General features: G+C 44.3%; 45 protein-coding genes, 2 tRNA genes and 1 rRNA gene (1 of these 48 running past the window's edge). 19 read left to right on the top strand and 29 right to left on the bottom strand.

What is annotated here, in order from left to right:
• Positions 1–389 carry the 5' end (the start) of an RNA polymerase factor sigma-54 gene (gene rpoN, locus H8S63_RS15775; RefSeq protein ID WP_007756776.1) on the bottom strand. 1,096 nt of this gene lie to the left of the window's left edge, so 389 of the gene's 1,485 nt are visible here — the first part of the coding sequence; the start codon lies at positions 387–389; the stop codon falls past the left edge of the window.
• 139 nt (positions 390–528) lie between these two features.
• On the opposite strand from rpoN, the gene H8S63_RS15770 reads away from it, so the two are divergent.
• Entirely contained in the window at positions 529–1,902 is a 1,374-nt protein-coding gene (locus tag H8S63_RS15770; RefSeq protein WP_186927337.1) for an aminopeptidase P family protein, read from the top strand.
• 108 nt (positions 1,903–2,010) lie between these two features.
• Here the strand turns inward: H8S63_RS15770 and H8S63_RS15765 are convergent, their stop codons facing one another.
• The gene (locus H8S63_RS15765) at positions 2,011–2,412 is read right to left on the bottom strand and encodes a hypothetical protein (RefSeq protein ID WP_007756774.1); all 402 of its coding nucleotides are present in this window, start codon (positions 2,410–2,412) and stop codon (positions 2,011–2,013) included.
• A 97-nt stretch (positions 2,413–2,509) separates the two neighbouring features.
• The gene (locus H8S63_RS15760; RefSeq protein ID WP_022275667.1) at positions 2,510–4,183 is read right to left on the bottom strand and encodes a nucleoside kinase; all 1,674 of its coding nucleotides are present in this window, start codon (positions 4,181–4,183) and stop codon (positions 2,510–2,512) included.
• An 83-nt stretch (positions 4,184–4,266) separates the two neighbouring features.
• On the opposite strand from H8S63_RS15760, the gene H8S63_RS15755 reads away from it, so the two are divergent.
• Positions 4,267–5,964 (top strand): Na/Pi cotransporter family protein, encoded by a 1,698-nt coding sequence (locus tag H8S63_RS15755; RefSeq protein ID WP_186927336.1) that lies wholly within the window; start codon positions 4,267–4,269, stop codon positions 5,962–5,964.
• A gap of 322 nt (positions 5,965–6,286) precedes the next feature.
• Here H8S63_RS15755 and H8S63_RS15750 read toward each other — a convergent pair whose 3' ends face one another.
• The 6 genes from H8S63_RS15750 to H8S63_RS15725 are packed head-to-tail and all read right to left on the bottom strand — an operon-like array spanning position 6,287 to position 15,723.
• Positions 6,287–7,333: a hypothetical protein gene (locus H8S63_RS15750; RefSeq protein ID WP_022275669.1), complete on the bottom strand. Its 1,047-nt coding sequence runs from the start codon at positions 7,331–7,333 to the stop codon at positions 6,287–6,289.
• Between the two features lie 20 nt (positions 7,334–7,353).
• Positions 7,354–8,739 carry a BT_3987 domain-containing protein gene (locus H8S63_RS15745; protein ID WP_007767568.1) on the bottom strand — a complete coding sequence of 462 codons (1,386 nt, stop codon included), beginning with the start codon at positions 8,737–8,739 and terminating at the stop codon, positions 7,354–7,356.
• Between the two features lie 26 nt (positions 8,740–8,765).
• Positions 8,766–9,920 carry a DUF1735 and LamG domain-containing protein gene (locus H8S63_RS15740; RefSeq protein WP_022275670.1) on the bottom strand — a complete coding sequence of 385 codons (1,155 nt, stop codon included), beginning with the start codon at positions 9,918–9,920 and terminating at the stop codon, positions 8,766–8,768.
• A 24-nt stretch (positions 9,921–9,944) separates the two neighbouring features.
• Positions 9,945–10,970 (bottom strand): glycoside hydrolase family 18, encoded by a 1,026-nt coding sequence (locus tag H8S63_RS15735; RefSeq protein ID WP_022275671.1) that lies wholly within the window; start codon positions 10,968–10,970, stop codon positions 9,945–9,947.
• A 29-nt stretch (positions 10,971–10,999) separates the two neighbouring features.
• Positions 11,000–12,646 carry a SusD/RagB family nutrient-binding outer membrane lipoprotein gene (locus H8S63_RS15730; protein ID WP_055279220.1) on the bottom strand — a complete coding sequence of 549 codons (1,647 nt, stop codon included), beginning with the start codon at positions 12,644–12,646 and terminating at the stop codon, positions 11,000–11,002.
• A 17-nt stretch (positions 12,647–12,663) separates the two neighbouring features.
• Complete coding sequence (locus tag H8S63_RS15725; protein ID WP_186927360.1) at positions 12,664–15,723, bottom strand: SusC/RagA family TonB-linked outer membrane protein; 3,060 nt, start codon at positions 15,721–15,723, stop codon at positions 12,664–12,666.
• 759 nt (positions 15,724–16,482) lie between these two features.
• Between H8S63_RS15725 and H8S63_RS15720 the strand changes: the two genes are divergently transcribed.
• Positions 16,483–16,776, top strand: coding sequence for a nucleotidyltransferase family protein (locus tag H8S63_RS15720; RefSeq protein ID WP_186927335.1), 294 nt, complete (start codon positions 16,483–16,485; stop codon positions 16,774–16,776).
• A gap of 211 nt (positions 16,777–16,987) precedes the next feature.
• Here the strand turns inward: H8S63_RS15720 and rd are convergent, their stop codons facing one another.
• On the bottom strand, positions 16,988–17,152 hold the full coding sequence (gene rd / locus H8S63_RS15715) for a rubredoxin (RefSeq protein ID WP_022275674.1): 165 nt from the start codon (positions 17,150–17,152) through the stop codon (positions 16,988–16,990).
• 136 nt (positions 17,153–17,288) lie between these two features.
• Between rd and H8S63_RS15710 the strand changes: the two genes are divergently transcribed.
• The 5 genes from H8S63_RS15710 to H8S63_RS15690 all read left to right on the top strand — a co-directional run bounded on the left by H8S63_RS15710 (position 17,289) and on the right by H8S63_RS15690 (position 23,193).
• Positions 17,289–17,876, top strand: a complete 588-nt coding sequence (locus H8S63_RS15710) for a hypothetical protein (RefSeq protein ID WP_186927334.1) — start codon at positions 17,289–17,291, stop codon at positions 17,874–17,876.
• A 90-nt stretch (positions 17,877–17,966) separates the two neighbouring features.
• Complete coding sequence (locus H8S63_RS15705) at positions 17,967–20,672, top strand: calcium-translocating P-type ATPase, PMCA-type (protein WP_186927333.1); 2,706 nt, start codon at positions 17,967–17,969, stop codon at positions 20,670–20,672.
• Entirely contained in the window at positions 20,662–21,285 is a 624-nt protein-coding gene (locus H8S63_RS15700) for an HAD family phosphatase (RefSeq protein WP_186927332.1), read from the top strand. Before H8S63_RS15705 ends, H8S63_RS15700 begins: the two co-directional genes overlap by 11 nt.
• A gap of 10 nt (positions 21,286–21,295) precedes the next feature.
• Positions 21,296–22,264 (top strand): bifunctional riboflavin kinase/FAD synthetase, encoded by a 969-nt coding sequence (locus H8S63_RS15695; RefSeq protein ID WP_186927331.1) that lies wholly within the window; start codon positions 21,296–21,298, stop codon positions 22,262–22,264.
• 155 nt (positions 22,265–22,419) lie between these two features.
• On the top strand, positions 22,420–23,193 hold the full coding sequence (locus H8S63_RS15690; protein WP_186927330.1) for a CPBP family intramembrane glutamic endopeptidase: 774 nt from the start codon (positions 22,420–22,422) through the stop codon (positions 23,191–23,193).
• Here H8S63_RS15690 and H8S63_RS15685 read toward each other — a convergent pair.
• From H8S63_RS15685 to H8S63_RS15650, 8 genes are all read right to left on the bottom strand, one after another.
• Positions 23,183–24,070 carry a ChaN family lipoprotein gene (locus H8S63_RS15685; RefSeq protein WP_007756741.1) on the bottom strand — a complete coding sequence of 296 codons (888 nt, stop codon included), beginning with the start codon at positions 24,068–24,070 and terminating at the stop codon, positions 23,183–23,185. The two genes, H8S63_RS15690 and H8S63_RS15685, sit on opposite strands and share 11 nt — an antisense overlap.
• Positions 24,063–26,909 (bottom strand): pitrilysin family protein, encoded by a 2,847-nt coding sequence (locus tag H8S63_RS15680; RefSeq protein ID WP_186927329.1) that lies wholly within the window; start codon positions 26,907–26,909, stop codon positions 24,063–24,065. Before H8S63_RS15680 ends, H8S63_RS15685 begins: the two co-directional genes overlap by 8 nt.
• A gap of 18 nt (positions 26,910–26,927) precedes the next feature.
• Positions 26,928–28,148: a DUF4929 family protein gene (locus H8S63_RS15675; RefSeq protein WP_186927328.1), complete on the bottom strand. Its 1,221-nt coding sequence runs from the start codon at positions 28,146–28,148 to the stop codon at positions 26,928–26,930.
• A 26-nt stretch (positions 28,149–28,174) separates the two neighbouring features.
• The gene (locus H8S63_RS15670; protein WP_186927327.1) at positions 28,175–29,566 is read right to left on the bottom strand and encodes a RagB/SusD family nutrient uptake outer membrane protein; all 1,392 of its coding nucleotides are present in this window, start codon (positions 29,564–29,566) and stop codon (positions 28,175–28,177) included.
• 12 nt (positions 29,567–29,578) lie between these two features.
• Positions 29,579–32,635, bottom strand: a complete 3,057-nt coding sequence (locus H8S63_RS15665; RefSeq protein WP_186927326.1) for a SusC/RagA family TonB-linked outer membrane protein — start codon at positions 32,633–32,635, stop codon at positions 29,579–29,581.
• 140 nt (positions 32,636–32,775) lie between these two features.
• The gene (locus H8S63_RS15660) at positions 32,776–33,201 is read right to left on the bottom strand and encodes a SufE family protein (RefSeq protein WP_007756730.1); all 426 of its coding nucleotides are present in this window, start codon (positions 33,199–33,201) and stop codon (positions 32,776–32,778) included.
• 10 nt (positions 33,202–33,211) lie between these two features.
• Positions 33,212–34,195: a M28 family peptidase gene (locus H8S63_RS15655; protein ID WP_186927325.1), complete on the bottom strand. Its 984-nt coding sequence runs from the start codon at positions 34,193–34,195 to the stop codon at positions 33,212–33,214.
• 70 nt (positions 34,196–34,265) lie between these two features.
• Positions 34,266–35,174 carry an LD-carboxypeptidase gene (locus H8S63_RS15650; protein ID WP_186927324.1) on the bottom strand — a complete coding sequence of 303 codons (909 nt, stop codon included), beginning with the start codon at positions 35,172–35,174 and terminating at the stop codon, positions 34,266–34,268.
• Positions 35,175–35,361: 187 nt separating this feature from the next.
• On the opposite strand from H8S63_RS15650, the gene H8S63_RS15645 reads away from it, so the two are divergent.
• Entirely contained in the window at positions 35,362–36,321 is a 960-nt protein-coding gene (locus H8S63_RS15645) for a phosphate acyltransferase (protein ID WP_007756724.1), read from the top strand.
• 23 nt (positions 36,322–36,344) lie between these two features.
• Entirely contained in the window at positions 36,345–37,406 is a 1,062-nt protein-coding gene (buk, locus tag H8S63_RS15640; RefSeq protein WP_055279229.1) for a butyrate kinase, read from the top strand.
• Positions 37,407–37,955: 549 nt separating this feature from the next.
• On the opposite strand, the gene pnp is transcribed toward buk, so the two are convergent.
• Positions 37,956–40,082, bottom strand: a complete 2,127-nt coding sequence (pnp, locus tag H8S63_RS15635; protein WP_007756721.1) for a polyribonucleotide nucleotidyltransferase — start codon at positions 40,080–40,082, stop codon at positions 37,956–37,958.
• Between the two features lie 195 nt (positions 40,083–40,277).
• Here pnp and H8S63_RS15630 point away from each other — a divergent pair, with 195 nt between their 5' ends.
• The 3 genes from H8S63_RS15630 (at position 40,278) to H8S63_RS15620 (ending at position 42,522) form a co-directional block, all read left to right on the top strand.
• The gene (locus H8S63_RS15630) at positions 40,278–41,429 is read left to right on the top strand and encodes a DUF4369 domain-containing protein (RefSeq protein WP_186927323.1); all 1,152 of its coding nucleotides are present in this window, start codon (positions 40,278–40,280) and stop codon (positions 41,427–41,429) included.
• 183 nt (positions 41,430–41,612) lie between these two features.
• Positions 41,613–42,077: a transcription elongation factor GreA gene (greA, locus tag H8S63_RS15625; RefSeq protein ID WP_007756719.1), complete on the top strand. Its 465-nt coding sequence runs from the start codon at positions 41,613–41,615 to the stop codon at positions 42,075–42,077.
• A 52-nt stretch (positions 42,078–42,129) separates the two neighbouring features.
• A complete protein-coding gene (locus H8S63_RS15620) occupies positions 42,130–42,522 on the top strand; it encodes an HIT family protein (protein ID WP_007756718.1) in 393 nt (130 codons plus the stop codon).
• 92 nt (positions 42,523–42,614) lie between these two features.
• Here the strand turns inward: H8S63_RS15620 and H8S63_RS15615 are convergent, their stop codons facing one another.
• Together H8S63_RS15615 and H8S63_RS15610 are read right to left on the bottom strand one after the other, a co-directional pair.
• Complete coding sequence (locus tag H8S63_RS15615; RefSeq protein WP_186927322.1) at positions 42,615–43,514, bottom strand: DMT family transporter; 900 nt, start codon at positions 43,512–43,514, stop codon at positions 42,615–42,617.
• 3 nt (positions 43,515–43,517) lie between these two features.
• Positions 43,518–44,741 carry an MFS transporter gene (locus H8S63_RS15610; RefSeq protein WP_186927321.1) on the bottom strand — a complete coding sequence of 408 codons (1,224 nt, stop codon included), beginning with the start codon at positions 44,739–44,741 and terminating at the stop codon, positions 43,518–43,520.
• Between the two features lie 191 nt (positions 44,742–44,932).
• On the opposite strand from H8S63_RS15610, the gene H8S63_RS15605 reads away from it, so the two are divergent.
• From H8S63_RS15605 to H8S63_RS15580, 6 genes are all read left to right on the top strand, one after another.
• Positions 44,933–46,375, top strand: a complete 1,443-nt coding sequence (locus tag H8S63_RS15605) for a glutamate decarboxylase (RefSeq protein ID WP_186927320.1) — start codon at positions 44,933–44,935, stop codon at positions 46,373–46,375.
• 7 nt (positions 46,376–46,382) lie between these two features.
• Positions 46,383–47,348: a glutaminase A gene (glsA, locus tag H8S63_RS15600; RefSeq protein ID WP_007767643.1), complete on the top strand. Its 966-nt coding sequence runs from the start codon at positions 46,383–46,385 to the stop codon at positions 47,346–47,348.
• Positions 47,349–47,526: 178 nt separating this feature from the next.
• On the top strand, positions 47,527–49,158 hold the full coding sequence (gadC, locus tag H8S63_RS15595; RefSeq protein WP_186927319.1) for a putative glutamine/gamma-aminobutyrate antiporter GadC: 1,632 nt from the start codon (positions 47,527–47,529) through the stop codon (positions 49,156–49,158).
• A gap of 184 nt (positions 49,159–49,342) precedes the next feature.
• Positions 49,343–49,415: transfer RNA gene (locus H8S63_RS15590), tRNA-Phe, on the top strand.
• A 13-nt stretch (positions 49,416–49,428) separates the two neighbouring features.
• Positions 49,429–49,501 (top strand) — tRNA-Pro (locus H8S63_RS15585).
• 72 nt (positions 49,502–49,573) lie between these two features.
• Positions 49,574–51,211 carry an alpha-galactosidase gene (locus H8S63_RS15580; RefSeq protein ID WP_186927318.1) on the top strand — a complete coding sequence of 546 codons (1,638 nt, stop codon included), beginning with the start codon at positions 49,574–49,576 and terminating at the stop codon, positions 51,209–51,211.
• Positions 51,212–51,304: 93 nt separating this feature from the next.
• On the opposite strand, the gene H8S63_RS15575 is transcribed toward H8S63_RS15580, so the two are convergent.
• From H8S63_RS15575 to rrf, 8 genes are all read right to left on the bottom strand, one after another.
• Positions 51,305–52,771 (bottom strand): lipopolysaccharide assembly protein LapB, encoded by a 1,467-nt coding sequence (locus H8S63_RS15575; protein WP_186927317.1) that lies wholly within the window; start codon positions 52,769–52,771, stop codon positions 51,305–51,307.
• A gap of 21 nt (positions 52,772–52,792) precedes the next feature.
• Positions 52,793–53,740 carry a PstS family phosphate ABC transporter substrate-binding protein gene (locus H8S63_RS15570; protein WP_186927316.1) on the bottom strand — a complete coding sequence of 316 codons (948 nt, stop codon included), beginning with the start codon at positions 53,738–53,740 and terminating at the stop codon, positions 52,793–52,795.
• Positions 53,741–53,744: 4 nt separating this feature from the next.
• Positions 53,745–54,560 (bottom strand): energy transducer TonB, encoded by an 816-nt coding sequence (locus tag H8S63_RS15565; RefSeq protein WP_186927315.1) that lies wholly within the window; start codon positions 54,558–54,560, stop codon positions 53,745–53,747.
• A gap of 26 nt (positions 54,561–54,586) precedes the next feature.
• Entirely contained in the window at positions 54,587–55,240 is a 654-nt protein-coding gene (locus H8S63_RS15560; protein ID WP_186927314.1) for a biopolymer transporter ExbD, read from the bottom strand.
• A 16-nt stretch (positions 55,241–55,256) separates the two neighbouring features.
• The gene (locus tag H8S63_RS15555; protein ID WP_007767754.1) at positions 55,257–55,862 is read right to left on the bottom strand and encodes a biopolymer transporter ExbD; all 606 of its coding nucleotides are present in this window, start codon (positions 55,860–55,862) and stop codon (positions 55,257–55,259) included.
• 29 nt (positions 55,863–55,891) lie between these two features.
• Positions 55,892–56,695 carry a MotA/TolQ/ExbB proton channel family protein gene (locus H8S63_RS15550; protein WP_007758104.1) on the bottom strand — a complete coding sequence of 268 codons (804 nt, stop codon included), beginning with the start codon at positions 56,693–56,695 and terminating at the stop codon, positions 55,892–55,894.
• Between the two features lie 166 nt (positions 56,696–56,861).
• Positions 56,862–57,302 carry a hypothetical protein gene (locus tag H8S63_RS15545; protein ID WP_186927313.1) on the bottom strand — a complete coding sequence of 147 codons (441 nt, stop codon included), beginning with the start codon at positions 57,300–57,302 and terminating at the stop codon, positions 56,862–56,864.
• A gap of 252 nt (positions 57,303–57,554) precedes the next feature.
• A 5S ribosomal RNA gene (rrf, locus tag H8S63_RS15540) occupies positions 57,555–57,665 on the bottom strand.
• Positions 57,666–57,671: the final 6 nt, after the last annotated feature.

Below are 57,671 nucleotides of genomic sequence, written 5' to 3'. Positions count from 1 at the left end.
CGTTCACGAAGCTGTTCTTTCAGTATTTCGTAAAAAGAGGTAGAGTCGGAGAACGGAATATCTTCCGCCTGCTCGTCTTTAGATCGGTTGTTCTCTTGCAGTTTGTAGTCGGGAATATCGTCTTCGGTGAGATAATCACTCAAAGAATCGTATTCGTTGGCATCATTCTCCATACCCTCCCCGGAAGTGTCACCATCGGAATATTCATCTGCGACATTCTCTTCTTTGCCCTCCTCAAGTGCCGGGTTTTCAAGCAGTTCAGCATGGATACGGTCTTCCAATTCTACTGCGGGAAGCTCCAACAGTTTCACGACTAGAATCTGCTGAGGCGAGAGCGTTTGGATTTGCTGTTGCGCCTGCGATTGTATTTGACGGGAACCTTGTGCCATATTCGTTTTTGCTTTCTACTCTGTTTCTCGCTACAAAAGTAACTTTTTAACCAGAGATTACACAGATTAGAGGAATAATTTTTAATCCTATAACACAAAAATCGTTATCTTTGTTGCACGAACTTAAAATTAGAACAATATGTTTGCCAAAGAAACGTATATGCAGCGAAGAGCCCTGCTGAAAAAGAAATTAGGCTCCGGAGTTTTGTTATTTCTAGGAAATGACGAGTGCGGACTAAATTACGAAGATAACACCTTCCGCTATCGTCAGGATTCTACTTTCCTTTATTATTTCGGACTGTCATGTGCAGGACTTTCGGCAATAATCGATATTGACGAAGACAAGGAAATTATTTTCGGTGATGAATTATCAATTGATGCCATCGTGTGGATGGGGTCACAACCTACACTACAAGAAAAATGCGAACGGGTGGGCGTGGCTAACTTACTGCCATCCGCAGAAATTGTCAGCTATCTCCATAAATGTGTCCAGAAAGGGAAGTCAGTACATTATCTGCCTCCTTACCGTCCCGAACATAAGCTAAAACTGATGGATTGGCTGGGTATTCCCCCTGCGCATCAGGAAGGTTCCGTTCCATTCATCCGCGCCGTAGTAGCCCAGCGGAACTATAAATCGGCAGAAGAAATCGTAGAGATAGAAAAGGCTTGCAATGTGACTGCCGATATGCATATCACCGCCATGAAAGTACTTCGTCCGGGTATGTATGAATATGAAGTGGTGGCGGAAATGAACCGGGTAGCGGAATCCAATAACTGCGAACTTTCTTTCGCTACAATCGCTACCATCAACGGACAAACTTTGCATAACCATTATCACGGCAATAAAGTAAAACCGGGTGATCTGTTTTTAATAGATGCCGGTGCGGAGGTTGAATCGGGATATGCAGGAGATATGTCATCTACCATTCCTGCCGACAAGAAATTCACGCCCCGCCAACGGGAAGTCTACGAGATACAGAATGCCATGCATCTGGAATCGGTTAAAGCACTCCGACCGGGCATTCCTTATATGGATGTATACGAATTGTCCGCCCGTGTCATGGTTGATGGAATGAAAGCTCTCGGACTGATGAAAGGTAATACGGAAGACGCTGTTCGCGAAGGTGCGCACGCCTTGTTCTATCCGCACGGATTAGGCCACATGATGGGGCTGGATGTACACGACATGGAAAATCTGGGAGAAATATGGGTAGGCTACAACGGCCAGCCGAAAAGTACGCAGTTCGGCCGTAAGTCACAACGCCTTGCCATACCTCTGGAACCTGGATTTGTACATACGGTAGAACCGGGTATATACTTTATTCCGGAATTGATCGATATGTGGAAAGCGGAAAAGAAATTTACCGATTTCATCAACTACGACGTAGTGGAAACTTATAAAAATTTCGGCGGTATCCGCAATGAAGAAGATTATCTGATTACCGAAACCGGCGCCCGTCGATTAGGCAAGAAGATTCCTTTAACGCCAGAAGAGGTGGAGGCTTTGCGATAATTGTTCACCACAGATTACACGGATTAACACAGATAATAAAATAGACATTGATAATCAATGTATTAATCTAATCTGTGTTAATCCGTGTAATCTGTGGTGAAAATGACTTCAATCATCCCAATCGGATAAAGGTAATACTTTCTTTCCATACCACCTCATCCAGGCATACGCCTTCCTTTTTCTAAGATAAAGTGTATCACCACAATTCTCCAGTGCCTCCCAATCAAAGACAGAGTGAGAGCGGAAGGACTTCTCCAACCAATAAAAGATGTGGTAAGTCGCAAAGGGAAGCAACATCCACCACCATGAGAAGAACAACGACAGGACCAAAGCGGGTAGCAACGTCAACAAGAAGCATTCCCAGAACTGCCTTGCATGGATTCTGACTTCCATATCTTCCCAAATCTCCAAATATTTATATCGGGTAAAAAAAAGACCACCCAACATAAAACAATGCTTCTTTCCTTTTCTTAAGAACCATTTTGCCAAAAGATTATTATAAAAAATCATACTCTTACTATTTTTGTATATAATCTACTTAACAGAATATGAAATCAAAGGTTTAGGCTTTTAGCGTTTAATATCATTATACACACCCTCTTCCCACTTAATATTTAAAGCTGCTTCCCCCAAGAAATTCGCGAAGCAAAGAAGTCGGCGGAATTTCCTTATCCTGTACGGGAACGAAATATTTGATAAACTTCAATAACCGATAAGCCTCACAATATTCGGGACAATTACGCGGTACTCCCATCAATATAGGCTCGGCATGGAGACGAAGCACCGCAAACTCGAAAAGCAGTGCCGAGTTAAACATTACATCTGCATTTTCCTGATAAGGGAAGATCCACTTGTCTTCACCCGCACGCACACTAGGCCAACGCGAGATTGTCTCACGGGCAGAATATCCCCGATAATTGAAATCACGGATAATACGGCGTAACAAACGATTGTCCGTTGTCGGAATCCAGTTGTGGTCGTCCAACGAAATGGTCGTCAACGCAGAAACATAAATCTTGAACTTCCGTTCTGCCGGAATATGAGGAGTAAGTTCGGGATTTAAGGCATGAATACCTTCCAGGATTAATATCGTATTATCTTTAATTTTCAGTTTATCACCCTTATACTCTTTCTTTCCGAGTGAGAAGTTAAAACGGGGAAGTTCCACCTCCTCTCCACGAAGCAATGCCTGCAACTGCCGATTAAACAGTTCCAAGTCGAGCGCGTAAAGCGATTCATAATCATAGTTTCCGTTCTCATCCAACGGCGTATCTTCACGGTCTACAAAATAATTATCGAGAGAAATAGGATATGGCTTTAACCCGTTCGTCATAAGCTGAATAGAAAGGCGTTTGCTGAAAGTAGTCTTTCCCGAAGAAGATGGTCCGGCTATCAGCACCAGTTTCACCCGGTTTCCGTTTTCTCCCCGATGGAAAATGGTATCGGCAATCTGAGCAATCTTCTTTTCCTGCAATGCTTCCGCAACGTTTATCAAATCCGTCGCGTGTCCTACTTCACATGCCAGATTGAAATCACCCGCATTGTTAAGCCCCATGATATAGCTCCAATTCAGATATTCCTTAAAGACATCCAGCATCTTCTCCTGCTTCACGACATCTTCCAAGACTTCCGGATTCTCACGGCTCGGAATGCGAAGAAGTAATCCATCGTAATATTTCACAATGTCGAACAGTTTCAGATACCCGGTGCTGGGCAACAGATTACCATAGTAATAATCGACCGTATCTCCCAACGTATAATAATAGGTATAGAGAGAACCGGAAGTTTCGAGCAATCTGACCTTATCATTCATTCCCCGTTCGCTGAAAATACGCACAGCCTCAGTTGTATGGCATTCAATGCGATGATAAGGAATATCCTCAGCAATAATTTCCTGCATACGCTGCTTGATACGCATCACGTCTTCCAGCTCCACAGGACGCCCGATCCGCAAATTGCAGAAATATCCTTTTGAGACAGGGTGCTCTACAAACAATTTTCCTTCCGGGAACAATTCCGTGACAGCCTTGAACAGTACAAAGCAAAGCGAACGGACATAAGTCCGCATACCGGACTGGTCACGCACATCCAGAAACTCTATGTCCTTATTATTATAGACTCTGAAATTAAGCCCTTCAGATCGGTTATTGACTTTGGCGCTAACCACCTGGTAAGGAAAATTAAGATTAAAACCGTAATAAATATCCAAAAGTGAGCTCCCGATAGGGAATTCTTTAGAAATATTATTATTTTTGCAACATATTTGTAACATCTGTTTCATCGAGTTCGTTAAAAGGTGAATATTATGGGACTAAATATACTTATAATCAGATTGAGAACAAATAACCATTAAAAATATTATAGATGGAATATTCTTTTTATGATTTTTTAAAGCTCATAGGCTCATTAGGACTCTTCCTTTACGGAATGAAGATCATGAGCGAGGGCTTACAAAAGGTCGCGGGTGACAGGCTACGAAGTATCTTGACTGCAATGACTACCAATCGGGTAACGGGTGTTTTAACAGGTGTGCTAATCACAGCCCTTATCCAGTCCTCTTCAGCAACGACTGTAATGGTCGTAAGTTTCGTTAATGCAGGACTGCTCACTCTTGCCGAATCCATCAGCGTCATTATGGGCGCCAATATCGGTACTACCGTAACCGCCTGGATTATTTCTATTTTCGGATTTAAGGTTGACATGGCCGCATTCGCCCTTCCACTTCTGGCCATTGCCCTTCCGCTTATCTTCTCAGGCAAAAGCAACCGCAAATCCATCGGTGAATTCATTTTCGGTTTCTCTTTCTTATTTATGGGACTTTCTTACTTGAAAGCCAATGCTCCCGACTTGAACGCCAATCCGGAAATGCTTGCCTTTGTACAGAACTATACGGATATGGGATTTTTCTCCATCCTCCTGTTCTTATTCATCGGTACTATACTGACCATGATCGTACAGGCCTCCGCCGCTACGATGGCAATCACGCTAATCATGTGTGCCAACGGCTGGATCAGCCTGGAATTGGGAGCTGCCCTCGTATTGGGTGAAAATATCGGAACAACCATCACCGCCAATCTCGCCGCATTGACAGCCAACACACAGGCTAAGCGGGCAGCATTGGCACATTTTGTATTCAATGTATTCGGTGTTATCTGGGTGCTGATTATTTTCCATCCTTTCATGCAGATGGTTAACTGGGTAGTAGACACTTTCTTCCAAAGCAGCGATCCGGAAGTCGCCATCTCCTACAAATTGTCAGCTTTCCACTCTATCTTCAACATCTGTAACGTATGTATCCTGATATGGGGTGTAAAATTGATTGAACGTACCGTATGCGCTCTCATACACCCGAAAGAAGAGGACGAAGAACCACGATTGCGCTTCATCACCGGAGGTATGCTTTCCACTGCAGAGCTCTCTATACTTCAGGCACGTAAAGAAATCCATCTCTTTGCAGAGCGTACCCATCGTATGTTCGGTATGGTTCAGGATCTGTTACATACGGAAAAGGATGATGACTTCAACAAGCTGTTTAGCCGGATAGAAAAATATGAGAATATCAGTGACAACATGGAACTTGAAATTGCCAATTATCTGAATCAGGTTTCTGAAGGACGCCTAAGTTCAGAAAGTAAATTGCAGATACGTGCCATGTTGCGGGAGGTGACGGAAATCGAAAGTATTGGTGACAGTTGTTATAATCTGGCACGCACTATCAACCGTAAACGCCAGACCAATCAAGACTTTACCGAGAAACAATATGAGCATATCCATTTCATGATGAAGCTGACTGACGATGCGCTCGCGCAGATGATCGTAGTGGTGGAAAAACCGGAACATCAGAGCATCGACATCAACAAGTCGTTCAACATTGAGAATGAAATCAATAACTACCGCAACCAACTGAAGAACCAAAATATTCTGGACGTAAACAACAAAGAATATGATTATCAGATGGGAGTTTACTATATGGATATTATCGCCGAATGCGAGAAACTGGGTGACTATGTGGTAAATGTGGTAGAAGCCAGCAGTGATGTAAAAGAGAAGAAAGCTTCTTAAAAAGAGATTAATTGAACCATAAAAAGAGGAGAATCGGCAATACATATGAGCCATTGATTCTCCTTTTTTATTTTCAAAATTACCCTTCTAATACTTGATATAGAGTATTTATACAAGAATCAATCATTTTTAATAACTTGGCACTGTCCATAATTTTATGTAAATAAAATATTTAATAGTGCCAATAGCCTCAAATGGATATAAAATGAAAGCACAAGTATTAGAGGGGCAAAATTGGGTTAAAAAGCCGGGGGCGGACTCTCGGTTCGACCCCGGCAAGGAATTTTCTTATGCTATTGCTATTTGAAGAAATGGAGAACTGTTACTTTTTCATGACGATGTAACCGTAGTCAATGTTTTCGTTCTCTATGTCAACCTTAGCAAAGAGAACGGCGATAGCTTCGGCATCATCGCGTACTATTTGTGCTTGATAGCCGGGATATGATTGCGAATCTTCGAAAGCGTAAACATAGTGGAATGTACAACCATTTACCGTTTCACCCACAGTAGCAGTTTCGGGATATTCTATGACAGCTTGCCCATAACAATACCAGCTGCTACCGTATTCCCAACCAACCTTACAAGTGCTGTTCTCTGTCGCTTCACCGGTATAATGAGTTCCAGAGTTAATATAGTAATCCCAGTAGCTCGGACGAGGTCCTGTTAGACCGGCAACCTCTATATTGCAATAGTCGGTAGTGATTTCTTTTATTATGGCAATACGTTCGGGGGTGAATACATCAAACGATGCTTTCACAGTAACCGTTACCTCTGCAGTGCAATTCGACTGGTCTCTTACGGTCACGATGCCGGTGTACTCTTCTTTGGACGCGGTGGCGCGTACAATTACTTTGGCTGTTTCGTTTCCTTCATTGTCGACTGTAGAACTGATTTCAGCTCTAATGCGCTCATCGCCTGATTCTACAGAGTAACCGCCATTGCCAAGTACCACTTCAATCTGATTGTTCGACTCGGTTTTGCCTAATAGACAATTGAAGTCGAGCGTCTGCATATTGAGTACCAACTCGTCGGTTGTATAGACCTGTATAGGGAGTCGTTTGTAGTGACCGCCCGCATCGGATACAACGATATGGGTTGAACCGTTATGGAAGCCCTCAACAAATACTTCACCGTTTTCAATGGTGGCTTTCGCTACGTTTTCGTCCAAAGAAAACGCGTTATATTGACCTTCACCCGCTGCAACAGGAATCAAGGTTTTGTTTTCTTCACCGATTTTCACACGTAGTGCATCCACGCCGAAAGTCAGTTCCGAATTTACGATTTTGTCGTCGTCATCGTCGCTACATGAGGCAAGATAGCCGCATGAAGTAGCAAGTACCAAACTGATAATATAGTATTTTAGTTTCATGATATAAACTGTTTTTTAGATTAGAGCCAGTCCTTAGGATAAGTTTTGCCATCGTAGACAAGGTCGTCGTCATAGAAGGCTCTCGCGGAGTTTTGCATGGCGCTTTGGCGCATACGGTTGCCGAAGTGAACGTGCAGGCCATAGCCGTCATTGCGCAGTTGAGAGAGGTTACCATAAGTGCTACCCTGCGTGAACTCCCATGAGTAGTGACCGAGGTTGAATTTGGGTACACCGGGAAAGTCTGCGGGGTCAATCGGACCACCGCCGTAGTTGGTCCAGATGAAGTCCATATACTCGCCGGGCTGTACGCCATCTACTGAGGGCAGACTACTAAAGTCGTAAGTGTAAATGATGTTGTCACGATGCGGCTGTAGTTTCTTCACTTCGTAGAAGAGGCGTGCTGCTGCAGTATAGGACGGATTAACAAAGCCTTCGGGTGCCGGGGAGATGGGGCTGCCATACTCGGAATTGTAGAACACGCCATCGAGTTTGTATACATCGCAGTAATTCTTTATTTCCTGAGCGTAGTAGCGGGCGGTCTCATCGGCAAGGTTGTTAACGTTTGCGCGGTCGTGATTGCCAAGAATCGAAAGATAAACTTTGATGCCGCGATCTTGCAGGGGCTGCAGGTAGTGGTCGCGGTTAGCCAATATCGCGCTAACGTTTTCATTGCAGTTGACATACACGCGTCCGGTTTCTTCGTTGTAGTTGATGTTAGCCGCAAAGAGCATTACCGCATCATAATACATCTTTCCGCTATTCTTAAGTGTGTAGGATGTAACTTCCAGCGGGTTCATGTCGTTCACCTCCATACACATCATAGTGCGTACAGCCGGAACTTCCACGCCATCCTTGAGCACGGTTTTTGTAGCATCGGGCAGACCAGTGAGGTCGCGGACAAAAATCAAGCGAGACGAGCTGTTTTTGGTGAGTGCGGTTTCGCCGTTGTTGACTGAAGCGCGCAGCGGAATCGCATATCCTTTATCGTTATCGAGAGATCCGTCAGACGTGACGGTTACGGTCATCGGCTGAGAAATGGTGTTTCCGGCTTCCAGACGAGTGATGCCGTCGTTGGTCAAGCTGACCATCGATTTCGGTACGGCTTCGTAACTTGTGCCGTTGGCGGCGTTGTATTCGGCGAGAACTGTTTCATCGTATACGAAAGCTATGTTGCAGTCGCGTTTGAGTGCCTTAGGAGTATTGACATATAGAGGTATGTCTTTGGTGTCGCGTAAGTCGATGTGGGTGAATAGGCGCTTACCATCCGGGTCGGTCACATATACCACTTCGCCGGGCACTGATAGATTGGGATTGTTAGCTTTACCAATCATTACTTCATCCTCGCAGGCAGTGAGTGAAGCCGCTGCCAAGAGAATTCCATATATAAAAATTTTATTCAGTTTCATATTGCTTTGATTGATTTAAATTCAATTTATTTTTCAGGGAGAGATACCGGAACCCAAATAACGTTGGTATTGGCTTTAAGGTCATAACCGTTGGCGTAGTCTTGGAGGTTGTTGCCGGAACCTTCGTTCATCTTCCAATAAGCTACAAGACCTTCGCTGTCAGGGGCCACTTTATAGAAGTGGTTTCTAGCCTGAAGTTCTTCTTTGGCAAGGATACGATTCCAAACACGCACCTCGCAGATGTCACCGGAGAAGTCACGGTTGTTGTTCCAAGACCTGCCTACATAAAACTCAGAACTGTTCCAGTTCACGGAAGAACGATTGCTGCTGTTTTGTGTCTCACCTTTCTGCACACCGTCGATGAAGAAGGCACACTGACCATTGGTGGAATCGTACGTAAAGGTGATGAACTGCCATTTCTCCTTCTCAATTTTCCACTGAGAGTTGGTTACGTTCTGGCTGTTAGCAAACTGCAACTGGTCGGATGCTACGCCAGCGTCACCGAAGCGAAGAAGAGATTTTCCTTCGATACCAAGTAACGTAGAAATGCCCGAATCGTTTCCGTCACTGAAGTTAGCTCCCGGACGGATAAGAGCCTCTACGGTAACTCTCTGCATGCTTCCAAGCTTGCCGGCTGCGCTTGGGCTAGCAAGGCTGAGGTAGTTTTCGTTGAGATTGGCAGTCCAGTTAATCAATGATGCACCGCGAATCACGAAATACTTAGTGCTCTTGTTAGCAAGTACTGGAATAGAGGCACTCGCTACAGTGATGGGCAAACAGTACACATTGTCGGGGTCGATAGCCGTGAGATTTTGCAAAACAATCGAAACCGGACTGGCACTTACTCCGCCCACTTCAAATTCGGCTACCGGATCAGCAATGGAGTAGTATTCTTCGGGGAGCATGATTGTGCTTGTCTTGTACACTTCATTGTATACTTTAACCAACGAGGGGTCTACAGCGTATGTCATAGTGAGTGCCTGAGCGGTGGGTTGTGGAATGTATGCCTGTAAAGTGTAGGATGCGGTTTCCGCTTCACCGTCGAGGAGCACTGAGGTCACTTCGGTTGTGCCGTCGACATAGATTTTGTTGTCAATCTTTTCCACGTCTTCGTTGCAGGAGCTCACAAGCACGCCGGTAGCGAGAACTGTGTAAATTGACAGATATTTAAATGTTTTCATTGTTTCTGTTTATTTGCTTAATGATTACAAATTGCTTGGGTTAAGTGTCTGAAGCGCTTTACGAACTACCTGATAGGGACTTGTGGCGTTGTAATAGTCGTATGCGATGTTTGTAAACGCGCAAGCTTTCACATTCTCACCACTAGCCCAGTTGGCAAGCGATGACACACAAAGAGAACCGTCGGCCATATATCCGATTTTATCATCGTTTGGGTCGGTATAGCTTGTAACCATACCTATGCGGTCGGCAGGAACTCCCTCTATCGAGGCATTGGCAAGAGCCATATTAAAACCATAGTTCGAATTGGCTGATTGTGATTCGGAAAGGAATAAAACGTTGCAGTCGTTAATGAGATCCTTATCGCCCACGTTTTGAGGTTTTCCGATAAAGTCAATATCCATTTCAGGATTTCGCGCGTGCCAATCGGACATAATACCGATGAAGTTCTTCTCGTTGGCTAGGTATTCCGTCTTTTCGGCTGGCGTCATGTGATTAGTGATTTTACCGTTGTAGCCAATCATGATGCCATTGAAGTTGTTTTTCTTGGCATATGAGAGGGCGGTTGCGGTAGAGTCGGTCAGGAAGTCGAGAAATTCAACGGCGAAAGGTTCTTCTTCGGTCGACATTGCCTGATGCTCAAGATAGGCAAGTTTGATGGCATCGAAGTCAATCACATAAGTAAACTTCATGTTTTTCTTTTCTCGTACGTTTTCCATGTCGCGAACGGTGATGTCACTAATCGAAGTCGGGTTTGTGAACACGACAACGTCTATTGAATCAGGCAGCTCGTCAACGCGCTGAGCACGAGTGTTGATGTTTTCGCCTTTTCCCAAATTGTTGAACCACACATAGACAAGTTTGTGGTCGGTTTCGCGATAGTCGCGAAGTGCTTCAAGGTATTCTTCGTATGCCACCGGATCAGTCTTGTCTGCGGTATCATAGTTAAGGTCTACGTTTTCCGGTTCGACCCAGTCGTCACACGATGAAAATGTGGCGGCTGATACGCAAGTGGCAAGAAGTGCCAGTCCGAATTTAGATATTTTGTTCATAATAGATCTTTTTATTAGTGTTGAGAAAATCAAAGTCCGGGTTTGCAAGCCCACCATACTTTAGTTGCCAGATTGTCGGGACCGTTGAGGTAGTTGGAAACGGCAGACTGTACGTTGGTGAGGTTGTCGGTATATTCAGCCGCAGGATAAGGCAAGCGCTGCGGACCGCGATTGATGTCTACCACATTTGAACCGTTGTAAGCAACCGGAATCAGGAACGGATATCCTGTGCGGCGATAGTCGGCCCAAGCTTCATTGCCGAGCTTCCAATTGGCAATCCATTTCTGGGTAATAATCTTCTGCTGTTTCTGTTCTGCTGTGAGTGTTTCATCCCACTTGATGGTTACCGCAGGAATTACACCTGTCCAGGGATTCTGACCTTCGGGATCGTAAAACTTGGCAGGTACAGATGTGGCATCGTTGATATACGTGTTGTAACCGTCGGCCACACCGTAGTCTTCCATAGAGAGGCGGATACCATCATTGTAGAACGATTCGGCCGATCCCCTCATGTCCCAATTGAAAACTGCTGCACCTTCGGCACGCAAAAAGCATACTTCTGAAGCATTCATCCAAAGAGCCGGCGTGGTGCCGGGAAGGTTGACATCGGAGAAGTTGACGCTCCATGAGGTGCTGAATGTCTCCCAACCTCGACGGATACCTACATACTGCAGCGATGTGCCGTCGGGGGCTGTCATCCATGTTCCATCGTCATTTTTGTATGGCTTGCCATTGAGTCCGGGCGATTCAGGAGAACCTGATTCGGTGAGGTATTTGGAGATACGCGGGTCCTTGTAACCGTTGAGGTAACAAGCAATTTCGGCCGACGGACGGGTGTCATGAGCGTTGTACATGATAGCCGTACGCATAGAGTTGGTCGATGTCTGGTAGTTTTTCCAAGTTGCGTTCTGATCGTTCGTCTCGATTACACCTCCATTTTTAGGGTCGATGGCATCTTCGGCTTTGGCCTGAGCCAATTCTTTATTGGCATAGCTGATGCGCAAGGCCAGACGCAACTGGAGTGAATTGGCAAAGCGTACCCAATTGCTGATGTCGCCGCCATAAACTTTGTCGACCAACGGACTCATCACTGCTGTGGGGTTGTCAAGCAGTATCTGACGGGCAGCGGCGAGCTCTTCGAAGAATTTGTTGTAGACATCTTCTTGAGAGTCGTAAGGAGTCTTGATTGCGCCTTCAAAGCCGATGGCCGAGTAGGGGATTGGACCGTAACAGTCGGTTACTCGGTGCATCGCGGCAATCTTGATGATGTTGGCTACAGCCATTGGCACTAGGTCGCCTGATGTTTCGCAGAAACCCTCAACCATCGAAAGGTTGGTGAAAAGAGTAGAAATAATCTTCTTGTCTTTCAAGAATACCTCAGTCCAGTTGTTGGGCGCATTGTTGCGCACATAAGAGGAAGTAAAGTTTGCTCCGTCGGAGAAGTAACCTCCGAGTGTGCCGCCGAGAAGACAGTCCACAAACTGGGTACAGTTTACATCAGAAGGAGCGACAGTGCTGCAGATATTTGTCATTGACGATACCAAAGCGAAACCGTCGGGAGTAAGATCGCCCGGTTGTGACTGATTGGAGTTGATGTCCAGGTAGTTACCTGTGCAGGCTACTGTGGTGAGCAGCACTGCGCCTCCAGCCAATATTTTGTTGAATATATGTTTCATTTTTTTTATCGCTTGAGTTAGAAATTGAAGTTAACGTTGAAGCCGAAGTTACGTAGTGAAGGCATCATGAAGTTGTCGATACCTTGGAAATAGTTACCGGCTGATGCTACGGATTCGGGATCATAAGGAGCCTTGTTGTAAATCATCCATAGGTTGCGCCCTACGAGTGATACCTTGATGTCGCAAACGCCTTTGAGCCATTTGCGCGGAATCTTGTAGCCGATAGTTGCTTCGCGTAGGCGCAGATTGGTTGCAGAGTAGGTATAGTATTGAGGAACGGTTTCACCGCCGGCAACGAGATTATACCATTGCTCGGGGTTGATGCCATCGCCGTTATTGATGCTTACGAAACCCCGGTCGCGAGCTTGGCCTGTAGCCTCAGACACACCATAGTAGTCAAGGACTGCCTGAGTGCGTGAGTAAACGACCCCCCCGAAACGCGCTGAGAGCATGAAGCTTGCAGTGAGGTTTTTCCATGTGAAGCTGTTGCTCCAAGCGAGGTTGCCTTTGGGAAGAACCGAACCGAGCTTGATGGGTTTGTCTGCTACAGAAACGGTAGATACATTGCCTTCGGGGTTGATGTAGATATTACCGTTGTGGTCGCGTTGTAAGTCTACCATAGAGTAGAGGTCACCCATTGTGCCGCCTTCGCGGAGGATGAAGCGTGTTGCGCCTACTTGGTTGTCGGTCATGACGAGCTGGTCGATGTCGAGTTTTTCACCGGTAACGGGGTTGTATGCGTTGCGTCCCAGTTCCTTAATCACGTTTTTGTTGAACGAATAGGTCATGTTGGAAGCCCAAGAGAAGTTATTCCATGTATGATCGAAGCCGAGGGCGAACTCCATACCCCAGTTGCGGATTTTACCTGTCTGAACATAAATCTTAGAATATTTGCCCACAGGAACATTGGGGTTGAATGTCTGGTTGTAGGTGTCGGCCTGATACCATGTAGCGTCGAAGTTGAAATCTTTCAAGAAGCGGAAGTTCATACCTACTTCCCAAGATTTGGTACGTTCGGGCAATAGGTTGTTTACGGGATACTGGGTCAAAACGGACCAAGTGCCGTTTACCCATTCATAGCGCGGGTTGGCGATGTAGCGCGGGAAAGCAGTACCTACCGATGCCCATGATGCACGGATTTTCCAGAATGACAGATATTCTGAGGGAATGTTGAGACCGGCATCTTCGAACAATTGGGTCATTAAAACAGATATACCTACAGACGGGTAGAAGAATGAAGACTTCTTCGAGTTGACACCGGCAAGAGCCGAAGGCCAGTCGTTACGACCGGTCAATGTCAGGTAGTAGGTACGTTTATATCCAAGGTCGGCAGAAGCGTAGATTGACTGGGTCTGTTCGCGCCACATATTCCAAGTCTTTGGAGCGTTGCGCGAGATGTTGTTGATAGAGAAAAAGTTTGTCAGCAATGCGTCTTGTCCGGGATAGTTTTCTGAACCATCGGGGATACCGCCACGGATGTCAGTTGATTCGTAACGCATATCGTTGATTGAGCCACCGAAGTTGGCTTGTAAATTCCAATCTTCACTGAAGTCTTTGTTGAACGATGCAAGGAAGTCGGCAAAGATTTGCTTCTCCTTGTAGTTCGTTTCACCATAGTAACCGCGTTCTGAGTTGTCAGAAAGGTTGCCGAGAGTACCTGCATAACGTTTGTCGGTCGCCTTGGTGTAAGAATCGTCGAAGCGTACACGTCCGCTCAATGTTAGACAGGGTAACACCTTGTACGAAAGTTGTGCGCCTACCATGTAACGGTTTTTGGAGTTCTCGCGCAGGTTACGGTAGTTCACCCAATAGGGGTTTTGCACGGTCAGACCATATTCGCCCCATTGCCAGTTTTGGGTGGAAATCTTACGAGCAGGGTCGTAAACCTCGTATGCGCGCACTTCGTCCCAGTTGTTACCGCGGGGGAAGAGATAGGCACCCACAATGGGGTTCATGTAAGAACCTTGATTAATCATGTTACGGTCCATCTGGTAGATGTAGCTTGCGTTCAAATCCAATGTCATCTTGTCGTTGAGAAACTTAGATGTGTTACGATAGTTGAAGTTGTAGCGGTTGTAGCGCTCGTTGGGTACAATACCTTTAGAATTGGTAGCTGCCACCGAAGCGTAGGTTTGGTTGCGTTCGGTACCCGAAGAGAAAGTAACCGAATTGGTGGCAACAAAACCAGTCTGCAAGTAGTCATCAGCCACATCGTAACCGTAGTCGTTGTACGGTGTGAGGCGGGCACCCCAGCTGTAAGATGAAGTGGAGGCATAAATACTGTTTTGACCTGCGCCGTAGCTGCTTTGGAATCGGGGCAGAATCCATGCACGATTCCATTCGAGGTTCGAACTAGCTGTAACCTTAGCCTTTCCTGTCTGACCTTTCTTGGTCGTGATAACGATAGCACCGTTGGCAGCTGCAGAACCGTAAAGGGCGGCAGCGGCGGCACCGGTCAGCACTGACATTGACTCGACATCGTCGGGGTTGAGGTCGGCAATCGGCTCGGTAGCACCCTTTGAACCGAATGCACCGGCGTCACCTTCTGAACTGGCACTACGCATGGGTACACCATCAACAACATAGAGAGCGTTGGACGACTGCATAATTGATTTGGTACCACGCATCACTACCTTTGATATACCACCGGTACCCGATGATGAGGCGTTGATGTTTACACCGGCCACTTTACCTGCCAGCGAGTTGACGAAGTTGGCATCCTTGTTGGTGGTCAGCATATCGCCTTTCACCTGCTGAACGTTGTACGAAAGTGATTTCTGCTCGCGCTTGATGCCGAGCGCAGTCACCACCACTTCATCAAGTTTTTTTGCGTCCTCAATCATCGTGATATTAATCGATAAAGAGGAACTCGTTACTGTAACCTCTTGAGGTTGATAGCCTACATAACTAAATTTCAGCACATCACCTTCGGCCACATCAATGGAAAATTCTCCATCAAGGTTTGTCAGAGTCCCTGTCGATGTGCCTTTTACCAAGATTGACACACCAATTAGAGGCTCACCGCTGTTGTCTATCACTCTACCTGTCACTTTTATGTTGGCAGCGAAAGCCAACATGGGCAAAAACATGAGAGCGAAGAACAGACTTGTTACTTTTGCCTTCATAACTTTTTTAGTTTGATTAATAATAATGAATTGTTCTAGATTTAGAAACGGGGGTTCTATAGTAAAATGCATAATGCGAAGTCGTTTACGGGCCTGGATACACCTAGGTTGTACTAAAACAGATTTAGTCTTTTGGAGACATTGACCTAAATGAGTAGAGAAATGTCCGGTTGTGGTTAAATTCATAGTTTTATAAAGGCTAAATTATTTATATTCAAATGTTAACGACTGATCAGTTGAAACTTTCCCGTAACTTAAAGATGTAAGGTTAACAAAAGCTATGAGTGATTTTCCAATTAGCCTAGTCGAAGAACGTTACAAACATAAATAATATATTTGTAATAAGCAAGGAAGTAGACGAAAATAATCTCAAAAAATTATAAGCGGCATATTCCGGGAGTTTACTATATAGATATTATCGCCGAATGCGAGAAACTGGGTGACTATGTGGTAAATGTGGTAGAAGCCAGCAGTGATGTAAAAGAGAAGAAAGCTTCCTGATAAAACAAAATCAACAGAAGCACCGGGTCCTGCTGCTCATAATTCAGTTGATGTGTCTTGAAAATGACTATTGAGTATAGTAGATGCACAAGGAATCGATGAAAATTCGATGCTTGTGCATCTTTTTAATTAGTAGTAGGACAAAATGTGATTGAGAATTTGCTAATTCCAATATTAATTTTAATATTTGCATAACAACTTTAGTATCAATTGAAAACAAAAGATGAAATAATCGCTATTCTCCGGAATTTTAAAGAAGAGTTTGGGGAGAGATATGGAATTGAAAAGTTGGGACTTTTCGGTTCTGTGGCCCGTGGTGAACAGAAGGAAGATAGTGATATTGATATTTGTATTAAACTCCAAGAGCCTGATTATTTTACTCGAATGGAAATAAAAGAGTTTTTAGAAAAGCTTTTTAATGCAAAAGTGGATGTCGTGTCTTTAACCGCAATTATGCGTAGTTTATTTCGAAATCATATGGAGAAAGATGCAATTTATATCTAATGCCGACATAATACTTATCTATTGATCCCGAAGAGATTTTTAAAATAGTAAAAGTACATTTACCAAAACTGCTTCTTGCGATTCAGCTGATTAGAAATGATATTGCCGCTAATATATAAATCCAATGTCTTGTATTGCCGCAAAAAAAAGACCGGGCATATATCTATACACCCAGCCATTTTTCTCTCAATAAATTCTCTCTCTTTTAATTTTAATCTTCGTACGGTTCGAAATCTTCCTTTCCAACTCCGCACAGAGGACACGTCCAATCTTCCGGAATGTCTTCAAACGCAGTTCCCGGTTCAATTCCGCTTTCCGGATCTCCTTGTTCAGGGTCGTAAATATATTCACAGACCGTGCAAATGTACTTCTTCATAATGTTCGTCTTTTTATTGGTTTTCTGTATAATAAAACACATAAAGCAATATATTTGTTCAACACTTTATTCAAATATTGAAAGAAAAAACTATCTTTGTAGCTAGATCCATCAAACTAAAACAAAGATACCAGCCATGCTCATCGCATTATCATCCACTTTTATAGTCTTATCCATTATACTATTAGTCAGCTTCTTATGGGAGCGAAAGAAATGTCTTCGGATACAAAAACGATTATTCCGAGAATCCAGGCAATTAGACCGTACCAATCATATCACCAGCGCTATTCTAAAGAATGTACACGCCTACATCCTACTGATAGACAATGATTTCAAAGTGCTCAAAACCAATTACTATCAAAAGACAGGGACAAGAAAAGGGCTGGAAGAAAAAAGAGTGGGTGACTTGTTACAATGCCGTAATGCCTTATCCTCTCAAGGAGGTTGCGGCACGCACGATCTTTGCGGCTCTTGTCCGATACGCTTTGCCATCCGTCAGGCTTTTGAACACAAAAAAAGTTTCACCGATCTCGAAGCGGCACTAACAGTTGTAACAGCCGACGATCAGGCCGTTGAATGCGACGCTATCATATCCGGCTCCTACTTTCTTCTGAATCATGAAGAAAACATGATACTCACCGTGCATGACATCACCCGCTTGAAAAATACGGAAAAAGAGTTGGAACTTGCCAAAGAGAAAGCCGATAACGGAGAACCACAGTAATAAATCCAACTTCATAAAAAGTTTTAATTAAACAGTCAATCACAATTTTATATTGTACTTTTGCAACTCAAACTAAACGCATGTATCCGCATGAGTACAAATAAAAATGACATTTATCACATAGGACTTACCGATAATGAGGTCCTGCAAAGCAGGGAAAAGAATGGCGCCAACCTGCTGACACCCCCCAAGCGTCCCTCTCTGTGGAGGCTATATTTAGAGAAATTTGAAGACCCCGTTGTACGCGTACTGTTGGTAGCAGCCGTATTTTCGTTAATAATTTCTATCATCGAGAATGAATATGCCGAAACGATCGGAATTATAGCCGCTATCTTGCTCGCCACCGGAATTGGTTTCTTCTTCGAATATGATGCGAACAAGAAATTCGACTTACTGAATGCGGTCAATGAAGAGACTTTAGTTAAAGTCATCCGAAACGGTCGTGTACAGGAAATTCCGCGCAAAGATATCGTAGTCGGCGATATCGTTATTCTGGAAACCGGCGAAGAGATTCCTGCCGATGGAGAGCTGCTCGAAGCCATTTCTCTGCAAGTAAATGAATCGAATCTGACGGGAGAACCTGTTATCAACAAAACAACCGTAAAAGAGGACTTCGATGAAGAAGCGACATACGCCTCCAACCTGGTAATGCGAGGAACTACCGTAGTTGACGGTCACGGCACGATGCGCGTTCTCCAAGTAGGTGATGCGACTGAGATTGGAAAGGTAGCCCGTCAAAGTACCGAAGAGAGCCTCGAACCGACTCCGTTAAACATACAGCTGACCAGACTCGCCAACCTGATCGGAAAGATTGGTTTTACCGTTGCCGGTCTCGCTTTCCTTATTTTCTTTGTCAAAGACGTATTGTTCTACTTCGACTTCGGAGCATTGAACGGCTGGCATGAATGGTTACCGGTTTTTGAACGGACTCTCAAATATTTCATGATGGCTGTCACCTTAATAGTAGTAGCCGTTCCCGAAGGGCTACCAATGAGTGTCACACTCAGTCTGGCACTGAATATGCGCCGTATGCTTGCCACCAACAACCTCGTACGAAAGATGCACGCTTGCGAAACAATGGGAGCTATCACTGTGATATGTACGGACAAGACGGGTACACTGACGCAAAACCTGATGCAAGTGCACGAGCCCAACTTCTATGGTTTAAAGAACGGCAACGAATTATCCGACGACGATATCAGCAAACTTATCACCGAAGGTATCAGCGCCAATTCTACTGCTTTTCTTGAAGAGACCGACACCGGTGAAAAGCCGAAAGGTGTGGGAAATCCCACCGAAGTAGCACTATTGCTATGGCTCAATAGTCAAGGAAGGAATTATCTGAAACTCCGCGAAAACGCACAGATCCTCGATCAGCTGACTTTCTCCACAGAACGGAAGTTTATGGCAACGCTTGTAGAGTCGGCCTTGCTGGGAAAGAAAATTCTCTATATAAAAGGTGCTCCTGAGATAGTGCTCGGAAAGTGCAAAAAAGTCATGTTGGACGGACAGCAGGTAGACGCTACCGAATATCGTCCGACAGTTGAAGCACAACTGCTGAACTACCAGAACATGGCCATGCGCACATTGGGATTCGCCTTCAAGATTGTAGGAGAGAATGAACCGGACGATTGCACGGCATTGGTATCGGCCAACGACCTAAACTTCTTAGGTATCGTAGCCATCTCCGACCCGATTCGTCCGGATGTGCCGGTCGCAGTTGCCAAATGTCAGTCAGCAGGTATAGGAATCAAGATTGTGACCGGTGATACTCCGGGAACCGCTACGGAAATCGCACGTCAGATCGGTCTTTGGAATCCGGAAACGGATACGGAGCGGAATCGCATCACCGGAGTTGCTTTCTCCGAGTTGAGTGATGAGGAAGCATTGGACCGTGTGATGGATCTTAAAATCATGTCCCGTGCCCGTCCTACGGATAAACAACGTCTGGTGCAATTGCTCCAACAGAAAGGGGCGGTAGTAGCCGTGACCGGCGACGGAACCAATGACGCTCCGGCTTTGAATCATGCCCAAGTAGGCCTGTCAATGGGAACAGGCACTTCCGTTGCCAAAGAGGCCAGCGACATTACCCTTCTCGATGATTCATTCAACAGTATCGGAACTGCCGTGATGTGGGGACGTTCACTGTATAAGAACATCCAGCGTTTCATCGTATTCCAGTTGACTATCAATTTTGTCGCGCTATTGATTGTCCTGCTCGGTTCGGTGATAGGCACGGAACTGCCGTTGACCGTAACACAGATGTTATGGGTAAATCTGATCATGGACACTTTTGCCGCTCTAGCTTTGGCTTCTATTCCGCCAAGTGAAACCGTTATGCTTGAAAAGCCCCGCCGTAGCACTGACTTTATTATCAGTAAAGCGATGCGGTCTAATATAATAGGTGTAGGTTCTGTCTTCCTTATCATACTGCTCGGAATGATCTACTATTTCGACCACAGCACACAAGGTATGGATATACACAATCTCACCGTTTTCTTTACCTTCTTTGTCATGCTGCAATTCTGGAACCTGTTCAATGCCCGTGTATTCGGTACTACCGATTCGGCATTCAAAGGCCTTTCCAAATCGTATGGGATGGAGTTAATTGTATTGGCCATCCTAGTCGGACAGTTCCTGATCGTACAGTTCGGTGGAGCTGTATTCCGCACAGAACCGCTTGACTGGCAGACGTGGCTTCTTATTATAGGCGTTTCGTCCATGGTGTTATGGGTTGGAGAACTTATTCGCCTTGTTCAACGTATGATTCACAAAAAAGAAAGAAATGAAAAATAAAGGGATCAAAAACCTTCTTATTGATTTGGGCGGTGTACTTATCAATCTCGACCGCCAACGATGTATGGAGAACTTTAAGAAATTAGGGTTCACGGATGTAGAAGAACGTTTGAATATCCAACAGTTGAACGGTATCTTCATGCAACAGGAAAAAGGCTTGATTACTTCCGCAGAGTTTAGGAACGGGATGCGGGAAATGATCGGTAAAGCAGTCAGCGACAAACAAATCGATGAGGCTTGGAACAGTTTCCTGATAGACATCCCCACATACAAGCTTGACTTACTTTTGAAATTGCGTGAAAAATATGTAGTCTACCTGCTTAGCAATACGAATGAGATTCATTGGAAATGGGCTTGCGAGAATGCGTTCCCATACCGTACGTTCAAAGCAGAGGACTATTTTGAAAAAACATACCTCTCATACGAGATGCACCTGGTAAAGCCGGAGCCCGAAATTTTTAAAGCAGTCATCGAAGATGCAGGTATCGAACCGCAGGAAACGTTTTTCATTGACGATTCTGAGATAAATTGCAAAGCAGCCCGAGAACTCGGAATCTCGACTTATACCCCAAAAGCCGGAGAAGACTGGAGCCACCTTTTTAAGAACAAGTAAATTCGTAGAGATGCAGATTATACGTGACATATCGACTCTTCGCCCGGAACCCTCCATAGCTACCATCGGCTTCTTCGATGGAGTGCATACGGGACATCGCTATCTGATCCGACAAGTGAAAGAGATAGCGGCCGCCAAAGGTTTACGTTCTGCATTAGTGACTTTTCCGGTACATCCCCGCAAGGTGATGAACGCCGATTATCGTCCTGAGTTACTGACTACTCCGGAAGAGAAAATAAGACTGCTGGATGACATCGGAGTAGATTATTGTCTCATGCTTAACTTTACTCCTGAGATTTCCCGGCTGACAGCCCGCGAGTTTATGACTCAAGTGCTGAAAGAACGCTATCAGGTAAAATGCTTAGTCATCGGTTACGATCACCGTTTCGGTCACAACCGCAGTGAAGGTTTCGAGGATTACGTACGTTACGGTAAGGAAATAGGCATAGAAGTGATTCGTGCTCACGCCTATACCAATAATATAAAGACAGGAGAACATCAGAATACCCCGATCAGCTCCTCCCTGATCCGCAAACTTCTGCATGAAGGAGAGGTGGAACAGGCCGCTCTTTGTCTGGGATACGAATACTTTCTGGACGGAACAGTAGTAGGCGGTTATCAAGTAGGCCGGAAAATAGGTTTTCCTACCGCTAATTTAAGTGTAGACGATCCGGATAAACTGATTCCCGCAGACGGAGTTTATGCCGTATGGGTCACATTCGACGGACAAACCTATATGGGAATGCTGAACATCGGTGTCCGCCCGACTATTGACAACGGTCCTAACCGTACAATCGAGGTGAATATCCTTCACTTCCATTCTAACATATATGACAAGTTTATCCGGCTTACGTTTGTCAAACGGACACGCCCCGAACTGAAATTCGCCGACATTGACGAGCTGATAGTGCAATTGCATAAAGACGCCGAAGAGACGGAAACAATCCTTCTTGGCAAACAAGCAGAGCAATCAAAATAACGACCGAACTAAATAACATATAACTGAGTAATAACTTTAAAAGCAGATTCGTATGCAAAAGACATTCATGAGTATCTCCCTGGTGGTAATAGCAATATCAATGCTAGCCATGTTTATATGCAGTTTCTTCACAACCCGATAAGACATAAAGTGGTATGAAGACGGCTATCAAATTAATATTAATAGACCTTGTCATCGCGCAGATCGCTGCCCCTATTCTGGTAATGATTCCCTATACCATCTATTTATTGGTCACTACCGGGAATCTGGATAAAGGTATACTGACGCAAGCGATTATGATTCCGGCACAATTGGCGGGACAAGTGATGATGGGTATTTATTTATGGAAAGCCGGTTATATCAGTACGCAAAAAGCTACATGGTCTCCCGTATCAGCGGGCTATCTGTCATGCAGCGCATTGGCCATTCTCACGGCCGGATTTGCAGTATCCGCATTGACGGGGCTGCTGGATTGGATTCCTAATATCATGGAACAGTCTTTCGATATTCTCCAATCCGGATGGGGAGGTATTCTCGCCATATCCATCATAGGTCCTGTACTCGAAGAGTTATTGTTTCGCGGCGCAATCACCAAAGCATTGTTACAGCAATACAGTCCGGCAAAAGCAATTCTCATTGCAGCATTCCTATTCGGTGTCTTTCATATCAATCCAGCCCAGATACTTCCGGCATTCTTAATCGGCATCCTGCTGGCATGGACATTCTACAAAACCGGCAGCTTAATCCCCTGCATACTTATGCATATACTGAATAATTCGTTGTCGGTATATCTCAGTATCAAGTTTCCGGAAGCTGAGAATATGGACGACCTGATAAACGGCAATTTATATATTTACGTTCTTGCAGGAGTCTGTCTCATATTCATAGCAACCATCCTATATATGCAGCGCATGACCTCTAATAAGTAGAGGTCATATCTTCCGGAACACAAATATAGAAATCCGCTCTTCCTTTATTCTCTTCATCCAATTGTCCGATACTCTCCTGGCGCACCGAACAAACGGTCTTTATCGTCGTTCCCGGACGATATTGAAGCAGATACGGAATGATTCCGCCTTGAAAGTCCGAATGGTAGTTTCCATTGAAATGAAGGAACTTGCTTTTCATATTACGGGCAATAAACCATCCCATCGTAGCGTCTTTGATGGCCTGCGCCTGTGCCAGATATTCCGCATTCCCCTTGCTTTTCCCCATCATGTGCATCAATGCGAAGGCTCCCTGTTCCTCTTCTTTATATGTGAACGATACCGGAAGAGGCGGCAAATAGCGTTTAGCCTCATCGGACAATGAGTCCAAATACTGCAATCCCCTGTCTTTCACCACGTTTGCATAGCGACGGGGAACATTGGTCGCAATGAACGGGATACGGTTCTCCTTAGCAAAGAACACAAACGGAGCATAATCCGTACTATAATTGTCCCACAAACGCGCTTCCGCTTCAAAACGGTCATAAGAGATCTGCCGATTCATATATTCATCCAGAATCAGTTGATTGTCGGCCTCCAGCATTTCCGCCCCCATCATCAGTTTATCCTTATGAATGGCATACAAAGAACGGGCAAGCTCGTACTCCAGCCAATGAGTAATGCAGCAATTATGAATCTCACCGATAAACACGACGTCCGGCTGCGCCAACGCAGCAACCAGTTCGTCATATCCAATCTCCTTGCCGTTCGCATCAAACAAGGTATACGCTTTCTTATAGCCTTTTTGGGCAAAGGCTGTCACTCCTACCAAACATAGGAGTAACAACACACATACTTTTTTAGAAAATAGTTTATTCATTGTATTTCTGATGTTTTCCAATATATAATAATACAAACTTGTCAGGGTTCACCAATTCCTTGAATGCTTTCCGAATATCCGTGGTGGAAATAGAAGACAGGCATTTTTCGTACTGTTCAAAGTCGTCTATCGTCTCTCCGTTCTTCAGCAAATTCACCAGATTGGTACGCCATTCCGCAGACGCCTCGTTTGAAAGGACCTTTTGTTTTGTCAGCAAGAACGATTTTTTCATTGCATCCAGTTCCTCTTCCGACACTTTATGAGTACGGAGTTCATGAATGATTTCTTTTATCAATCCTTCCACTTTTTTCGTATTGCCCCAATCAACGGAAGCGGACAAATCAAAATAAAACACCTGCTGCGGCAGTCCATTATAAAACAAAGAAGCATACGGAGAATAAACGATATTTTCCCGTTCGCGCAATATACTCAACACACGGTTCTGCAAAATATCACGCATCAGCTTCAGTGTAAGACTATTCCTCAAAGAGGGCTGGTAATTGCCACAGAATACATAATCGAATATAGTCTGCGTATCATTTTCATTCGGGAATGCTTCGACATACGTTTTTCCGGGCAACTTGAATGGTTTGTCAGAAAAGGACAATCCCGTCTCTACTTTTTCCATACGGGCAAAAGTAGCGGTCAGCAACTTCTTAATGCTGTCCGTATCAAACTTACCGGTCACGACGAACACCGTTTGCGAGGGATTGGCATATAAAGAACGGTAATAGGCAGCAATCTTATCCAGATTAAGCGACTCTAAATCTTTCTTTGTCAACACCGGGCGAGAAACCATATTCCCCATCAGCGAATCCAGACGATTCGTCAACGCACGGTCTGAAGCACGTTTCATCATCTGCTCAAGTACCGTTTCCTTTCCCAAACGTTCTATCTCGTCCTGCCGGATTTCATCGAAGTCTTTATAACAAAGTTCCGGACGATAAATCTTCTCATACATCAGGTTAAACAATTCTTGCGCTTTGTCGGCAGGTGCCATTCCCATTATATCATGCCAGAAGTTACTGATGGCAAGGTTCATGGATATTTCTTCTTGTTGCATATAAGAAGACAGGGTATCATAAGGCACACATGCTATTCCTCCCATTTCCATATAGCCACCCGTTCCTTCGTAAAGCGGATAATCCTCATCCGACAAATCTCCAACACCTCCCCTACCGAAAGCGGTCACAAAGAGAGACTGATTCTCATCATCCGTAGGACGGAGCAGAAAGCGCAGCCCGTTCTTCAAAAAGACTTCCGTCAAATTCATCTCCGGATATTTCTTCTCACTGACAATATCAGAAGCATCAAACACGTGGCTTTTGGTCAGACATACAGGTGCCGTTATCGTCTCTTCCTTCACCTCTTTGGGTACGTAGACAAACTCTTTCAACGGACTCCGGATTCCTTTTTCCCATGCACGTAGTATGTCTTCTTTCTGAATAGAGTTCTGTTTACCCGTATTATTGCGATAGGCAACCAGCAAAGCCTGCTCTTTGTAGGAAAGCCATTCCTGCAATAGTTTCTGCAAAGTTGCACTGTCAGTCGACCGGATCTTTTCAAGCAATTGGCGCATCTCCTCCTCCGACTGTATATAGCGGTCGCCGGATATAACGTAATCTACAAAATCATCACACCACTTGCCGGACAACTGTGCAGAACAGTCCACCTTCAATGTTCTGGAAAGTTCTTTGATAGCATCATCCAGCTCTTCCGGTGTAAAGCCGTTCTTCAAGATACATTCCAGCTCGTTAGACAAATCGGATACTTGCTGCAAAAGACCGGATTTATCCGTTCCGGAGAAAGTAAACACAAAATGATTCTTATCGGAAAGGAACCAGGCATCGGATACATTACTACGAATCTGCCGAGCTTGCAAACGGTTAGTAATAGCCCGTACCAACAAAGAACCAAGCTCTTTACGGTAGATGGTTCCAACTGTATTTCCCACTACGCAAGGATGAGGGATCATCAACTCCAGTTCAGAACTGCGTTTGAGATCATCTCCTATCTCATGAAGAGCTATTCCTTTTTCATAAGTGAGAGGATAAACACGATACCCTTTCACCTTCTTACGGGGAATGGAAGCGAACATTTCTTTGATCTTCTTCTCTATGGAAACCGGATCTACATCCCCTACCACCACAACAGTGGCCATTTGTGGAGAGTACCATTGCTGATAAAACTCAATCAGTGTTTTACGGTCAATACTACGGATATCCTCCGAACTGCCCAACGGCATACGGTCGGTAAAACGGTTTTGACCGATCTTCAAGCTATAAAAGTCATCTCCTATGTCATAGCCGCGCAACTCTTCCAAAATCACTCCGCGTTCTTTCTTCGTCCGTTCTTCCTCAAAGGAGAGTCCGTCCAACCAATCTTTCAGTATCAACAGAACTTTATCACTTACGGCAGAATCAGTCTTATCCATCGGCACTGTCAGCATGAAAATAGTACGGTCATAGCCGGTCACAGCATTGATATCCCGCCCAAACTTCATTCCTAGACTTTCCAAATAGTCCACCATGCCGCGTCCGGGAAAGTGTTTGCTACCGGCAAAAGACATGTGTTCCAAAAAATGGGCAGCTCCCTTTTGCTTATCCGTCTCCTGTGCTGAGCCAAGACGCATCACCAGACGAAACTCCGTCGTATGAGCCGGTGTCCCGTTCGGGAGAATCAGATAATGCAAACCATTCGGTAATACACCTTCAACGGTGTTGGGAGGTAAACCGATCTTCTTCTCTGAAACGGATTGTTGCGCAAGCATATCTACAGATATTACTCCTAAAAGAAATGCTAAGACTAGAATAGCTTTTGTTTTAATTTGTTGTAGCATAAATTAATTATAAGTCTGTTATTTATTTAAGGTATAAGTTACATAGATCTGGGTGTAACCACCTGAATTATAATGATCCCATGAAAATTGGAAAGTAAATGTATCCTCGTTAAAAGAGCCTTTCGGTTCAATAAAATCGGAAGGTTCATTTTCCCATCCATCTTCATCAATAGAAGAATAAAGAAGATAAGCTATCGGATCCAAAGTTATAGCATACTCTGTTATTAGTTCAGCAACCGAATACTCTACCCAATTATCACCTTCCAACACAGATACAGTTTTTCCTTGCTCTCCCATAGTTTTCCATCTATCCCATGCTGTAAATGAATACTCAAAAGGAACATTTTTTAAATCATATCCATTAACATCCTGTACTGTCGTCACAAAAGAAATTGATTGCGCTTCCGGCTCCAGTTCAATATTATCAAGCAAAACTTTGAATTCTTCCTCATCTTCACTGAAATTAATAGCTTTCACCATTGCCTGATTATAAGGCTGCTCCATCCAAACCTCATCATCCTCTATCGTTTCTTTCTTTAATATCTCCCACAGGAATGAGGTCAGACCCAACGGATTATCAATCATCTTCAATATCGGTCGTTCAGCAGTAGCATTATCACTTAATGTAATCACACTCTTACCTTCAAAAGAACGGGTTTCTTCATCATAGAATGTTCCAATATCATCTGTTGGATATATGACTGTCACATGACATTTCACCTCTCCTATAAACCGATTTAAATTCACCCCATATCTTTCTCTATATCCCTCTATCAACTCTATCTGTTCTTCAGTCAATTCGGGTAAAGTCGGACTAGGTTTCGCTATTAATTTTAATTCATTCCACACACGCATACGTGAATCAGTAAAGTCTTTAACTTTAAGGGTCAGTACCTTTTGAGTATTCAACAAGCTCTTATGATTGGAAGCTATCTTAAAGCTCGCTTTTTTTTCGCCAGCCTTAATCAGCACACTCCCATCGTTCTCCATATTCAAAACTCCATCCTCATTGCCCGACAATTCAAAATGAATTGTAGCGTCCGTTTCTACAGCAGTAGCCAAAAGCACATCTACAGTAACAGGACGATCATCATTTTCCGCTATGGCAGGGTCATCCGCCGTACTGATCTGTATATAATTACTTCCTTTGTAAGTATAATCAATATCGTTACTACAACTTGTCACTAATCCCAACAAGAAAAGGACGTATAAACACAGATAATAATAGTTATATCTCATAATCTTCCTTTTTTATTGAATCAATTTTACCTATTCAAAGGCCATCCTTCATTCTGAGTTATATTCTCATTATATTTATATTCCGAACGAGGAATGGGAAAACACCAGCGATAATCATCCACCTTTATTTTGGTATCTTCTCTATCTCCCCACTGCGACAATCGGGACAAACCTCCCGAGTGCAAACGCTTCAAATCGAAGTAGAGCACGCCCTCACCGGCAAATTCCTTTTGTTTTTCTTTATGAATAGCCTCTATCAGATCCGTTCCTGTCAAATCATCCTCCATAGGAGTAGCTTGGCAAGCCTCCAGATATTCATTCATCTTTTCAATCGCCTTGCCTTCTTGCCCGGTCTGCCGACTATAAGCCTCAGCAGCAATAAAGTAAGCACCGGCATAGCGCATCACGTTGATATACTGTATACTTTTGGATTCCTTATTCCATTTATTATATTTCCCCATCAGATTTCGGGTATCTCCATCCATCTCGAAAGGATATACATTATAAGCTTGACGTATATCATCGTCTCCATAAGTGATAGCGGGATTCAATGCAAAGTAATCACCGTTCGTCGCATCAAACTGAATACCTGCATAAAAACTCTTCGATGTATAAAAAGCGAATATACGCTCTTTGCAGGAAGCCGTTTCCCAAAGTCTTCCGTAACCATTCTCCGTGAACATATCATCCGTCGCTTTTTCCAGCACCTTCTCCGCATAAGTTACGGCTTGCCCATACTGTCCGGCATACAGTTCCAACTCAGCCAACAGATAATAAACCGCAGTCTGAGACAGCCAGCCGTTCTTATCCGGATTATTCTCGACCGCAGCAGCTTCCGTCAGTAATGTACGGATAGTAGTCGTACAGGTTTCGATGGAAGAACGTTTCGGAAAAGCAAGTCCCAGTTCATCCTTCAATACAATCCCGTCCGCTTGCGGATTCTTGTCATAGGCAGGAGCAAACAGTCTCAACAGATTGAAATAGCAAAGCGCCTTTAATGCTTTCGCCTCACTAATGATAGCCGCTTTATCCTTCTCCTCCGAAGCATTCTCCAGCGTTATGTTATCCACGCGTTCCAATAAAGCGTTGCAGGAGGCGATCGTGTTATAATACTCTCCCCACAAACTTTCGGCAAGAGTCGTTATAGAATTATCCTGCCAAGCATAAAGGTTCTTCAGGCTCATATCTTTTCCCACAATGGAAGTCGGGCAAAAATCATCGCCCAAAATAGAAAGTTCATATTCGTAATGTGGATACAAACTATAAACAGAAGACAAAAGAGAGCGTGCCGTTGAAATATCCACAATAGCATCCGGATCCGAATACTGATCGGAAGGGGGAATATCCAATGAACAAGAAGACAATCCCGACAGACTCCCCACCATGACGGCACATATATAAATGAGTTTCTTTATCATAATCGTTATCCTTTAAAAAGTCAGATTCATATTGAATGTATAAATAGGCTGCATACTTCCTGCAAGTGTGCCGCTTTCCGGGTCGGACTCTTTGTATGAAGTCCAGGTAAACAGATTGGAACCTTGAAAAGCAAAAGTAGCATACTTCACGAACGGTATCGTTTTCCGCAAGAAACGTTGGTCTACACGATATCGCAGAGAAACCATAGAGAGTTTCAGGTAATCACTCTTTCCCACAGTCAAGGAGTTGGGATACAAAGTAAGGTTCTCTTCCGCAGTAGCTGAAGTATAAAAAGGAGTAGGATATACTTTCCCTTCATCACCGGCTTTGAACCACATTCTTTCCGTCTGTCCTGCCACAGCGTTCCGGTTCACATTATCCTTATCACGCACATACGAATAATTGAATTGATGAATGCCGCCGTGTACATAATAGAAATCCACATCCAAGTCGAAGGCTTTGTAAGAAAGAGAGAGGCCGAAGCTTCCGGTATACGGTGGTGTAGAATGCCCCAAAGCTACCACATCATCCACTGTCAATGTTTCACTCGCCTGCTTCTCCTTATTATCTTTCACCAGAAATACCGGATAACCGGTCAAAGGATTAATGCCTAAAGACTGAGGACCATAGATCATATCGTATGACTTGCCCACTTCATAATCCGGAACCAATACATCCTCAGATGCATATATCTTGTCTGCATAATACAAGTCAATTACCTTGTTACGATTGTACGCCATATTCCATCTTAAATTCAAAATCCAATCTCTTGTATCCAGGACTTTCGCTTTCAGTCCGAATTCGATTCCCTGGTTTTCCAATATACCGATATTGCGCTTCAATGTGGTATAACCGGTGGAAGAAGGAATAGGCACATCAAGCAACGCTTGTTCCGTGCGGCGATTGTACCAGCTTGTCTCCAAAGTCACCCGATTGAACAACTCAATACTGACTCCCGCATCAATGGATTTCGTCTGTTCCGGTTTCAAGTCCTTATTATAAAGTCCCATCAACTCCAGAACACGCTGATCCTCATACGCATTATTGGAATAGGCGAAAGTAGCTACCGTAGAGGAAACGGAAACACCGTTCAGATTGGCTGTATATCCGTAAGACGCTTTCAGATTCAAGCGGGTCAGGACAGTATTGTCTGCCAGGAAAGAGTAATAGCTGGGAGTCCAACCGATACCGACTGCCCAAGCGCTATTCCAACGCTTGTCCGAAGGCAGGATAGAAGACGCGTCCGCTTTATAAGTCGCATAGAAATCGTAAATATTATCAAAGGTATAACCTAATACAGCTCCCAATCCCAACTGCGCATTTTTATCTTTCAGAGCGCCGACTTCCGCCTGACGGGTTCCCTGAATGGAGTGATTGATGGCAGCAGCCGAATTAATCGTTCCCACGCCATAACCGGTTATGGACACATTATCCAACTGAGTGAGGTAGTAGTCCATATTAGCTCCCAACGTAAGGTCATGCCTACCGGCAAATACATGATTATAAGTCGCACGAATGTTAGTAGAAATGTTCGTGGTCGTATTCTTTGATTTTGCGAAAATACCCCGTTTAAGTTCCGGAATACCACTTGTCATTTCCGAATAAGAAGTAGAGGGGGTAAACTGTTCCGTTTCATCCAACAGAAAGTCCAATCCCGCCACTGCGGCAATATCCAGTCCGGGCAAGGGATTCAAGGTCAGGCTACCACTGATTCCGGCAGTTTTCGCCGCACTCTCCTGGCTGAACTGATTCATCAAGTCCTTATAAGTACGTCCCGGATAAGAAATCAGTTCGCCACCGTCTTTCGTTTCATAAGGATTCAACTCATAAACCAACTGGGTCGGATCGGAAGTAGATCCGTTCGGGGTATTCGTCTTCGCATATCCACCGTTCACACTCAGCAAAGCGTAACCGATATGTCCCAGTTTCTGATCCAGATTCATACGCAAACTCATACGCTGCTTGTCATTACCCGGCAAACGTCCTCCTTGCTTGGTATAATTGGCGGATATATAATAGGTAGTCTGTTCGCTTCCGCCCCGAATGCTTACATTATGTTTCTGATACAGATTGTTACGAATCAACTCTTTGAACCAATCTGTATTGATATTCCTCAATTCGTTCAACTTCTGCTCCCCCGACGCAATCAGTTGCGACAAGTTAGGATCGCCCGCATAGTATTTATTGTAGTAATCAGCACTGTAACGATATCCCGGAGTCTCCGGATTCTGCAGCAGCCGTTCCAGTTCCAGTTTCTCCGCTGAGTCCATCATAGACACGCCGCGACGACCGCGCGTCGTGACTCCCATGTCCAACGTATAAGTAACCATTGTCTGCCCGCTGACACCTCGCTGGGAAGTGATTTCCAATACCCCGTTGGCAGCCTTGATTCCATACAAGGCACAGGCAGCCGCATCCTTCAGCACCTTTATTTCCTTGATATCCATCGGGTTTAGATTGTAGAAAGTTTCCGGACTGATGACCTTACCGTCCATAATATACAACGGTTCATTCGTCGTATTCCCTTTACGTAAAGAAGAGTTTCCACGAATACGGATTTCAGGGGTCGAACCCAGTTCCCCGGTATTTTGGATAATCAATCCGGGAACAGAACCCTGCAATGCCAGCCCCATATCGATCATCGGCTTACTATTGATGCGTCGCATATCCACCTCTTGCACCACTCCGGAGCGGGCACGAATATCAATCTCATTAATATTAGCTTTGGCTGTGACAACAACCTCATCCATATTATTCACATCATCAAGCAAAGTCACATCCAGCCGTGTTTGTCCTTTATAGGTAACTACTTTCCGCTTCATACCGATAAAGGAAAACTCAATACTCACACCGGGCTCCCACTGTCCCTTCAACACATACTCTCCCTTTTCATTGGAAATAGCTCCATAAGGCGTATTTTTTACCTTAATATTAACTCCCGCTAACGGAAGATCCTGCGCATCGCGCACATGACCAGAAATTCGTTTTTCTTCTCTTTGCGCTTGCAAAATGACACAAAATGAGAGAAAAGCTAAAAACAGTATCCGTCTCTTTAAATAGTAGTTCATACATTTTGTCTTTTAACTATATGGCGTAAAAAAACAAAGAAAAGCTAATAAAGACAAATAATGCCTACGACAATTAAACTATTTTAATAATTATACCTATTAATAGGTAGAACGGAACTGCCCATCTGTTTTACTTTTAACTACTTCCCCTCTTTTGCTTTGAATGCCAACGCATACATCCGTATTTGTTTTACCATCGACAGCAAACCGTTGCTACGGGTAGGTGACAAATGTTCCTTCAACCCGATTTTATCTATAAAATAAAGATCGGCATTCAAGATTTCATCAGGAGTATGATCCGACAATACCTTAATCAGCAAAGCTATAATTCCTTTTACAATCAAAGCGTCACTTTCCGCCTTAAATACAATCTTGCCGTCTACATCGTCCGCCTGAAGCCATACCCGGCTCTGACAACCTTCAATCAGATTCTGTTCTGTTTTATATTTTTCATCCAGCGGTTCCTGCTCATTTCCCAAATCAATAAGTAGCTGGTAGCGGTCCATCCAATCATCGAAGTCACTGAACTCTGCAATTACTTCGTCTTGTAATTCATTAATTGACATACTATTTATTTTATTTCTCGTTATAGATTACCTCCAATACAGTCTGACCGACTGCTTTCAATGTATTCTTATCAATGTGATCCATATTATCCGTGAGGGTATGCCAGGTAGGAGTAAATCCACCTTCCGGATCAGAAGCAATGATATCAATTGTCTTGATACGCGCCAACCGGTTAATGAACAAATGATCGTCCGTCACCCCTCCTCCATCTTCATTGATAAACAGATTGCCGTATCCCAGCTTCCGGGCAGCCTTCCAGACCTTCTTATTAACGTCCGGCGCAAACTTCTCGGAATAGGATTCTTTCAGAAAGACCGTATTCTTGCCTCCTACCATATCAAGCAGAATTCCGAAACGGGCATTGTATCCTTGAACATGAGGATTGCGCGCCCAATACTGTGCTCCCAGACACCACGACTCTTCGTTATCCTGATCGTGCGCTCCATAATCTTCCGCATCAAGAAAAATGATGTCGATTCCAAGCTCCGGTTGCTGTTGATGAACCAGACGGGCAATCTCCAGCAAAGCTCCCACCCCGCTTGCTCCGTCATTAGCACCGAGAATAGGTGTTTTATGATTCTTTTTGTCAGGATCATTGTCGGCCCATGGGCGTGTGTCCCAATGTGCGAACAAAGCGATTCTTTTCTTACTTTCCGGCTTATAGGAGCCAATGATGTTTCTAGCCTTCAGCAAAGTACCGTCATAAGCTATCAAATCTGCATACTGATCGGTCACCTGTGCGCCAAACTCCTTCAATTGCTGCGCCAGATAGTTTCCACAAGCTACATGTCCCTTTGTGTTGGGGACACGAGGTCCGAAGTCCACTTGATTCTTTACGTACAAATAAGCGCTGTCCGCATCAAACCGAGGTACATTCACCACTATCTTTTCGCTTTGTTCATTAGTTGTATTCGCTTTGTTGCCTCCTCCGCACGAAAATGCAGACAGTAGCAGAAAAGCAGTCGTCAGTAACATCATAGATTTCTTTTTCATTATCCTCTTATCTATTAAGGTCTCAAAATTAGTTATTTTCATCAGAGTATCACCCGGATGGAATAGATTATTAACATATAAACTTTAATTCCACATTTTTCTTTCCAACGGTGAACTCCACTCTGGCTCCATTGATAAGCGGCAGATTGTGCGCGACATGTCCCACCGGAAAATTAAAACAAACGGGATAATCATACTCTTTCACCAAATCCGCCAAAGCCGCATACAGTTCCTTGCCCAGCGAACGGTCTTCTTCATATTCCGTAAACTGTCCGATGATGAGCCCAGACAATTTTTCGAGCACACCACCCAATTTCAAGTTATACATCATACGCTCAATGGCATGAGGACGTTCGCTCACATCTTCTATAAAGAGCACTGTTCCCGCTGCCGGAATATCGTATGGAGTACCGCGCAAGCCATAAGCCACCGCCATATTTCCGCCCCGCAAAATACCTTCCGCACTGCCCTTCCTGTTCAACTTATGCTTCTCACAAGTATAAACAGGAAGATTGCCCGACAATATATCCTTCAAATAAAGCGAACACAGATCATCCTCCGGTTCCACCGTAAGATGGCGCGCCATCAATGAATGCAACGAAGCATAACCGTTTTTCTGGAACAGGTTATGCAGAGCGGTAATATCACTGAAACCAAGCAGCCATTTCGGATGTTCGCGGAAAGCGGTAAAATCAAGTTTGTCAATCAGGTGAACCGCTCCATACCCGCCCCGGCTGCAAAGGATGGCTTTTACTTTCGGATCGTCCATTGCATCCTGCAAATCACCCAAGCGTTGTTTGACTGTTCCGGCAAACCGGCCGGAAGAGCCACCAGCATGTTTTCCCATAGCGACCTTCAAGCCCCATGACTCCAACCGTTTCTTCGCACCTTTCAAGAACAGCTTATCTATCTTACTGGAAGGTGATACGATGACCACTTTATCGCCTTTCTGCAAAAAGGGAGGAAATTGAATATCCATACTTAATAATCTATTTATGATTCGGTAGATTTACTCATGCAAAAATACACGAAAAAACGATTCTAAGCGCATCTACCCGACAAAACAAACAAAATATAGCAAAATGTTACATCACAAGCGCAACTTTTCGGTTTGGAATCGTTATTTTTTCAATGATTTTTCAGATATTTGCTAAAAATCTAACGTTATGGAACCTATTCGAAATTTCGCTCAACTGACAGCCCATCTTAAAGTACTGAACCGCAGAAAACGTATCGCCGTAGTCTGTGCCAACGACCCCAACACGGAGTACGCCATTTCCCGCGCTTTGGAAGAGGGCATTGCGGAGTTTCTCATGATCGGAGATTCAGCCATTCTGGAGAAATATCCCACACTCAAGCAATATCCCGAATATGTGAAAACCCTTCATATAGAGGACCCCGACGAAGCGGCGCGTGAAGCGGTGCGTATCGTCCGCGAAGGGGGAGCCGATATCCTGATGAAAGGGATTATCAATACGGACAATCTGTTGCACGCCATCCTCGACAAGGAGAAAGGCTTGCTCCCTAAAGGAAAAATCCTGACTCATCTTGCCGTCATGGAGATACCGACGTACGATAAGCTGCTTTTCTTCTCGGATGCAGCCGTCATTCCGCGTCCTACATTACAGCAACGCATTGAAATGATCTGGTATGCCATCTGCACCTGCCGTCATTTCGGGATCGAACAACCGCGCATCTCATTAATACACTGCACCGAAAAGGTCAGTGCCAAATTCCCTCATTCATTGGATTATGTGAATATCGTAGAGCTTGCCGAAGCCGGCGAGTTCGGCAATGTAATTATTGACGGACCATTGGACGTGCGTACTTCCTGCGAACAGGCAAGCGGGGATATCAAAGGAATCGTCTCCCCCATCAACGGGCAGGCAGATGTACTGATTTTCCCGAATATCGAATCAGGGAATGCTTTTTACAAGTCCGTTTCCCTCTTCGCCAAAGCAGAGATGGCGGGATTGTTGCAAGGACCTATCTGCCCGGTAGTTCTTCCTTCGCGCAGTGACTCCGGATTGTCCAAATATTACAGTATAGCTATGGCATGCCTGCAAGTGTCGGGAGACTGTGAATGCAGGAAGCAGGGCACTCAAGTTGCAAGTTCATCCATCTAAATCACACTTAAGCCTCACGATCCATGAAGATTCTAGTTATCAACCCCGGCTCCACGTCCACCAAAATAGCTGTTTATGAGAATGAAACGCCATTGCTAATCCGCAACATAAAACATACGACAGAAGAGTTAGCCGCATTTCCACGTATTATCGATCAGTTTGAATTCCGCAAGAACCTGGTACTGAAAGCGCTGGAGTCCGAAAAGATACCTTTCGACTTTGATGCGATCATCGGACGGGGAGGACTGTTGAAACCGATTCCCGGTGGAGTGTATGAGGTAAACGATGTCATGTTGGACGATATCATCCATGCCATGCGCAATCACGCTTGTAATTTGGGTTGTCTCATAGCTTCCGAACTCAGCCTCTTGCTTCCCGGTTGCCGGGCTTTCATCGCGGATCCGGGCGTTGTTGACGAGCTGGAAGACGTTGCCCGTATCACAGGCTCTCCACTCATGCCGAAAATCACTATCTGGCACGCATTGAACCAACGGGCCATCGCCCGACGCTTCGCTAAAGAGCAGCGCACAAAGTATGAAGATTTAGATCTGATTGTCTGCCATTTAGGTGGAGGGATTTCCGTAGCCGTCCATCGGCACGGAAGAGCGATAGATGCCAACAATGCATTGGACGGCTCCGGTCCTTTCTCCCCCGAACGTGCCGGCACACTGCCTGCCGGGCAGTTGATTGACTTGTGCCACAGCGGCCGGTTCACGAACGACGAACTTAAAAAACGTATTTCCGGACGTGCCGGACTGGCTGCCCATCTGGGAACAACCGACATCCCCACCGTCATACGTTCCATTGAAGCAGGTGACCATCACGCCAAACTGATATTGGATGCCATGATTTACAATATCGCCAAAGAGATAGGAGCTGCCGCTACCGTGCTCTACGGAAAGGCGGACGCCATTCTACTGACAGGCGGTATCGCGCATTCCGATTATGTAATCAGCCGATTGAAAGAACGCATATCATTCATTGCTCCCGTATATGTATATCCCGGAGAAGATGAATTGGAAGCATTAGCCCTCAATGCACTCGGCGCATTACGGGGAGAATTGCCGATACAAGTATATAAGTAAGGTTGCTCCACGCAGAGAATAAGGAATTGACGCGCACAAAACAGTCCCTTTTTATGCACGCGGGTAGTCGTCACCTTACAAGGTGACCAATGTCCCCTTATAAGAAGACAAATGGCACTTTATAGAATGACAAACATCACTTTGCAAAGTGACCACCCAAACAGGCAAAAACAAAATTTCTTAAGATACGAAATTAATATAAGAAAAACAAGAAAAGCGACATTAAAAACCAAGTAAAATCACTCCTTTATAACAGCCGATAAACATCTCAAGCAACAACAAACGGAAAAGCATATTATCCTCGCAGTCTAAACTTTTTTTGAATAAAAGTCCTTTCTAAGAAAAAAATCTCATATATTTGCAACGTGTTAAGTTAATAAATTGATTAAGGTCGATTTTTGACTGTTTCGAATCGGGAAGTATGGGGGTACTTTCCGATTCTCTTTTTTAGCCCGATTCTCTCCCCTTATTCCCTATTCATCGTATAAAAAAAATAGCCCGAAAACTAAGTTTTCGGACTATCCTTACTATTATAAAGCTATTCGCTCTTTACTTCTTTTCCGGTCTTGGCAACAAAACTTTTCTAGAAAGTTTGAATTTACCGGTTTTCGGATCGATATCGATCAACTTCACGTCAATCTCATCACCTTCCTTAATTCCGGCTTCTTCTACAGTCTCAAGACGTTTCCAATCAATTTCGGAGATGTGCAGCAAACCGTCCTTGCCCGGCAAGAATTCGACAAACGCACCATAAGGCATGATAGAACGAACTTTACCTTTATACACTTCGCCTACTTCGGGAACAGCAACGATCGCTTTGATCATACGCATTGCATCATCAATACATTTCTTATTTGTTCCTGAAACCTCGATGCGTCCCATACCATCAATTTCCTCGATAGTAATCACAGCACCTGTCTCTTCCTGCATACCTTGAATAATCTTACCGCCAGGGCCGATCACTGCACCGATAAATTCTTTAGGAATCGTCATTGTCTCGATACGCGGAGCGTGTTCTTTCAGTTCAGCACGCGGCTCGGCAATTGTTTCGGTAATCTTGTTCAGGATGTGCATACGACCTTCTTTTGCCTGATTCAAAGCACGTTCCAGAATTTCGTATGACAGACCGTCTACCTTGATATCCATCTGAGTAGCAGTGATACCATCCTTTGTTCCGGTCACTTTGAAGTCCATATCTCCGAGATGATCCTCATCACCAAGTATATCGGACAATACGGCATATTTTTCTTCACCCGGATTCTTAATCAGTCCCATAGCGATACCTGATACCGGCTTCTTGATCTTCACACCAGCATCCATCAATGCCAATGTACCGGCACATACGGTTGCCATAGAAGAAGAACCGTTAGATTCGAGGATATCAGAAACTACACGTACTACATACGGATAGTCAGCAGGAATCTGTCCTTTCAAAGCACGCCAAGCCAGGTGACCGTGGCCGATTTCGCGACGGCCTACACCACGCTGTGCTTTTGCTTCACCTGTAGAGAAAGGAGGGAAGTTATAATGCAACAGGAAACGTTCTTTTCCGTGTTCCAGAACATCGTCGATAATCTTTTCGTCCATCTTAGTACCCAGCGTAACAGAAGTCAATGACTGAGTCTCGCCACGAGTAAAGATAGCGGATCCGTGAGGACCGGGCAACGGACCAACCTCACACCAGATCGGGCGGATTTCAGTAGTCTTACGGCCATCCAAACGCTTGCCTTCGTCAAGGATGGAACGGCGCATTGCTTCTTTTTCCACATCATGATAGTAACGGTCGATCAGAGGTCCTTTTTCTTCCAACTCTTCTTCAGAGAACTGAGCCTTGAACTCTTCACGGATAGCTTCGAAAGCGTCAAAACGCTCGTGCTTATTGTTATTTCCTGAAGCTGCTACGGCGTAAGCCTTGTCATAACAAGCCTCACGAACTGCCTTACGCAATTCTTCGTCGTTCACTTCGTGACAATATTCACGTTTTACCGTCTTACCTACCGCTTCTGTCAACTCCATCTGAGCCTTGCAATGAATCTTGATGGCTTCGTGAGCCACTTTCATGGCTTCCAGCAATTCAGCCTCAGACACTTCCTGCATTTCGCCTTCCACCATCATGATGTTCTCATAAGTAGCGGCAACCATAAGGTCCATATCTGCTTTTTCGAGTTGTTCAAAAGTCGGGTTGATAACGAACTGACCGTCGATACGTGCCACACGTACTTCAGAGATAGGTCCGTTGAACGGAATATCGGAAACGGCAAGTGCTGCAGAAGCTGCAAGTCCTGCCAACGCATCCGGCATATCTACACCATCAGCCGAGAAGAGGATGATGTTCACATATACCTCTGCATGATAATTATCAGGGAATAAAGGACGAAGAGCACGGTCAACGAGACGGCATGTCAGAATCTCATAGTCAGAAGCTCTACCTTCTCGCTTGGTGAAACCACCCGGGAAACGGCCGAATGCCGCAAATTTTTCTTTGTACTCTACCTGTAAAGGCATGAAATCTGTTCCGGGAACTGCATCTTTAGCGGCACAAACAGTAGCTAATAACATGGTGTTGCCCATGCGTAGCATTACAGAACCGTCTGCCTGTTTTGCCAACTTTCCCGTTTCGAGTGTAATGGTTCTTCCATCCGCCAACTCGATCGTCTTAACAATTGGGTTAATCATAAAAATTGTTTTATCTATACTTTTTCTTTCAAAATTCCTGCAAAGATATACATTTATCGTGGTAATCAGGTGGAAATGAGGTAAAAAGTTAGTTGCAAACCGATTTTTTTTCAAAATTAGGAGAAGAACACAACAAAATGCTTTGACTAATCTCGAAAAGAAGTATATTTGCAACTCGTAAATAACACACGCTATATGAAAAAGATAACTTTTGCAGCACTTGCCACACTTACTATTACAGCTTGTAGTACCGGTCCTAAATTCCAGGTAAACGGGGATGTATCAGGAGCCGACGGCAAAATGCTTTATCTGGAAGCTTCCGGCCTGGAAGGTATTGTTCCGCTCGATTCAGTGAAACTGAAAGGTGAAGGTACATTCAGCTTTAAACAAGCTCGTCCCGAGTCTCCCGAATTTTACCGTCTGCGGATAGACGACAAAGTAATCAATTTTTCTGTAGACTCTATCGAAACGGTTCAGATCAAAGCTCCGTATATGGACTTCTCCACCGATTATACCGTAGAAGGTTCGGAAAACAGCAACAAGATAAAAGAACTGACGCTGAAACAAATCCGTCTCCAGAAAAATGCGGATGACCTGTTGGCTGCACTGCGCGGCAACAAGATAGGACACGATGTCTTTGAGGACAGTCTGGCAACATTGCTCGGTAAATATAAAGAGGACGTGAAAGTGAACTATATCTTCGCAGCTCCCAACACGGCAGCCGCCTATTTCGCACTGTTCCAGAAGCTGAACAATTATCTGATATTCGATCCGTTGAATAATAAAGATGACGTGAAATGTTTTGCAGCCGTAGCGACGAGCCTCAACAACACATTCCCCAATGCCGTACGCTCCAAGAATCTTTATAACATTGTTATTAAAGGTATGAAGAATACACGCCAGCCGCAAGCGAAAGCTTTGGAGATTCCGCAAGACAAAATTGTAGAAACAGGAATTATAGATATCGCGTTGCGTGACGTAAAAGGAAATGTACGTAAGCTGACCGACTTGAAAGGTAAAGTCGTATTACTTGACTTCTCCGTGTTCCAGTCGCCAGCAGGTGCTCCCCATAACCTGATGCTTCGCGAACTATATAATACATACGCATCGCAAGGTCTGGAAATTTACCAGGTATCTCTCGACGCGGACGAGCACTATTGGAAAACATCGGCCGCCAACCTTCCGTGGGTATGCGTACGCGATGGCAACGGAGTATATTCTACGAATGTAGCTGTATATAATGTACGCCAAGTACCGTCCATCTTCCTGATTAATCGCAACAACGAACTGAAACTTCGCGGCGAAGATATCAAAGATTTGGAAGCTGCCGTCAAGTCATTACTCTAAAGTTGTTATAAATTAGCATATTTCATTTAAATATGTTACATAGCAGCTTTTTTAACTTGACACGTATCACTTAAAAGGCTATCTTTGCAAAGAAATAATGAAAAAGAGGGTTCCAACATGACTCATGTTGGAATTCTTTTTTGTTTATATGACCATAAAAAACAATTAAAGGAGGAAAACATCATGGCTTATATGTCAGAAGAAGGTTACAAAAAACTAATGGCGGAACTTAAAGAGCTGGAAACAGTGGAACGCCCGAAGATCTCTGCGGCAATAGCCGAAGCCAGAGATAAAGGAGACTTATCGGAAAATGCAGAATACGATGCCGCCAAAGAAGCGCAAGGTATGTTGGAAATGCGCATCAACAAATTGAAAACGGTGATCGCAGATGCAAAAATCATTGATGAGTCCAAACTCAAAACAGATTCCGTACAGATTTTAAATAAGGTGGAACTGAAGAACGTGAAAAACGGTATGAAAATGACTTATACCATTGTTTCTGAAAGCGAAGCTAACTTGAAGGAAGGCAAGATTTCCGTTAACACTCCGATTGCACAAGGACTGCTTGGCAAGAAGGTAGGTGAAGTTGCAGAAATTACAGTTCCGCAGGGCAAAATTGCATTGGAAGTAGTAAACATATCATTTTAACAAAAAGGCAAGTCTCCGTGTGAGGCTTGCCTTATTTTATCAATAAAAAGTTATGGCAACAATATTCAGCAGAATCATCGCAGGCGAAATCCCCTGCTACAAGGTGGCGGAAAACGAAAAGTTTTTTGCTTTCCTCGATATCAATCCGTTGGTAAAGGGACATACATTGGTAGTGCCCAAACAGGAAGTAGACTATATTTTCGATTTGAGCGATGAAGACCTGGCCGCAATGCACGTATTTGCAAAAAAGGTAGCCCGTGCCATCGAAAAAGCTTTCCCATGCCAAAAAGTGGGCGAAGCAGTTATCGGACTCGAAGTTCCTCACGCTCATATTCATTTAATTCCTATCCAAAAGGAATCGGATATGTTGTTCTCAAATCCGAAATTGAAATTGTCGGATGAAGAATTCAAGTCGATAGCACAAGCAATCAACTCCTCTCTATAAAACATGATGATGACATAAGCAAGAGCGTTCTGTGAAGGACGCTCTTTTTTTGTTCCATGCCTTGAAACAAAGTGTTCCACACCGAGAAACTTTTATCGCTCCTTGCTTTCGGCAACTTCTACCAAATAAACTCCGATACAGATGAAAATAATGGCAAACGTCTGCGTCCAGCTAAAACGGTCTTGTCCCAAAGCAAGGGAGGCAATAGTTGCCACAATCAGAATCAGATAACCATAAATGGCAACCACCGTTGTCTTCAGATATTTCAAACCGACAGGCAACAACATATAACTGATAGTGGTCGGGAAAATCAATACGAACATCAGGATAAGAAAAGGTGTCCAATGGAACGGCATGGAGAATACCGGAGCATCAAATCCCGTAAGGAACGTTACTATTATAGCAGATACAGCAGCACCGGAAAAAGTATAACGCAACATCGTTATTGCTCCGATAGCAGTCAGAATACGCTGACTAAGAATCAGATAAACAGCATATACAACCGAACTTATAAGACAAAGCATATTTCCCGTGAAAGCATCGGACGCCAAATCATCACTTTGCTGGGTTAAAATACAAACCAATGCTCCTATCAGACCGATAGAAATTCCTATTATTTTTTTAGTGGTCGCTTTTTCTTTATAAAAGAATATCATCATGAGAAAAACCCAAATAGGTTGGAGGCTGGTAAAAATGGAACTGGAAACAGGAGTTGTTTTACTCAATCCGGCCAGGTAGAGAAACATAAAGCCATAAAGTCCCAAGGCCCCCAACAGGAAAAGGAGCCATTTATCTTTGGCGGATGATTTCTCCGGAGGCATAAACCACCCGATTACCCAAAAGGCTGCTGCCGCAAACGTGCAACGAAGGGTTGCTCCCGTCAGCGGACTCATCCACAAAGGCAGAAGATACTTCAGAGCATTCATATTTAACCCGCTAAAAACTTTCGAGACGGCCATGCTAAGATTGGCTTCTAGTTTCTTATTCTTCATTTTTTATTTTAATTGGTCGTTAAACAAAAAGGTATGACGGCGCCGGTATGCCCAGAAAAGAGTGACAACAGTAATCAGCAGATTAAAGATAAACGGAAACTCTTGTGATTGGGTATGAAATATCCATTGGAAGAAATCAACGATGAAAGGATAAAATAAGATGGCAAGATAGTTCATCATCATTACAAATGCCAGTGCCAATGTGGCCTTTTCCGGCAATGCGGTATGCGTAGTCTTATCATAAAGCATGGGTTGGATGACACCATAGCCCAACCCCACAAACAGACATCCGGGAATAATCAGCCATTCAAGCGGAGCTATCCAGATGAGCAACAATCCCAATGCCATGAACAGCAAGCTGTATGCTTTGGTACGTTCTTTCAATGTAGCCGCAATCTTATCCAGACAAAATCCCGGAGCCATAATCGCCAGAAAGAAAAGAGAAATCATCAAGCCCGAATTTCCACTTGAGAAATGATGCTTCTCCATCAGGAAAGGCAGATTGAATATCACCGCCAATACGATATAAGTCGTCACTCCGTAGAAGAACATCAATTCTATCAAATGCTTCACATGGATACCATATTTACTACCGCCGGTATCTATCACCGCCCGTTCTTCTTTCGAACTTGCACTATCAGCAGCGGCAACTTCCGGCCGGTCTTTCTTCAGACGACCGATCAACAGAATAGAAATCAGCGGAAGCAAATAGACCAGAAAAGGTAAATGCCAACTGACTTCCGCCAGATAACCGGTGACGGCAGTCGCTATCACCAACGTAAAATTAGTGATTGCTGAACTAAAGCCGAATTGTTTTACCCGGTAAGTTCCGGTAAAATACCTCGACACCAAACCGGTAGACAACGGAATAATCAGCCCAGCCCCGATACCCAGTAAGGCACTTACTACAATCAATTGCCACATCTTATTGGAAACCAGATACAACATACCGCTCACCGCAAAGAGCCAAAGTCCGATTTTCAGGATATGGACAAAGTCGACTTTCTCCGTCAACTTACCACCCAGCAGAATGAAAGGAATAATGAGCAAGGAAGGAAGCGAAGTCAACATCTGGATATCCAAATCCGTAGCTTCCGGAAATATCTTCGTAAGATCGCCCAATATAGGCGAAACGGCCAGTCCCGGCAGAGAAGTCAGTGCCGAAACAGACCAGATGGCAATTAAAGTGATAAGAGGAATCGTTCCTCTTCCCGTCTGTATTTTCATACGCAAATTCGTTAAAAGTTTAGGTTTGATGAGAACAATGCTCATCGCATAAAGTTCAAAACGAATCCCCCCCCTTAATAAACGCCAAATAATGTAAAAGCCGAAAACTTTCAAAACTGCCTGCTGTTGTTGTGGGAAATTCGACGGGGAAAATCCCCATCGCCCTAAACCTTTAAAAAAACAAATTAAGTATGAAAGATTTAAATTTCAGAAAAGGCGATGCTAAAACAGAAGCATTTGGTTCAGACAGAATGTTGCAACCCTCTCCGGTAGAGAGGATACCTGATGGACCTACTACTCCTGAAGTCGCCTATCAGATGGTAAAAGACGAAACATTCGCTCAGACTCAACCGCGCCTGAACCTGGCTACTTTCGTGACTACCTACATGGATGAATATGCTACCAAGCTGATGAACGAAGCCATCAACATTAACTACATTGACGAAACTGAGTATCCGCGTATCGCAGTGATGAACGGTAAATGTATCAACATCGTTGCCAACCTATGGAATTCTCCGGAAAAAGATACTTGGAAAACCGGTGCTCTGGCTATCGGTTCTTCAGAAGCTTGTATGCTGGGTGGTGTGGCTGCTTGGTTGCGCTGGCGTAAGAAAAGACAGGCTCAAGGTAAACCGTTTGATAAACCGAACTTTGTTATTTCTACAGGTTTCCAGGTTGTATGGGAGAAATTTGCACAGTTGTGGCAGATTGAAATGCGTGAAGTGCCTTTGACACTTGACAAAACCACACTCGATCCCGAAGAAGCCTTGAAGATGTGTGATGAGAATACAATTTGTATCGTACCTATCCAGGGTGTTACATGGACTGGACTGAACGATGACGTAGAAGCATTGGACAAAGCACTGGATGCTTACAACGCCAAGACTGGTTATGACATTCCTATCCACGTAGACGCTGCCAGCGGTGGTTTTATCCTTCCGTTCCTTTACCCGGAAACAAAATGGGACTTCCGCCTGAAATGGGTGCTTTCCATCAGTGTATCCGGTCATAAGTTCGGTCTGGTATATCCGGGACTCGGTTGGGTGGTTTGGAAAGGCAAAGAATATCTGCCAGAAGAGATGTCGTTCAGTGTAAATTATCTGGGTGCTAACATCACTCAAGTAGGTTTGAACTTCTCTCGCCCGGCTGCTCAGATTCTGGGACAGTACTACCAGTTCATCCGTTTAGGATTCCAAGGTTACAAAGAAGTACAGTACAACTCTTTACAGATCGCTAAATACATCCATGACGAAATAGCCAAGATGGCTCCGTTCGTCAACTACTCTAACGAAGTGGTAAACCCGTTGTTCATCTGGTATCTGAAACCGGAATATGCAAAGAACGCTAAATGGACTTTGTATGATTTGCAGGATAAACTGTCTCAACACGGTTGGATGGTTCCGGCTTATACATTGCCTTCCAAACTGGAAGATTATGTAGTGATGCGCGTCGTTGTCCGTCAAGGATTCAGCCGCGATATGGCAGATATGTTGCTGGGCGACATCAAGAACGCCATCACAGAACTGGAAAAATTGGATTATCCTACTCCTACCCGCATAGCACAGGAGAAGAATCTTCCGGTAGAAGCTAAAATATTCAACCACGGCGGCCGTCGTAAAACAACTAAAAAATAAAAGATCTATGAATAAAAAAGTAACACTCGCTCAATTGCAAGAAGTGGTACAGGAGGCATACGATCAGGTAAAGACGAACACGGGAGGCAAGAATGCCGACTATATCCCTTACTTGGCCAATGTCAACAAAGATCTCTTTGGAATCAGTGTCTGCCTGCTCAACGGGCAGACCATCCATGTGGGAGATACCGACTACCGCTTCGGAATAGAATCCGTATCCAAAGTACATACGGCTATCCTGGCTCTGCGTCAATATGGCGCTAAGGAAATATTGGACAAGATCGGAGCTGACGCGACAGGCTTGCCTTTCAACTCTATCATCGCCATCTTGCTAGAAAACGACCACCCGTCTACTCCATTGGTAAACGCCGGCGCCATCTCCGCTTGCAGTATGGTGAAACCAATAGGCGACTCTGCCAAGAAATGGGACGCCATCGTAGGAAACATAACCGACTTGTGCGGCAGTGCTCCTCAACTGATAGACGAATTGTATAAGTCCGAATCGGATACTAACTTCAACAACCGTTCCATTGCTTGGCTACTGAAGAACTACAACCGTATCTATGATGATCCGGATATGTCTCTAGACCTTTATACGCGTCAATGTTCATTGGGAGTGACCGCATTGCAGCTTTCCATCGCTGCCGGAACAATCGCCAACGGCGGTGTGAATCCGGTGACCAAGAAAGAAGTGTTCGACGCCAGCTTGTCTCCTAAAATCACAGCCATGATTGCCGCGGTAGGTTTCTACGAACATACCGGCGACTGGATGTATACTTCCGGTATTCCTGCCAAGACAGGTGTAGGAGGTGGTGTGATGGGTGTGTTGCCCGGACAGTTCGGTATCGCAGCATTCGCTCCTCCTTTGGATGGATCGGGTAACTCTGTAAAAGCACAGTTGGCTATCCAGTACATCATGAACAAACTAGGACTGAATGTATTCGGTCAGAATCATATCACGATCGTCGATTAAAAGACTTTCCCGATAAAAAGTGAAGGGTTACTATTGCGCGATAGTAACCTTTTTCTATTACAATCTATTTATCTTACGATGTTAATTAACGAACTTTGAAAGAGATTGCGGGAACATCTCGTACAAAATGTTGTTATAACACTGACTTTAAAATATTTTTCACTTAAAACCTTAACTTATGGCAAATATTAAAAATGCAGTGAAGCTGGGGGTGTTTACCCTCGCTATCATGAACGTTACGGCAGTAGTATCATTACGTGGACTACCGGCCGAGGCCGTATACGGAATGAGTTCGGCCTTTTACTATCTTTTTGCAGCTATTGTCTTTCTTATTCCTACATCGCTCGTCGCAGCAGAATTGGCGGCCATGTTCCAGGATAAACAAGGCGGTGTGTTCCGGTGGGTAGGCGAAGCCTACGGCAAGAAACTGGGATTCCTCGCCATTTGGGTACAATGGATTGAAAGTACAATCTGGTATCCCACAGTACTAACATTCGGTGCCGTATCCATCGCCTTCATCGGAATGAATGACGTACATGATATGTCACTGGCAAACAACAAGTATTACACGCTTGTCGTCGTACTTATCATCTATTGGCTGGCAACATTCATTTCCCTGAAAGGTATGAGCTGGGTTGGTAAAGTGGCTAAAATCGGCGGTTTGGTCGGTACGATTATTCCGGCCGGATTGTTGATTATCCTAGGTATCATTTATCTCGCAACAGGCGGACACTCTAACATGAATTTCGACAGCAGCTTCTTTCCCGACTTTACCAATTTCGACAATGTCGTTCTAGCCGCCAGTATCTTCTTGTTCTATGCCGGTATGGAAATGGGCGGTATCCACGTGAAAGATGTAGATAATCCATCCAAGAACTACCCGAAAGCAGTATTTATCGGTGCGCTTATCACCGTTCTTATCTTTGTGCTAGGTACTTTCGCACTTGGTGTTATCATCCCCGCAAATGATATTAACCTGACTCAGAGCTTACTTGTCGGTTTTGACAACTACTTCAAGTATATCCATGCTTCCTGGTTATCACCGATCATTGCCATCGCCCTTGCCTTCGGTGTATTGGCAGGTGTATTGACATGGGTTGCCGGTCCGTCAAAAGGTATCTTTGCCGTAGGTAAAGCCGGTTATATGCCTCCGTTCTTCCAGAAAACAAACAAACTGGGTGTACAGAAAAACATTCTGTTCGTGCAGGGTATAGCAGTAACTGTATTAAGTCTGTTGTTTGTGGTAATGCCTTCTGTACAGAGTTTCTACCAGATCCTGTCTCAGCTGACAGTGATTCTTTATCTTATCATGTACCTGTTGATGTTCTCCGGAGCAATCGCACTTCGTTATAAGATGAAAAAACTGAACCGCCCGTTCCGTATCGGTAAGAGTGGCAACGGTTTGATGTGGTTCGTCGGCGGACTCGGTTTCTGCGGATCATTGCTTGCCTTTATCCTTAGCTTTATCCCGCCCAGCCAGATTTCTACAGGTAGCAACACTGTATGGTTCTCCGTACTGATTATCGGTGCTATCATTGTCGTTGTTGCTCCATTCATCATCTATGCAGCAAAGAAACCGTCTTGGGTAGACCCGAATTCCAATTTCGAACCGTTCCATTGGGAAATACAGCCTCAAACTGCGAATGTAGCTGCCGGTAGTGCCAGTACGACAACTTCCAATGCGACAACTTCTGATGCAACAGCTTCCGGTGCTACTCCGTCAGGAAGTTCTAAGGTTTCAAGCGGAAGTGCAACCCCTAATAATACATCTCCGGAAACCGGAAATACCAAAAAGGAGATACCTAAGTAAAAGGTAAAGGTATATCTCTGTATATAAAAAGTAATCCCGTATCGGCTATTCAGGTAGTTGATACGGGATATATATTTGCAAAAAATACAACTATTATTCTCCATATCAGAAATTGGCGAAAATTTCTTCCAAAGTTATTGCGGTATTAAAAAATATACTTATCTTTGCACCCGCAAACAAGAAAGGTGTCATAGCTCAGTTGGTAGAGCAAAGGACTGAAAATCCTTGTGTCCCCGGTTCGATTCCTGGTGACACCACTTCTTAAGCAATCGGAATGTAGCGCAGTTGGTAGCGCACTACGTTCGGGACGTAGGGGTCGGGCGTTCGAGTCGCCTCATTCCGACAATCAAAGGGGTAGCTTTCTGTTTTTCAGTAAGTTGCCCCTTTGTTTTTTTAAACACCAACCTATTATATCATGAAAAACAGATCTTTTATCTTTACAGCAGTAGTAGCTTCTCTTTTGTGCGTCAGTTGTGCAAAGCCCCAAACCACTCTTTCAGAGAACGAACGACCGTTCAATCCACCTATTATGGGATGGAGTTCGTGGAACGCCTTTCTGGTAGACATCAGCGAAGACATTATTAAACATCAGGCCGACCTCATGGTGGAGAAAGGATTGAAAGATGCAGGCTATCAGTACATCAATGTAGATGACGGATACTTCGGCAAAAGGGATGAAAACGGAGTCATGCAAGCAAACGAGAAACGTTTCCCTAATGGCATGAAACCTGTGGCAGACCATATACACAGTTTGGGAATGAAGGCGGGACTCTATACGGATGCAGGGACTAGAACGTGCGGCTCTCTCTGGAACAAGGACTCTATAGGAATAGGAGCTGGTATCTACGGCCACGAACCGCAAGACGCCCAATTATACTTCGGCGACTGGGGCTTCGATTTCATCAAAATAGATTATTGCGGTGGAGAAGTGCTAGGACTGGATGAGAAAGAACGATATACCTCTATCCGCAACAGCATAGATAAAGTGAATAAAAATGTTTCCATAAACATCTGCCGATGGGCTTACCCCGGCACTTGGGCCAAAGACGCAGCAACTTCCTGGCGTATCAGCGGTGATATCAATGCACATTGGAATTCATTAAAATATGTAGTCGGGAAGAACCTCTACCTGTCTGCCTATGCCGGAAACGGACATTATAACGACATGGATATGATGGTGGTCGGATTCCGCAACAATAGCAGAGTAGGCGGCAACGGTCTTACTCCGACCGAAGAGGAAGCCCATTTCGGCCTATGGTGTATCATGAGCTCTCCGTTACTCATCGGATGCGACTTGGAAAAAATGCCGGATTCTTCGCTCGAATTACTGAAAAATAAGGAATTAATCGCACTCAACCAAGATCCTTTGGGATTACAGGCATACGTAGCACAACATGAGAACGAAGGATACGTATTGGTGAAAGATATCGAGCAGAAACGTGGCAATGTGCGTGCCATAGCATTGTACAACCCATCCGACACCGTATGTAGGTTCTCCGTTCCATTCTCTTCTTTGGAATTCGGTGGAAATGTGAAAGTGCGTGATTTAGTAAGACACAGTGATTTAGGCAGTTTTTCCGGTATTTTTGAGCAAACGCTCCCTGCCCACAGTGCCATGTTCCTCCGCATGGAAGGTGAGGCACGCCTGGAACCGACCTTGTATGAAGCGGAATGGGCTTACCTGCCTCTTTTCAATGACTTAGGCAAAAACGCCAAAGGTATCCAGTATGCTTATGACAAAGAAGCCTCCGGCAAAATGAAAGTTGGATTTCTTGGTGGAAAACCGGAGAACTATGCCGAATGGCGCGAAGTATATAGTGAAGACGGCGGACGTTATAATATGACCATCCACTATTCACACGGAAAAGGACGGCAGATAGAGGTAGATGTCAACGGTATCATCACAAAAATCAGCTCTTTGGGAGAGGACGATAATCACAGCCAAATCTCAATCCCGGTAGAACTGAAAGCTGGTTACAATACCATTCGGATCGGCAACAGCTACGATTGGGCACCAGACATAGACTGCTTTACATTGACAAAGACATTATAAATTGCAATAGCAATAAATAGAAAAAGTGCAAAAAAGGAGGAGCTAAGATCACTCTCCACTCCTCCCGTCACGACAAACAACTAAAATTATTCACTATTTGATGCCATCCAATGCTCTTTTAGCAGTAGCATTAGCGGGGTCTATAGCCAGAATTTTACTCCAGTAGTCCCTAGACGTCTCCTTGTTCGCTTTCGCTTCGGCCTTCAATGCCGGATTCTCGATAGCCAACAAATAATAATAGCCCAGATAGCTGTAGCACTCAACCAAGGCAGCATTGTAACGAGGATCATTTTTACTTTCCAATAAAGTAGCCACTTCCTCATAGAAAGGTTTAGCCAATCCTAAAGTAGTCTCGGGGTCAAGTGCGGAATTGGCACGTGCTCTCCAGAAATTACCCAGATAGCTATCCGGTGCTGCCACTGCGATAGCTTGGAAAACAGAATCGGCAGACGCCAAAGCCTGTTTACGCTCTTCGACAGTGATTGTCAATGAATCAGATTGCGTACCCGCTCCATAATAAAGTCTGCCAAACTGGAACTGTAAGTCCGGAGTCTGTTTTTCCTTATCAAGAGATGCATAATATTTCCGGTAAGCACTGATCGCCTTTTTATAATCATTCTTCCGCTCGTAAGCAGCAGAGATGTTTTTGTATAAGTTCGTATTGGAGGGATCCAATTGAACCGCCTTTTCATATTGTATCACAGCTTCATCATACTTTTTCAAATCTTCCAGCAGATGTCCGTAATACATATAATCCAAATAAGAATAATCGGCTTTATCGGTTTCATTAAAGAAAATATCCGCAGCTTTCATCGCTTCGTCAAAACGCTTCAAGTCGGTATAATTATACATTGCCAGGCGGTTGAACGCAGCATGGCGGGGATTCTTTTGCAGTCCCATGTTGGCTACTTCAAGCGACTTCTCGAAATCATGGTTCAAGAATAAAGCAAACGCATACTTCACTAAATCCTCCTCAGTAGCTACCGGTCCCATAGCAAAACGCGAATAAGCATCCGCAGCTTTGCTGAAATCATTCTTCAAATAATAAATCTCGGCCAGCTTCTTGTCTACACCGGTGTTAGACGGTTGCAAAGCTTTCAGTTGATTCAGCTTTTCGATAGCAAGACTCGAATTTGCCATCTTATAGATATCTGCAAATTTCAGATAAGCCTCCGCACAGCGCGGATTAAAGTAAATGGCTTCCTCATATTTTTGAGAAGCAAGACCGGCATTCTTCTGTTTGAGGGCAATATCTCCCTCCAATACGGCCGCATCAGCCGATTTGCCGTTTGCTTTTTTGGCAAGAGCCACATATTGCTGAGCTTCCGGTATTTTGCCAGCTTCCAGATAAGCCTCGCCGATAGCCAGCAACAGCTCTATATTCTTTTTATTCTTGCCTTTTATCATTTGTTCAGCCTCTTCGGCCGCTTGTGCCGGATTCGCCTGAATAGTTTCTTTCAATTTTGCAACACCCGCTTTCCATTCGGAGGCAGGAGTTTGTGCATAGAGCGACCCAACTGCTATAAACGCTCCAGCTAAAAACATTTGTACTCGTTTCATGATAGTCTCTAATTTTAGTTATTATTCGCCATTCACATGGACTACACGTATCGGCTGAGTAGCCGGGACAAGTCCGGATTTTAATATGATGCGCTGCCCCTTGTCGGAGGTCATAAAAGAAGTGAATCCCCAAGGCAGCCCGTTGCGAGGATCATTCAGAATTGCATAAATCGGCCGTGCCAATGGATAATTGCCATAATACAAATAAGCCTGATAAGGTTTATAGCTGTTTCCGGGAGTCGCCACATCTTCGGCACTCACCGCCATCACCCTGATTTCCTCCCTGAAAGAGAGATTGGTAGTATCACTGCGGTTTCCCAGCCAGTTCACACCTATCACACCTATCGCATCAGGATTCTGCACTACATAATTTATCACCTGCTGATTTGTCCTCAAAGCACTCACATTTCCTTCCGCCAACGGTTTTCCGTTGCAGATCGAATCCATCGCAAAGCGCACTGTACTGGAGTTCTTATTGTCGAACACCACCCGAATACCTTTCAGACGGGAACCCGGATTTACCTGTTTCCAATCTTTCATTTCTCCCGTCAAGATACGGCGGAAATCGCGCACACTCAACAATGAATCCGGATTCTCCCGGTTCACAATCAGTGCCAGTCCATCCGTAGCCAGCTTAATCTCACGAGGATAAAACTTACGGCTGTGAAACGAATTCATTTCTTCCTCAGTCAGTGTCCGGGTTGCGATTGCCAACCGGACACTGTCTTTCAGAAGTAAATTAATCGCCTCTACTTCAGTAGTGTAGCGAGGAACAATTCCGGTCAAAGGATACAAACTCTCAAACACATCGATTTCTTCCTGCACAATGGGTTCGAAACTTTCATCCGCTGCAATAGCTATCACCCCGGACGAATACGTATCCGTCGGTCCGTCTTTCGATTTAGAACGGCAAGCACTTAATGCCGCCAGCAAAACGATTCCTATCAGCCAAAATTGTCTTTTCATCATCTTTTTATTGTAATCTGAACATTACCGGAACTGTAAACTTCACACGCACCGCCTTACCGTTCTGCTTGCCCGGAATCCACTTCGGCATACTCTTTACCACACGTACGGCTTCCTTATCCAGATAAGGATCTACACCACGTGCCACACGCACATCCGAAATAGTACCGTCGCGCTCTACGACAAACTGAATGATAACACGTCCTTGTGTTCCGTTCTCCTGTGCAATGGTAGGATATTTGATGTTTTTTCCCAGATAAACCATCAATTCCTGCATTCCGCCCGGGAAGGCAGGCATCTGTTCTACCATATCGAACACTTTTTCCGGTTCCGGCTCAGCCTGTGTTACTACCTGCTTCAAGTCAGCGATATCCGCACCATTCTCTTCATCATTACCTTTCACATCGGCAATGGAGATCGCTACTTTAGTAGAAGTCAACTCTTCCTGACTCTTGATCTCATTATCCTCGTGCACCTCTTCATCCTTCTTGATGACGGGAGCCGTAAACTTAATAGAACTCTTCAATGCAGGGGGTGGAGGAGCTACGGGTTCTACCCGCTTCATCTCTTCCTGCTTGATTTCCGGTTCTTCCAATTTCGACAGAGTAGTAACCTCCGTCATCACTTCCTTTTGTTTCGGAGTTGCCAACTTGAGCAACGTAGGAATCGTAAACCCGGTCAATGCGATGACCAATACGGCAAACATTGCCAGATTATGCCGTTTTGTCGAATTAGCACGCATCTTATAGGCACCATACGCCTGATTCTTGCCTTCAAAAATCAGTTGACACCATTCCGAAGAAGTCAAATCTATTTTTGCCATTTTACTTTTCTGTTTTAGGTGTTACATCATTTATCGGCCAGATTCTGTGACAAGGCACCCTTCTCATCGAAATTCTTCATCAAGAATTCGTCTGCTTCGGCAATGTCCGTAATCACATACTTACCTATATTACATATCTGCATCTCGTCCAGCGCGTCAATCAGATTCTTATAAGAAGCGTCATCCGTCGCCTTGATAATCACGGTCGGCGTATCTTTTCCGCTCTTAATTTCGGAAACCTGTTTCCGGTATTCCTCTTCTGAAATCTTAAGGTCCAGCTTCTGCTGCTTCAAAGCCCTCACCTTGTTCACGGCAGCCGCATTCTTCTGAAGAAGTATGGAACGTATTCCATCCGGTGTGTAACTTGTCTCTTTCAGCGAAGTGTAATCCTTATAGTTCGGTTCACCCTCGTAGTAATAGAGCTTATTGTCCGCTCCCAGCAGCAATGTGATTGCCTGCGAAGCCTTCACCATACTCTTCTGTTGTTCTGTTATACTCTTATCATTACTCGGCATGCTTATCTCCATCGTCTGAGGCTTGCTCAGGGTGGTACAAAGCATAAAGAAAGTAATCAGCAACATATTCATATCCACCATCGGAGTGAAATCCACCCGCACGGCAAACTTTTTCTGTTTGCTCTTTCCATTTTTTCCGCCGCTCTCTTGTACTTCAGCACTCATACTGTTTTCCTCCTTTCTATTCTTCAGATTCCCCTTTGAGAGAAGTAATCAGGTTGTACCGGTTCTCTCTCAAATCCTGAAGTGAGTTCATAACGTTCTTTATCACCGAGTATGGAGTAGATGCATCCGCCTTGATAGCGATTCGCAAATCAGCGTTGGCTGCACGCGCATTGCGTACCCATGCCTTAAACTGGTTGTCGGTACTATCACATGGAATTCCTTCGTTTTTAAGAATCTTATCCCGTTGTTCTTCAGGAAGATCGAGGAATTTCTGCATACTTCTGATAGGCACTCCGAAAGTGGAAGCTAACGTAAACCGCTTCTGCTGTTCCGGAGTAAACTTAATACCATACTCTTCACCCATGCTCTCCAAAACAGCCTGCATATCCTGCTGTTTGTCGAGGCTCATAAATATCTTTCCGCTAGGATCTACCAGAATCTGGAGCACGTTTGTCTCCGGAATCTTGATTTCCGATACGGAAGCCGGAGTGTTTACTTGCACCGGTTCTTTCTTCACGAATGTTGAAGTCAACATAAAGAAGGTAAGAAGCAATACAGTAACGTCACTCATAGCGGTCATATCTATGAACGTACTTTTCTTTTTAATTTGCGCTCTACCCATGATTTATAGATTTTAAAGGGTCCGCAGAATTAGTGAGTAGCGGCAAAAGTTTGCACGATAGAGAATCCGACTTCGTCGAGACCGTAAGTCAGTTTATCAATTTTGTTAGTGTAATAGTTGTAGGAAATAACAGCCAATGCACCGGTCAAGATACCGAAAGCAGTGTTAATCAAGGCTTCGGAAATACCTTGTGACAGAGCCATAGAGTCAGCACCACCACCTGCGGACAAAGCGGCAAACGAACGGATCATACCGATTACAGTACCGAGCAGTCCCATCAATGTACCCAATGTAGTGATTGTGGCAATAATCGGAAGATTCTGTTGCATCATAGGCATTTCCAATGCAGTAGCTTCTTCCAGCTCTTTCTGGATTGCCAACAACTTCTGCTCCTTAGACAAAGCAGTATTCTTCTCCATTTCGTCATATTTACGAAGAGTAGAAGTAACCACATTAGCTACCGAACCTCTCTGATTATCACAGATTTCCTGCGCTTTCTTAATATCCCCCTCAGCCAATGCAGCTTTGATATTAGCAACGAATTTAGCTAAAGAACCTTTTCCGAAAGCAGAGCGGAGAGCAAAATAGCGTTCGATACTCAATGCAAGTACAGTCAACAGCAGTGTCTGAATGACAGGCACGATAATACCACCTTTGTAAATGGTACCCAAAAAGTTTCCTGGCAACGGGTGATTGTTCGGATCATTGTTCATAAAGTTTGACGGATTTCCCAACAGGAAATGATAAATACATACTGCCAGAATAAAACAGCAGATAATAACGATACCGGCATTCTTTATACCTACGACATGAGTTTTTTTAGTAGTTTCCATAATAAGTTTTTTGTTAAGATATTAATTTTAGTTATTTAGAAAAAAAATGTCAATAGAATTAGACACACTGCGCTATAGACCCGGTAACTTTTTTAGATACAAAAAGCCACACAGTTCATACAGGGTATGAAAAGTAAATTACTAATTGAAGTGAGGGGAATAAATACTAAATAAGGATACGTCTCAGAGCGAACACATAATAGTCGCTGCAGATAATGGAATAATGAGGATCCTTATCCGAATAATAGGATTTACTTTGATCTAATACCAGTGAGTTTTCTCTCAACAAGAAAAACTTATTAATAATGTCTTTCAAAGAGTCATTAATTTCAATGATTCTACGCAGACGATAATTAGAATTCGTTTCGGAAACAGGCTTAAAGCCCAATTCTACATCAGAAATGGATAAAGACTGTGTGTTATCATAATCCACATGATGACCACCTACAGAAGGACGATGATTCGTATTGTCTGAAGATGATTCAGAGAACTGACAAGTCGATTCACAACTAGATATGCAAGTAGAGAAATCCGTAGCATTTCCACTTATGCTAAAAGATAGCATCAGCAGAACACAAGCCAATATGAATCTCGGAGAACTTTTCATTATATCTTAGTTGTTATTTATTAGTCTCACCTAATTCGGTCGCAAATATAGTCATTAAATTGATTAAGTTTATCATCATTCACATCATTTAAACTATAAATCTTAATCATACTATTAGAACAAGTCAGAAAAGATTTTGTTTCCAAAGAAAGCCATTTATTATCTTAAAAAAAGATTTATAGCAATCATTTTCAGAAGTGGCGGAAAACAGAAAGCCCCTTGATTCGTTGCTGAATCAAGGGGCTTCTTAAAAAACGGCGGCTACCTACTCTCCCACTGTTACGCAGTACCATCGGCGTGACGAGGCTTAACTTCTCTGTTCGGAATGGGAAGAGGTGGAACCCTCGTGCTATAACCACCTGAATAAAT

This window comes from Bacteroides sp. NSJ-39 (genome assembly GCF_014287315.1).
GTDB classification, from domain to species: Bacteria; Bacteroidota; Bacteroidia; order Bacteroidales; family Bacteroidaceae; genus Bacteroides; species Bacteroides finegoldii.
The sequence above is the reverse complement of the archived record's forward strand: the minus strand, read 5'-3'. Positions and strand labels throughout refer to the sequence as shown.

Coding starts and splice junctions, on each gene's coding strand:
- H8S63_RS15770 (WP_186927337.1), top strand. CDS start 529: ATGTTTGCCAAAGAAACGTATATGCAGCGAAGAGCCCTGCTGAAAAAG.
- H8S63_RS15765 (WP_007756774.1), bottom strand. CDS start 2,412: ATGATTTTTTATAATAATCTTTTGGCAAAATGGTTCTTAAGAAAAGGA.
- H8S63_RS15760 (WP_022275667.1), bottom strand. CDS start 4,183: ATGAAACAGATGTTACAAATATGTTGCAAAAATAATAATATTTCTAAA.
- H8S63_RS15755 (WP_186927336.1), top strand. CDS start 4,267: ATGGAATATTCTTTTTATGATTTTTTAAAGCTCATAGGCTCATTAGGA.
- H8S63_RS15750 (WP_022275669.1), bottom strand. CDS start 7,333: ATGAAACTAAAATACTATATTATCAGTTTGGTACTTGCTACTTCATGC.
- H8S63_RS15745 (WP_007767568.1), bottom strand. CDS start 8,739: ATGAAACTGAATAAAATTTTTATATATGGAATTCTCTTGGCAGCGGCT.
- H8S63_RS15740 (WP_022275670.1), bottom strand. CDS start 9,920: ATGAAAACATTTAAATATCTGTCAATTTACACAGTTCTCGCTACCGGC.
- H8S63_RS15735 (WP_022275671.1), bottom strand. CDS start 10,970: ATGAACAAAATATCTAAATTCGGACTGGCACTTCTTGCCACTTGCGTA.
- H8S63_RS15730 (WP_055279220.1), bottom strand. CDS start 12,646: ATGAAACATATATTCAACAAAATATTGGCTGGAGGCGCAGTGCTGCTC.
- H8S63_RS15725 (WP_186927360.1), bottom strand. CDS start 15,723: ATGTTGGCTTTCGCTGCCAACATAAAAGTGACAGGTAGAGTGATAGAC.
- rd (WP_022275674.1), bottom strand. CDS start 17,152: ATGAAGAAGTACATTTGCACGGTCTGTGAATATATTTACGACCCTGAA.
- H8S63_RS15710 (WP_186927334.1), top strand. CDS start 17,289: ATGCTCATCGCATTATCATCCACTTTTATAGTCTTATCCATTATACTA.
- H8S63_RS15705 (WP_186927333.1), top strand. CDS start 17,967: ATGAGTACAAATAAAAATGACATTTATCACATAGGACTTACCGATAAT.
- H8S63_RS15700 (WP_186927332.1), top strand. CDS start 20,662: ATGAAAAATAAAGGGATCAAAAACCTTCTTATTGATTTGGGCGGTGTA.
- H8S63_RS15695 (WP_186927331.1), top strand. CDS start 21,296: ATGCAGATTATACGTGACATATCGACTCTTCGCCCGGAACCCTCCATA.
- H8S63_RS15690 (WP_186927330.1), top strand. CDS start 22,420: ATGAAGACGGCTATCAAATTAATATTAATAGACCTTGTCATCGCGCAG.
- H8S63_RS15685 (WP_007756741.1), bottom strand. CDS start 24,070: ATGAATAAACTATTTTCTAAAAAAGTATGTGTGTTGTTACTCCTATGT.
- H8S63_RS15680 (WP_186927329.1), bottom strand. CDS start 26,909: ATGCTACAACAAATTAAAACAAAAGCTATTCTAGTCTTAGCATTTCTT.
- H8S63_RS15675 (WP_186927328.1), bottom strand. CDS start 28,148: ATGAGATATAACTATTATTATCTGTGTTTATACGTCCTTTTCTTGTTG.
- H8S63_RS15670 (WP_186927327.1), bottom strand. CDS start 29,566: ATGATAAAGAAACTCATTTATATATGTGCCGTCATGGTGGGGAGTCTG.
- H8S63_RS15665 (WP_186927326.1), bottom strand. CDS start 32,635: ATGAACTACTATTTAAAGAGACGGATACTGTTTTTAGCTTTTCTCTCA.
- H8S63_RS15660 (WP_007756730.1), bottom strand. CDS start 33,201: ATGTCAATTAATGAATTACAAGACGAAGTAATTGCAGAGTTCAGTGAC.
- H8S63_RS15655 (WP_186927325.1), bottom strand. CDS start 34,195: ATGAAAAAGAAATCTATGATGTTACTGACGACTGCTTTTCTGCTACTG.
- H8S63_RS15650 (WP_186927324.1), bottom strand. CDS start 35,174: ATGGATATTCAATTTCCTCCCTTTTTGCAGAAAGGCGATAAAGTGGTC.
- H8S63_RS15645 (WP_007756724.1), top strand. CDS start 35,362: ATGGAACCTATTCGAAATTTCGCTCAACTGACAGCCCATCTTAAAGTA.
- buk (WP_055279229.1), top strand. CDS start 36,345: ATGAAGATTCTAGTTATCAACCCCGGCTCCACGTCCACCAAAATAGCT.
- pnp (WP_007756721.1), bottom strand. CDS start 40,082: ATGATTAACCCAATTGTTAAGACGATCGAGTTGGCGGATGGAAGAACC.
- H8S63_RS15630 (WP_186927323.1), top strand. CDS start 40,278: ATGAAAAAGATAACTTTTGCAGCACTTGCCACACTTACTATTACAGCT.
- greA (WP_007756719.1), top strand. CDS start 41,613: ATGGCTTATATGTCAGAAGAAGGTTACAAAAAACTAATGGCGGAACTT.
- H8S63_RS15620 (WP_007756718.1), top strand. CDS start 42,130: ATGGCAACAATATTCAGCAGAATCATCGCAGGCGAAATCCCCTGCTAC.
- H8S63_RS15615 (WP_186927322.1), bottom strand. CDS start 43,514: ATGAAGAATAAGAAACTAGAAGCCAATCTTAGCATGGCCGTCTCGAAA.
- H8S63_RS15610 (WP_186927321.1), bottom strand. CDS start 44,741: ATGAAAATACAGACGGGAAGAGGAACGATTCCTCTTATCACTTTAATT.
- H8S63_RS15605 (WP_186927320.1), top strand. CDS start 44,933: ATGAAAGATTTAAATTTCAGAAAAGGCGATGCTAAAACAGAAGCATTT.
- glsA (WP_007767643.1), top strand. CDS start 46,383: ATGAATAAAAAAGTAACACTCGCTCAATTGCAAGAAGTGGTACAGGAG.
- gadC (WP_186927319.1), top strand. CDS start 47,527: ATGGCAAATATTAAAAATGCAGTGAAGCTGGGGGTGTTTACCCTCGCT.
- H8S63_RS15580 (WP_186927318.1), top strand. CDS start 49,574: ATGAAAAACAGATCTTTTATCTTTACAGCAGTAGTAGCTTCTCTTTTG.
- H8S63_RS15575 (WP_186927317.1), bottom strand. CDS start 52,771: ATGAAACGAGTACAAATGTTTTTAGCTGGAGCGTTTATAGCAGTTGGG.
- H8S63_RS15570 (WP_186927316.1), bottom strand. CDS start 53,740: ATGATGAAAAGACAATTTTGGCTGATAGGAATCGTTTTGCTGGCGGCA.
- H8S63_RS15565 (WP_186927315.1), bottom strand. CDS start 54,560: ATGGCAAAAATAGATTTGACTTCTTCGGAATGGTGTCAACTGATTTTT.
- H8S63_RS15560 (WP_186927314.1), bottom strand. CDS start 55,240: ATGAGTGCTGAAGTACAAGAGAGCGGCGGAAAAAATGGAAAGAGCAAA.
- H8S63_RS15555 (WP_007767754.1), bottom strand. CDS start 55,862: ATGGGTAGAGCGCAAATTAAAAAGAAAAGTACGTTCATAGATATGACC.
- H8S63_RS15550 (WP_007758104.1), bottom strand. CDS start 56,695: ATGGAAACTACTAAAAAAACTCATGTCGTAGGTATAAAGAATGCCGGT.
- H8S63_RS15545 (WP_186927313.1), bottom strand. CDS start 57,302: ATGAAAAGTTCTCCGAGATTCATATTGGCTTGTGTTCTGCTGATGCTA.